Origin of the sequence: Streptomyces sp. NPDC048483 (genome assembly GCF_040651455.1) — a bacterium.
Taxonomy (GTDB): Bacteria; Actinomycetota; Actinomycetes; order Streptomycetales; family Streptomycetaceae; genus Streptomyces.
On record NZ_JBEZJZ010000048.1, the window covers coordinates 1 to 54,964 of the forward strand.

At 70.8% G+C, this 54,964-nt stretch carries 55 protein-coding genes, 3 pseudogenes and 1 riboswitch (1 of these 59 cut by a window edge); of the genes and pseudogenes, 28 read left to right on the top strand and 30 right to left on the bottom strand.

The window, feature by feature from the left end; all coding sequences use genetic code 11:
- Nucleotides 1-203: 203 nt before the first annotated feature.
- Nucleotides 204-611 (top strand): annotated as a pseudogene (locus AB0D04_RS23235) (hypothetical protein); the annotation flags it as partial.
- A 114-nt stretch (nt 612-725) separates the two neighbouring features.
- Here AB0D04_RS23235 and metG read toward each other — a convergent pair.
- The 3 genes from metG to AB0D04_RS23250 form a co-directional block, all read right to left on the bottom strand.
- Complete coding sequence (metG, locus tag AB0D04_RS23240; protein WP_362706419.1) at nt 726-2,441, bottom strand: methionine--tRNA ligase; 1,716 nt, start codon at nt 2,439-2,441, stop codon at nt 726-728.
- A 125-nt stretch (nt 2,442-2,566) separates the two neighbouring features.
- Nucleotides 2,567-4,111: an MFS transporter gene (locus AB0D04_RS23245; RefSeq protein ID WP_362706422.1), complete on the bottom strand. Its 1,545-nt coding sequence runs from the start codon at nt 4,109-4,111 to the stop codon at nt 2,567-2,569.
- A 225-nt stretch (nt 4,112-4,336) separates the two neighbouring features.
- Nucleotides 4,337-5,776, bottom strand: coding sequence for a VWA domain-containing protein (locus AB0D04_RS23250; protein WP_362706424.1), 1,440 nt, complete (start codon nt 5,774-5,776; stop codon nt 4,337-4,339).
- A 514-nt stretch (nt 5,777-6,290) separates the two neighbouring features.
- Between AB0D04_RS23250 and AB0D04_RS23255 the strand changes: the two genes are divergently transcribed.
- Together AB0D04_RS23255 and AB0D04_RS23260 are read left to right on the top strand one after the other, a co-directional pair.
- Nucleotides 6,291-8,363: a PhoX family phosphatase gene (locus AB0D04_RS23255; RefSeq protein WP_362706551.1), complete on the top strand. Its 2,073-nt coding sequence runs from the start codon at nt 6,291-6,293 to the stop codon at nt 8,361-8,363.
- Between the two features lie 390 nt (nt 8,364-8,753).
- Nucleotides 8,754-10,067 carry an alpha/beta hydrolase-fold protein gene (locus AB0D04_RS23260; protein WP_362706427.1) on the top strand — a complete coding sequence of 438 codons (1,314 nt, stop codon included), beginning with the start codon at nt 8,754-8,756 and terminating at the stop codon, nt 10,065-10,067.
- A gap of 89 nt (nt 10,068-10,156) precedes the next feature.
- Here the strand turns inward: AB0D04_RS23260 and AB0D04_RS23265 are convergent, their stop codons facing one another.
- The gene (locus AB0D04_RS23265) at nt 10,157-10,984 is read right to left on the bottom strand and encodes a polysaccharide deacetylase family protein (RefSeq protein WP_362706430.1); all 828 of its coding nucleotides are present in this window, start codon (nt 10,982-10,984) and stop codon (nt 10,157-10,159) included.
- 323 nt (nt 10,985-11,307) lie between these two features.
- On the opposite strand from AB0D04_RS23265, the gene AB0D04_RS23270 reads away from it, so the two are divergent.
- From AB0D04_RS23270 to AB0D04_RS23280, 3 genes are read left to right on the top strand one after another with little or no spacing between them, the layout of a single operon-like run.
- On the top strand, nt 11,308-12,063 hold the full coding sequence (locus AB0D04_RS23270) for an ABC transporter permease (RefSeq protein ID WP_362706433.1): 756 nt from the start codon (nt 11,308-11,310) through the stop codon (nt 12,061-12,063).
- Nucleotides 12,060-12,734, top strand: a complete 675-nt coding sequence (locus AB0D04_RS23275) for an ABC transporter permease subunit (protein ID WP_362706436.1) — start codon at nt 12,060-12,062, stop codon at nt 12,732-12,734. Before AB0D04_RS23270 ends, AB0D04_RS23275 begins: the two co-directional genes overlap by 4 nt.
- Before the next feature lie 30 nt (nt 12,735-12,764).
- Entirely contained in the window at nt 12,765-13,727 is a 963-nt protein-coding gene (locus tag AB0D04_RS23280) for an ABC transporter substrate-binding protein (RefSeq protein WP_362706439.1), read from the top strand.
- 110 nt (nt 13,728-13,837) lie between these two features.
- Here AB0D04_RS23280 and AB0D04_RS23285 read toward each other — a convergent pair whose 3' ends face one another.
- The 4 genes from AB0D04_RS23285 to AB0D04_RS23300 form a co-directional block, all read right to left on the bottom strand.
- On the bottom strand, nt 13,838-14,995 hold the full coding sequence (locus AB0D04_RS23285; protein ID WP_362706441.1) for a betaine/proline/choline family ABC transporter ATP-binding protein: 1,158 nt from the start codon (nt 14,993-14,995) through the stop codon (nt 13,838-13,840).
- Between the two features lie 99 nt (nt 14,996-15,094).
- Nucleotides 15,095-16,204 (bottom strand): HAMP domain-containing sensor histidine kinase, encoded by a 1,110-nt coding sequence (locus AB0D04_RS23290; protein WP_362706444.1) that lies wholly within the window; start codon nt 16,202-16,204, stop codon nt 15,095-15,097.
- Between the two features lie 8 nt (nt 16,205-16,212).
- Nucleotides 16,213-16,350 carry a hypothetical protein gene (locus AB0D04_RS23295; RefSeq protein ID WP_362706447.1) on the bottom strand — a complete coding sequence of 46 codons (138 nt, stop codon included), beginning with the start codon at nt 16,348-16,350 and terminating at the stop codon, nt 16,213-16,215.
- Nucleotides 16,347-17,084 (bottom strand): response regulator transcription factor, encoded by a 738-nt coding sequence (locus AB0D04_RS23300; RefSeq protein WP_362706449.1) that lies wholly within the window; start codon nt 17,082-17,084, stop codon nt 16,347-16,349. The genes AB0D04_RS23295 and AB0D04_RS23300 overlap by 4 nt, the downstream gene beginning before the upstream one ends.
- 453 nt (nt 17,085-17,537) lie before the next feature.
- Here AB0D04_RS23300 and AB0D04_RS23305 point away from each other — a divergent pair.
- From AB0D04_RS23305 to AB0D04_RS23320, 4 genes and pseudogenes are all read left to right on the top strand, one after another.
- Nucleotides 17,538-17,783 (top strand): annotated as a pseudogene (locus AB0D04_RS23305) (ABC transporter ATP-binding protein); the annotation flags it as partial.
- Entirely contained in the window at nt 17,780-18,970 is a 1,191-nt protein-coding gene (locus AB0D04_RS23310) for an ABC transporter permease (RefSeq protein ID WP_362706451.1), read from the top strand. The pseudogene AB0D04_RS23305 and the gene AB0D04_RS23310, both read left to right, overlap by 4 nt.
- Nucleotides 18,971-19,167: 197 nt before the next feature.
- Nucleotides 19,168-20,109: an NADP-dependent oxidoreductase gene (locus tag AB0D04_RS23315; RefSeq protein WP_362706454.1), complete on the top strand. Its 942-nt coding sequence runs from the start codon at nt 19,168-19,170 to the stop codon at nt 20,107-20,109.
- A gap of 136 nt (nt 20,110-20,245) precedes the next feature.
- Entirely contained in the window at nt 20,246-20,806 is a 561-nt protein-coding gene (locus AB0D04_RS23320; protein ID WP_362706457.1) for a DUF4291 domain-containing protein, read from the top strand.
- A gap of 3 nt (nt 20,807-20,809) precedes the next feature.
- On the opposite strand, the gene AB0D04_RS23325 is transcribed toward AB0D04_RS23320, so the two are convergent.
- From AB0D04_RS23325 to AB0D04_RS23335, 3 genes are read right to left on the bottom strand one after another with little or no spacing between them, the layout of a single operon-like run.
- Nucleotides 20,810-21,025 (bottom strand): hypothetical protein, encoded by a 216-nt coding sequence (locus AB0D04_RS23325; protein WP_362706460.1) that lies wholly within the window; start codon nt 21,023-21,025, stop codon nt 20,810-20,812.
- A gap of 23 nt (nt 21,026-21,048) precedes the next feature.
- Entirely contained in the window at nt 21,049-21,345 is a 297-nt protein-coding gene (locus AB0D04_RS23330; RefSeq protein ID WP_362706463.1) for a hypothetical protein, read from the bottom strand.
- A complete protein-coding gene (locus AB0D04_RS23335) occupies nt 21,342-21,587 on the bottom strand; it encodes a hypothetical protein (RefSeq protein ID WP_362706466.1) in 246 nt (81 codons plus the stop codon). The genes AB0D04_RS23330 and AB0D04_RS23335 overlap by 4 nt, the downstream gene beginning before the upstream one ends.
- A gap of 195 nt (nt 21,588-21,782) precedes the next feature.
- Between AB0D04_RS23335 and AB0D04_RS23340 the strand changes: the two genes are divergently transcribed.
- Both AB0D04_RS23340 and AB0D04_RS23345 read left to right on the top strand, forming a co-directional pair.
- Nucleotides 21,783-22,655: a DUF5753 domain-containing protein gene (locus tag AB0D04_RS23340; protein WP_362706469.1), complete on the top strand. Its 873-nt coding sequence runs from the start codon at nt 21,783-21,785 to the stop codon at nt 22,653-22,655.
- A gap of 15 nt (nt 22,656-22,670) precedes the next feature.
- Nucleotides 22,671-22,889 (top strand): DUF397 domain-containing protein, encoded by a 219-nt coding sequence (locus AB0D04_RS23345; protein WP_362706471.1) that lies wholly within the window; start codon nt 22,671-22,673, stop codon nt 22,887-22,889.
- Here AB0D04_RS23345 and AB0D04_RS23350 read toward each other — a convergent pair.
- Both AB0D04_RS23350 and AB0D04_RS23355 read right to left on the bottom strand, forming a co-directional pair.
- Nucleotides 22,873-23,862: a hypothetical protein gene (locus AB0D04_RS23350; protein WP_362706473.1), complete on the bottom strand. Its 990-nt coding sequence runs from the start codon at nt 23,860-23,862 to the stop codon at nt 22,873-22,875. The two genes, AB0D04_RS23345 and AB0D04_RS23350, sit on opposite strands and share 17 nt — an antisense overlap.
- 151 nt (nt 23,863-24,013) lie before the next feature.
- Nucleotides 24,014-24,244 (bottom strand): hypothetical protein, encoded by a 231-nt coding sequence (locus AB0D04_RS23355; protein ID WP_362706476.1) that lies wholly within the window; start codon nt 24,242-24,244, stop codon nt 24,014-24,016.
- 64 nt (nt 24,245-24,308) lie between these two features.
- Between AB0D04_RS23355 and AB0D04_RS23360 the strand changes: the two genes are divergently transcribed.
- Nucleotides 24,309-24,809 carry a hypothetical protein gene (locus AB0D04_RS23360; protein WP_362706479.1) on the top strand — a complete coding sequence of 167 codons (501 nt, stop codon included), beginning with the start codon at nt 24,309-24,311 and terminating at the stop codon, nt 24,807-24,809.
- Between the two features lie 73 nt (nt 24,810-24,882).
- On the opposite strand, the gene AB0D04_RS23365 is transcribed toward AB0D04_RS23360, so the two are convergent.
- Nucleotides 24,883-25,929 (bottom strand): cation diffusion facilitator family transporter, encoded by a 1,047-nt coding sequence (locus AB0D04_RS23365; RefSeq protein WP_362706482.1) that lies wholly within the window; start codon nt 25,927-25,929, stop codon nt 24,883-24,885.
- A gap of 305 nt (nt 25,930-26,234) precedes the next feature.
- On the opposite strand from AB0D04_RS23365, the gene AB0D04_RS23370 reads away from it, so the two are divergent.
- Nucleotides 26,235-27,458 carry a cytochrome P450 gene (locus tag AB0D04_RS23370; protein WP_362706485.1) on the top strand — a complete coding sequence of 408 codons (1,224 nt, stop codon included), beginning with the start codon at nt 26,235-26,237 and terminating at the stop codon, nt 27,456-27,458.
- A gap of 137 nt (nt 27,459-27,595) precedes the next feature.
- Here the strand turns inward: AB0D04_RS23370 and AB0D04_RS23375 are convergent, their stop codons facing one another.
- The 6 genes from AB0D04_RS23375 to tsaD form a co-directional block, all read right to left on the bottom strand.
- On the bottom strand, nt 27,596-28,846 hold the full coding sequence (locus AB0D04_RS23375; RefSeq protein WP_362706553.1) for a cytochrome P450: 1,251 nt from the start codon (nt 28,844-28,846) through the stop codon (nt 27,596-27,598).
- 35 nt (nt 28,847-28,881) lie between these two features.
- The gene (locus AB0D04_RS23380) at nt 28,882-29,526 is read right to left on the bottom strand and encodes an ATP/GTP-binding protein (RefSeq protein ID WP_362706487.1); all 645 of its coding nucleotides are present in this window, start codon (nt 29,524-29,526) and stop codon (nt 28,882-28,884) included.
- Complete coding sequence (locus AB0D04_RS23385; RefSeq protein WP_362706490.1) at nt 29,507-29,863, bottom strand: DUF742 domain-containing protein; 357 nt, start codon at nt 29,861-29,863, stop codon at nt 29,507-29,509. The genes AB0D04_RS23380 and AB0D04_RS23385 overlap by 20 nt, the downstream gene beginning before the upstream one ends.
- Nucleotides 29,860-30,273: a roadblock/LC7 domain-containing protein gene (locus AB0D04_RS23390; RefSeq protein WP_362706493.1), complete on the bottom strand. Its 414-nt coding sequence runs from the start codon at nt 30,271-30,273 to the stop codon at nt 29,860-29,862. The genes AB0D04_RS23385 and AB0D04_RS23390 overlap by 4 nt, the downstream gene beginning before the upstream one ends.
- Nucleotides 30,270-32,021: an ATP-binding protein gene (locus AB0D04_RS23395; protein WP_362706495.1), complete on the bottom strand. Its 1,752-nt coding sequence runs from the start codon at nt 32,019-32,021 to the stop codon at nt 30,270-30,272. The genes AB0D04_RS23390 and AB0D04_RS23395 overlap by 4 nt, the downstream gene beginning before the upstream one ends.
- A gap of 275 nt (nt 32,022-32,296) precedes the next feature.
- Nucleotides 32,297-33,436, bottom strand: a complete 1,140-nt coding sequence (gene tsaD, locus AB0D04_RS23400; protein WP_362706497.1) for a tRNA (adenosine(37)-N6)-threonylcarbamoyltransferase complex transferase subunit TsaD — start codon at nt 33,434-33,436, stop codon at nt 32,297-32,299.
- A 206-nt stretch (nt 33,437-33,642) separates the two neighbouring features.
- Here tsaD and cbiE point away from each other — a divergent pair, with 206 nt between their 5' ends.
- Complete coding sequence (gene cbiE / locus AB0D04_RS23405) at nt 33,643-34,875, top strand: precorrin-6y C5,15-methyltransferase (decarboxylating) subunit CbiE (protein ID WP_362706500.1); 1,233 nt, start codon at nt 33,643-33,645, stop codon at nt 34,873-34,875.
- A 55-nt stretch (nt 34,876-34,930) separates the two neighbouring features.
- A complete protein-coding gene (cobM, locus tag AB0D04_RS23410) occupies nt 34,931-35,704 on the top strand; it encodes a precorrin-4 C(11)-methyltransferase (protein WP_362706503.1) in 774 nt (257 codons plus the stop codon).
- A 174-nt stretch (nt 35,705-35,878) separates the two neighbouring features.
- Here cobM and AB0D04_RS23415 read toward each other — a convergent pair whose 3' ends face one another.
- Complete coding sequence (locus AB0D04_RS23415; RefSeq protein WP_362706505.1) at nt 35,879-36,178, bottom strand: DUF6506 family protein; 300 nt, start codon at nt 36,176-36,178, stop codon at nt 35,879-35,881.
- Nucleotides 36,179-36,370: 192 nt separating this feature from the next.
- Between AB0D04_RS23415 and AB0D04_RS23420 the strand changes: the two genes are divergently transcribed.
- The 5 genes and pseudogenes from AB0D04_RS23420 to AB0D04_RS23440 all read left to right on the top strand — a co-directional run.
- Complete coding sequence (locus AB0D04_RS23420) at nt 36,371-36,766, top strand: MarR family winged helix-turn-helix transcriptional regulator (protein WP_362706507.1); 396 nt, start codon at nt 36,371-36,373, stop codon at nt 36,764-36,766.
- A gap of 34 nt (nt 36,767-36,800) precedes the next feature.
- Nucleotides 36,801-37,220 (top strand): tautomerase family protein, encoded by a 420-nt coding sequence (locus AB0D04_RS23425; protein ID WP_362706509.1) that lies wholly within the window; start codon nt 36,801-36,803, stop codon nt 37,218-37,220.
- Nucleotides 37,217-38,098, top strand: coding sequence for a fumarylacetoacetate hydrolase family protein (locus tag AB0D04_RS23430; protein WP_362706512.1), 882 nt, complete (start codon nt 37,217-37,219; stop codon nt 38,096-38,098). Before AB0D04_RS23425 ends, AB0D04_RS23430 begins: the two co-directional genes overlap by 4 nt.
- Before the next feature lie 102 nt (nt 38,099-38,200).
- Entirely contained in the window at nt 38,201-38,578 is a 378-nt protein-coding gene (locus tag AB0D04_RS23435; protein WP_362706514.1) for a Rid family detoxifying hydrolase, read from the top strand.
- Between the two features lie 5 nt (nt 38,579-38,583).
- A pseudogene (locus tag AB0D04_RS23440) lies at nt 38,584-39,441 on the top strand (PhzF family phenazine biosynthesis protein); the annotation flags it as partial.
- Between the two features lie 141 nt (nt 39,442-39,582).
- On the opposite strand, the gene AB0D04_RS23445 reads toward AB0D04_RS23440, so the two are convergent.
- Both AB0D04_RS23445 and AB0D04_RS23450 read right to left on the bottom strand, forming a co-directional pair.
- A complete protein-coding gene (locus AB0D04_RS23445; RefSeq protein ID WP_362706515.1) occupies nt 39,583-41,136 on the bottom strand; it encodes an MDR family MFS transporter in 1,554 nt (517 codons plus the stop codon).
- 26 nt (nt 41,137-41,162) lie between these two features.
- Nucleotides 41,163-41,759, bottom strand: coding sequence for an NAD(P)H-dependent oxidoreductase (locus tag AB0D04_RS23450; protein ID WP_362706517.1), 597 nt, complete (start codon nt 41,757-41,759; stop codon nt 41,163-41,165).
- Between the two features lie 149 nt (nt 41,760-41,908).
- Between AB0D04_RS23450 and AB0D04_RS23455 the strand changes: the two genes are divergently transcribed.
- Nucleotides 41,909-42,643: a TetR/AcrR family transcriptional regulator gene (locus AB0D04_RS23455; protein WP_362706519.1), complete on the top strand. Its 735-nt coding sequence runs from the start codon at nt 41,909-41,911 to the stop codon at nt 42,641-42,643.
- On the opposite strand, the gene AB0D04_RS23460 is transcribed toward AB0D04_RS23455, so the two are convergent.
- Complete coding sequence (locus AB0D04_RS23460; protein ID WP_362706521.1) at nt 42,640-43,800, bottom strand: cobalt-precorrin-5B (C(1))-methyltransferase; 1,161 nt, start codon at nt 43,798-43,800, stop codon at nt 42,640-42,642. The two genes, AB0D04_RS23455 and AB0D04_RS23460, sit on opposite strands and share 4 nt — an antisense overlap.
- Before the next feature lie 17 nt (nt 43,801-43,817).
- On the opposite strand from AB0D04_RS23460, the gene AB0D04_RS23465 reads away from it, so the two are divergent.
- Complete coding sequence (locus tag AB0D04_RS23465) at nt 43,818-44,579, top strand: cobalt-precorrin-6A reductase (RefSeq protein ID WP_362706523.1); 762 nt, start codon at nt 43,818-43,820, stop codon at nt 44,577-44,579.
- Between the two features lie 431 nt (nt 44,580-45,010).
- A complete protein-coding gene (locus AB0D04_RS23470; RefSeq protein WP_362706556.1) occupies nt 45,011-46,510 on the top strand; it encodes a methyltransferase domain-containing protein in 1,500 nt (499 codons plus the stop codon).
- A 48-nt stretch (nt 46,511-46,558) separates the two neighbouring features.
- Here the strand turns inward: AB0D04_RS23470 and AB0D04_RS23475 are convergent, their stop codons facing one another.
- Genes AB0D04_RS23475 through AB0D04_RS23485 form a run of 3 tightly spaced genes read right to left on the bottom strand, consistent with a single transcriptional unit; the run spans nt 46,559 to nt 47,782 of the window.
- Nucleotides 46,559-46,780, bottom strand: coding sequence for a DUF397 domain-containing protein (locus AB0D04_RS23475; RefSeq protein WP_362706525.1), 222 nt, complete (start codon nt 46,778-46,780; stop codon nt 46,559-46,561).
- An 8-nt stretch (nt 46,781-46,788) separates the two neighbouring features.
- Nucleotides 46,789-46,995 (bottom strand): DUF397 domain-containing protein, encoded by a 207-nt coding sequence (locus AB0D04_RS23480; protein WP_362706527.1) that lies wholly within the window; start codon nt 46,993-46,995, stop codon nt 46,789-46,791.
- Nucleotides 46,988-47,782 carry a helix-turn-helix transcriptional regulator gene (locus AB0D04_RS23485; RefSeq protein ID WP_362706530.1) on the bottom strand — a complete coding sequence of 265 codons (795 nt, stop codon included), beginning with the start codon at nt 47,780-47,782 and terminating at the stop codon, nt 46,988-46,990. The genes AB0D04_RS23480 and AB0D04_RS23485 overlap by 8 nt, the downstream gene beginning before the upstream one ends.
- A 149-nt stretch (nt 47,783-47,931) precedes the next feature.
- Between AB0D04_RS23485 and AB0D04_RS23490 the strand changes: the two genes are divergently transcribed.
- From AB0D04_RS23490 to AB0D04_RS23500, 3 genes are read left to right on the top strand one after another with little or no spacing between them, the layout of a single operon-like run.
- A complete protein-coding gene (locus AB0D04_RS23490) occupies nt 47,932-48,165 on the top strand; it encodes a hypothetical protein (protein WP_362706532.1) in 234 nt (77 codons plus the stop codon).
- Nucleotides 48,162-48,473 carry a hypothetical protein gene (locus AB0D04_RS23495; protein WP_362706535.1) on the top strand — a complete coding sequence of 104 codons (312 nt, stop codon included), beginning with the start codon at nt 48,162-48,164 and terminating at the stop codon, nt 48,471-48,473. The genes AB0D04_RS23490 and AB0D04_RS23495 overlap by 4 nt, the downstream gene beginning before the upstream one ends.
- The gene (locus AB0D04_RS23500) at nt 48,473-48,700 is read left to right on the top strand and encodes a hypothetical protein (RefSeq protein WP_362706538.1); all 228 of its coding nucleotides are present in this window, start codon (nt 48,473-48,475) and stop codon (nt 48,698-48,700) included. Before AB0D04_RS23495 ends, AB0D04_RS23500 begins: the two co-directional genes overlap by 1 nt.
- A gap of 42 nt (nt 48,701-48,742) precedes the next feature.
- Here AB0D04_RS23500 and AB0D04_RS23505 read toward each other — a convergent pair whose 3' ends face one another.
- From AB0D04_RS23505 to cobG, 3 genes are read right to left on the bottom strand one after another with little or no spacing between them, the layout of a single operon-like run.
- Nucleotides 48,743-50,263: a precorrin-2 C(20)-methyltransferase gene (locus tag AB0D04_RS23505; protein ID WP_362706539.1), complete on the bottom strand. Its 1,521-nt coding sequence runs from the start codon at nt 50,261-50,263 to the stop codon at nt 48,743-48,745.
- Between the two features lie 2 nt (nt 50,264-50,265).
- Complete coding sequence (locus tag AB0D04_RS23510; protein WP_362706542.1) at nt 50,266-50,898, bottom strand: precorrin-8X methylmutase; 633 nt, start codon at nt 50,896-50,898, stop codon at nt 50,266-50,268.
- Nucleotide 50,899: 1 nt separating this feature from the next.
- Entirely contained in the window at nt 50,900-52,312 is a 1,413-nt protein-coding gene (gene cobG / locus AB0D04_RS23515; RefSeq protein WP_362706544.1) for a precorrin-3B synthase, read from the bottom strand.
- A 158-nt stretch (nt 52,313-52,470) separates the two neighbouring features.
- Nucleotides 52,471-52,543, top strand: a riboswitch (cobalamin riboswitch).
- A gap of 56 nt (nt 52,544-52,599) precedes the next feature.
- Here cobG and cobN point away from each other — a divergent pair.
- Nucleotides 52,600-54,964, top strand: partial view of a cobaltochelatase subunit CobN gene (gene cobN / locus AB0D04_RS23520; protein WP_362706546.1) — the 5' portion only. It continues 1,262 nt past the right edge of the window; only the first 2,365 of its 3,627 coding nucleotides appear in the window; it begins with the start codon at nt 52,600-52,602; its stop codon lies beyond the right edge, outside the window.

The following is a 54,964-nucleotide window of genomic DNA, read 5'->3' on the forward strand; positions in this document are numbered from 1 at the left end:
TGAAACGTCGCCCCTGACCCGTTGGTGGTGCGGTCGGGGCGAATGACTCGATCGCACCACCCGTGTGGCCGGGTACCGGCACCATCCGCACTGTTGGTGCCGTGCAGCAAGGCAGCCCTGTTCTCGAAGCCTCCGACAGGTCCATACGACGGTCGCGGCCCCGTGCGGTGCGCTCCGGTCCGGCCCGCGATGTGTGGAGGCTCATCGCCATAGCCGTGGCCTTCACGATCTGTCAGCTCTACTCCGCGATCGCCGTCCCCGGCCTGGGATGGGACGAGACGGTGTACGTCAGCCAGGTCGACCCCCATGCGCCGACCGCGTTCTTCAGCGCCCCGCGCGCCCGCGGCATCACTCTCCTCCTTGCCCCGGCCGTGGCCCTGACGGCCTCGTCCACCGCACTGCACTGCTACCTCGCGGTGCTCTCCGGCGCTGGGCTGCTCCTCACCCTGTGGATCTGGCGGGGCCTGCTGCCCCCACCCGTACCGGCCTTCGGCGGCGCTCTGTTCGCCGGTCTGTGGATCGCCCTCTTCTACGGCCCGCAGGCGATGCCCAACCTGTGGGTCGCGTATGCCGCGCTCGCCGCGACGGGCTGCTTTCTGCCTGCGGTGCGGGGCATCGGACCGGTACATGCCTACGTATCCGGGGCAGCGGCCGCGCGGCGCCGAGCCGCGCGGCGCGTTCCGGTCGGGCAGGCGGCCCCGGAGACTCACCGCTCCGGGTGGGGCCTACTCCTCCGTGCCGCCGAACCGCTCCCGGTACGCCTCGAGATCGTCCTCGGTGATCTTCGCGAAGAGCACCGGCGGCACCGTGAACGGCGTCCCGGCCGGCACCGAGGCCAGCGCCTTCGCCTCCTCCTGGGAGACCCACACGGCCGCGTCGTTCTCCAGGGCGAACGCGCCCCGCATCGCCTTCGCCGACGCCGGAATGAACGGCTCGGAGATCACCGCGTAGAGATGAATCAGATTCATCGCCGTACGCAGCGTCAGCGCCGCCGCCTCCTTGTCGGTCTTGATCTCCAGCCACGGGGCCTTCTCCTCGAGGTAGGAGTTGCCCGCGCTCCACAGGGCCCGCAGCGAGGCGGCCGCCTTACGGAACTGCAGGGCCTCCATGTGGCCCTCGTAATCCGCCAGCAGCGCGGCGATCTCCTCGCCCAGCTTCTGCTCCGCGGCCCCGGCCTCGGCGCCCGCCGGCACCTCGTCCCCGAACCGCTTACGGGAGAACGACAGCACCCGGTTGACGAAGTTTCCGAGCGTGTCCGCAAGGTCCTTGTTCACCGAGGACGAGAACAGCTCCCAGGTGAAGGACGTGTCGTCCGACTCCGGGGCATTGGCGATCAGGAAGTAGCGCCAGTAGTCGGCCGGCAGCAGTTCCAGCGCCGCGTCCGTGAAAATTCCCCGGCGCTGCGACGTCGAGAATTTCCCGCCGTAGTAATTCAGCCAGTTGAAGGCCTTGAGGAAATCGACCCTCTTCCACGGCTCACGCGTCCCGATCTGCGTCGCCGGGAACATCACGCTGTGGAACGGCACATTGTCCTTGGCCATGAATTCCGTGTACCGGACGTCATCGGCCTCGTACCACCACGACTTCCAGTCGCGCTCCTCGGGCGCCTGGTCCGCCCATTCCTTTGTCGACCCGATGTACTCGATCGGCGCGTCGAACCACACATAAAAGACCTTGCCCTCGGCCGCCAGTTCCGGCCAGACATCGGCCGGCACCGGAACGCCCCAGTCCAGGTCGCGGGTGATCGCCCGGTCCTGGAGCCCCTCGGTCAGCCACTTGTGCGCAATGGACGACGCCAGGGTCGGCCACTCCTTGCTGCCGTTGCCTTCCAGCCAGCCCTCGACCTCGTGCTGCAGCTTCGACTGGAGCAGGAAGAGGTGCTTGGTCTCCCGCACCTCCAGCTCACCGCTGCCGCTGATCGCCGAGCGCGCGTCGATCAGATCGGTCGGGTCCAGCACCCGGGTGCAGTTCTCGCACTGGTCGCCGCGCGCCTTGTCGTAGCCGCAGTGCGGACACGTACCGACGATGTAGCGGTCGGGCAGGAAGCGCTCATCGGCGATCGAGTAGACCTGCCGAATGGCCCGCTCCTCGATAAAGCCGTTCTCGTGCAGCTTGCGCGCGAAGTGCTGCGTCAGCTCCCGGTTCTCCGGCGACGAACTCCGCCCGAAGTAATCGAATTCGAGTCCGAATCCTTCGTAGATCGCCTTCTGCTTGTCGTGCTGCTCGCCGCAGAACGCAGCGACCGACTGCCCGGCTTCCTTGGCCGCGAGTTCGGCAGGGGTTCCGTGCTCATCCGTCGCACAGATGTAGAGCACGTCGTGCCCGCGCTGCCGCATATACCGGGCGTAGACATCGGCCGGGAGCATGGACCCCACCATGTTGCCCAGGTGCTTGATCCCGTTGATATACGGAAGGGCGCTGGTGATGAGGTGTCGAGCCATTGCCGGCTGCTCCCAAGTCGCTACGGTGAGTGATGATTTGCTTTACGGAACGTCAATATCGTACTGGACGGGGTGGGGGCGCCGTCGCGGCCTTTTGCGGGCCACTTCCGGGTCCTCGTGACGCCTCACTGACGCGCGTCCGGGATGCGCGGAGCCGGGGCCGCAACCGGCGGCTTCGGTGCCCGGCCATTGACCATCAGGCCCGCGACGACGGCGGCCAGCAGCATGATCGCCGACCCCGCCCCGATCGCCACCGCGAACCCGTCCACCACCCCGTCCCGCACGATCCCGCTCCGCACGGCGGGAGGAATGCCCTGGTCGCCGACCCGCCTCGCCGCATCCGCCAGATGGGCCGCGATATACGTCGCACTCGTCGAGGTGGCGATCGTGTTCAGCAATGCCGTACCGAGCGAACCCCCCACCTGCTGCGCCGTGTTGACGGTCGCGGACGTGACCCCCGAGTCCTGCGGCGCGACCCCGGACGTGGCCGTCGCCATCACCGGCATGAAGACCAACCCCATCCCCAGACCGACAAGGAGCTCGGCGGGCAGGACATGGGAGACGTAGGCGGGCCGGGCGGTCAGATACGTCAGCGTGTACAGGCCGACGGCGGCGAGCAGGGCACCCGGGACCATCAGCCGGCGCGGCGCGAGGCGGTGCAGCAGCCGCGCCGAAATCTGCGTCGAGCCGACGACGATCGCCGCGACCAGGGGCAGAAAGGCCAGCCCGGTCCTGACCGGCGAATACCCCAGCACGGTCTGCAGGTAATACGTCATGAACAGGAACATCCCGAACATGCCGATAACGGCCAGCCCGATGGTCAGAAAGGCGCCGCCCCGATTCCGGTCCCGCACGATGCGCAGCGGCAGCAGCGGATATCGGGCACGCGTCTGCCACCAGCCGAAAAGGGCGAGCAGCGCCAGCCCACCGACCAGCAGTCCCACAATCCGCCCATCGCCCCACCCGCGCGGCTGCGCCTCACTGCACCCATAGACGATCGCGACCAGCCCACCGCATCCGAGCAGCACACCCGGCACATCCAGCCGCGCCCCGCCCCGCTCCCGCTTGTCCTGCAGAAAAACCGCGGCCCCGGCCAGCGCAAGGACAGCAACCGGCACATTGACGTACAGACACCAGCGCCAGCTCAGATACTCGGTCAGCAGCCCACCCGCAATGAATCCGATGGCCGCGCCCCCACCCGCAATGGCCCCGTAAATCCCGAACGCCTTGCTCCGCTCTTTCCCGACCGTGAAGGTGGTGGTCAGCAAAGACAATGCGGCGGGCGCCAACAATGCCGCGAATGCCCCCTGCAATGCCCGCGCCCCGAACAGCAGCTCGGGCCCGCTCGCCGCCCCGCCCAGCCCCGAAGCGACCGCGAAGCCCACCAGCCCCACCACGAACGTCCGCTTCCGCCCCACCAGGTCCGAGATCCGCCCGCCCAGCAACAGCAACCCGCCGAACGCGAGCGTGTACGCGGTGATCACCCACTGCCGGTTCGCATCCGATATCCCCAGGTCGCGCTGGGCCGACGGCAGCGCGATATTCACGATCGTGGCGTCCAGGACCACCATCAATTGCGCGATCGCGATCACGACGAGAGCCCACCAGCGGCGGGGGTCGGGGGGCGCGGCCCAGCTCGGGGCGGGGCGAGGGGCTGCTGCCTTGCTCATGGGGACCCGCCTCGCTCGGCCGGTACGGCAACCCCGGTCACCCGGCCGTTCCACGAGAGCGCCGGGTGGAAACGGGGCATATCACCCCATCAGCCTAGGGAATGGTGCGGGAGCTCGCCTGCTGTGCAAGGCGCCCGGTGCGCACGCCGACGGGAACAACGACGGCTGCGGCCGGGCCCGGTGTGAGGGCCCGGCCGCAGCCGGTGAGTGGGGTGTGGGTGTGGGTCAGTTGTCCTTGAGGACGCCGGCGGTGCGGGCCTCGGTGAGCCACTCGGGGAATTCGACCATCAGCTGCTGGTAGAGCTCGTCGGCGGAGAGGGCGCGGGGGTCGCGGCCGGCGTGGAAGAAGCCGGCGTTGTCGATGATGCGCTTCTCCGGGACGGCCAGGTCGTCGAGCTTGCGCAGGAAGTCGAAGCCCTTGGCGTCCGGGTCGCCGAAGCCGACGAACTGCCAGAAGATGGGGAGTTCCGCCGCCTCGCACAGCGCCTTTTCGGCGGCCGGCTTGGAGGTGGGGGCGCCGTCGGTCTGGAAGATGACGAAGGCGGGGGCGGTGCTGCCGGACTTCTTGTAGTGCTCGACCACGGCGTTGATGGCCCAGTGGTAGTTCGTCCGGCCCATGTGGCCGAGGCCGGCGTGCAGCTCCTCGATGCGGCCCTCGTAGTGGGTGAGGCCGAGGTCGGCGGTGCCGTCGATGTCGGTGGAGAAGAAGATGACGGGGACGATGCCGTCGTCGTCCAGGTTGGCGGAGAGGCCGAGGGCCTGTTCGGCGAGGTTCTGGACCGTGCCGTCCTTGTAGTAGTTACGCATCGAGCCGGACCGGTCGAGGACCAGGTAGACGGCGGCGCGCTGGGTGGCGAGGTGGTGCTTCGCCAGGGTGGCGGAGGCGGCCTTGTAGAGGGGGACCAGGGCGGGGGCGGCGGTCTCCACCTTGGTGAGGGAGAGGGCGGCGGCCGGCTGGGGGTTCTCGGGCTCGGGCTCCGGCGTGGCCTTCGGTGCGGCGGCGGACTCGGGCTCCGGCGTGGCCTTCGGTGCGGCGGCGGACTCGGGCTCCGGCGTGGCCTTCGCCTCCGGCTCGACCGGGTCCGTCGCCTCGGGTGCCTCGGGTGCCTCGGGTGCCTCGGGCGTCTCGGCGGGCTCCGTGGCCGCCGGCTCTGCGGTTGCCGCGGGCTCGGTGGTGACGGCGGCGGCCGCCGCAGGGGCGTCGTCCACGGTGTCCACGACGGGCTTGGCGTCCACCGCGGCCTCGTCGGCCGTGGCAGCCTCATCGGCCACCGTCGGCTCGTCGATCACGGCAGGGGCGTCGGCCTCATCGGCCTCATCGGCCACAGCGGCCTCATCGGCCACCGCCGACCGCCGGGCCACCTCAGGCTCCTCATCCAGCGTGACGTCCTCCCGTACGGAAGGAACAGCCGCTTCCGCATCGCGGTCCGCCCGGCTGCCCTGGGCGGGAAGAGTGGGCGTCGTCGGGGTCGGCGTCTCGCTGGGGGCCGTACGTGCCGCCGGGACCTCGGGGTCCGGGGTGGCGGCCGGGGTGGATTCCTCGCGGGCCTCCGGGATTGTTGCCGATTCCGGCGTCGTATTGGCGCCGCTCGTTGCCACGCCGGATTCTTCGCGGGCCGCCTTGGAGCGACCGAAAGCGTTGCGCAGCAGACTCCGAATGCCCATCGGCGAACCTCTCTTGCGTGTGGTGGGTGCGGCGAATGTCCGTGAAGCACAGACATGTCCCTGACCAGGACGGATACGTAAGGGTAGCGGCCTGCACCGGCCTCACCGTGGGACCCCGCGCCTTGTGTGGCGGGCGATCCGGAGGTGTGGAGAGGTTGGCCGGCCATTGACCCTGCGTACGGAAGGTTTTGACCGTTCGTACGGTCTCGCGCGTAATCGTATCGGCCTGGGATTCATGGGAAGTTCATGTTTGCGTTGCCGTGCGTGGGGGCGGGGCACATAGCGTCACGGCGGTTCGCGTTCGATTCTCAGTCGGGCAGGCGAACGGGCGAGTGGCCAGGGCGAAGTTGTTGCCGAATCGTTTGATGTTCTCCGGCGACATTCGGCGTCATTCGGCGTCCTGTCGGTCCCGGTCGGTGCTTGTCGGTGCTTGTCAGGGTTGTTCGCCGGTCATCGTGGATCTGGACGGATCTACGTGGTTCTACAGGCCTCTACGTGCTTCTCAGGGGGAAGTGTGCGCAAGTTTCTGCCGTTGATCGGTTCTCATCCGGGCGGGCGTTCGGCCATGACCTGCAGGTATCGCTGTGGCGATGCCTGTTTTCATGAGACGCCGAATGTGAGTGACAACGAATATGTCGGGGATGTCATCGCCGGTGCGCTGTCGCGGCGTTCGGTGGTCCGGGCGGCTGCGGTGGTCACGGTTGCGGGTGCGGTCGGGGCTGTAGGGGTTGGGGCGGGGGCGGCGCAGGAAGCCGTGGCCGCGTCGAAGGGGCAGAGCCATGGGGACGGTCGCGGAAAGGGTGCGCGGGGGCTGCGATTCACCGCAGTTGCGCCGAATACCGCTGATTCCGTCACGGTCTCCGACGGGCATGCGCAGAATGTCGTCATTCGGTGGGGTGACCCGATTCTGCGGGGGGCGCCGGCCTTTCACCCGGATCGGCAGTCGGCCAAGGCCCAGGCCGGGCAGTTCGGTTACAACAATGACTACATGGCGGTGCTGGACCTGCCGGGTGAGCGTGATCGGCAGTTGCTGGTGATCAACCATGAGTACACGGACGAGCAGTTGATGTTCGCCGGATACGACGCGGAGAACCCGACCCGGGAGCAGGCGGAGATCGGCTGGGCGGCGCACGGAATATCCGTACTCGTCGCGCAGGAGGAGGAGCGGAGCGGCCGGCTGACGGCGGTCACCCGCCACCGGCTGAACCGGCGGATCACCGGTACGACGCCGTTCGAGGTGACGGGCCCGGCGGCGGGCAGCGAGCTGCTCAAGACCTCGGCCGATCCCGAAGGCACCCGCATTCTCGGGACGTTGAACAACTGCGGTGGCGGCATTACGCCGTGGGGAACGGTGCTGTCCGGCGAGGAGAATTTCCACCAGTATTTCGCCCATGGGGACTCCGTCGCCGATCCGGTGGTCGCCGCGCGGCTCAAGCGGTACGGGATTACCGGGGGCGCCAGCCAGCGGAAGTGGGAGCGGTTCGACAAGCGGTTCGATGTGGCCCGCGAGCCGAACGAGGTGAATCGGTTCGGGTGGGTCGTGGAGATCGATCCCTGTGACCCGGAGGCCACACCGCGGAAGTTGACGGCTTTGGGCCGGTTCAAGCACGAGGCGGCGGAACCGCGGCTGACGGAAGACGGCCGCCCTGTCCTGTATATGGGCGATGACGAAAAGTTCGACTATTTTTACAAGTTTGTCTCTGCCAAGAGGATGAAGCGGGGCGGTGGGCCGGCCGCGCGTGAGCACAATCGGACGTTGCTGGACGAGGGGACGTTGTATGTCGCCAAGTTCACGGGGGACAGTGCCGCGGGGGAGATCGACGGATCCGGGAAGTTGCCGGCGGACGGGGAGTTCGACGGAGCGGGGGAATGGATTCCGCTGGCGAGCGGCGATACGTCGTTTGTGCCGGGAATGAGCGCGGAAGAGGTGTACGTCTTCACGCGGATCGCCGCCGACAAGGTGGGCGCGACGAAGATGGACCGCCCGGAGGACGTCGAGCCCAGTCCGCGCACCGGGCGGGTGTATATCGCGCTGACGAACAACAGCGACCGGGGTAAGACCGGGAAGGCCGCGGCGGACGAGGCCAATCCGCGGAACGGCAACAAGCACGGGCAGATTGTGGAGCTGCGGGAGCGCGGGGACGATGCGGCGGCCCGGCGTTTCCACTGGCGGCTCTTCCTGGTGTGCGGAGATCCCGCGGATCCGGCCACGTATTACGGCGGGTTCCCCAAGGACCAGGTCAGCCCGATTTCCTGCCCGGACAACATCACGTTCGACCCGTACGGGAATCTGTGGATTTCGACGGACGGAAATGCCCTGGGCAGTCATGACGGGCTGTTCGGAGTGGCAACGGCCGGGCCCCGGCGCGGTGAGGTCAAGCAGTTCCTGACGGTGCCTACGGGGGCCGAGACCTGCGGGCCGATCGTCCAGGAGCGGCGGGTGCTGGTGGCCGTACAGCATCCGGGCGAGGTGGACGGGGCGAGCGTGGAGAAGCCCGCGTCCCAGTGGCCGGACGGGCCGGGGGCGTTGGTGCGGCCGTCCGTGGTGAGTGTGTGGCGTAAGGACGGGCGGGATATCGGGGTGTGAGCCCGAAGTCCGGAGCCCGAAGTCCGGAGCCCGGAGCCCGAAGCCGCAGCCCGCTGCCGAGTGCCATGACGTGAGGGCGGGACGACGTGAGGGCGAGGTGGCGGATGACGAGACCTGGGCGCCCCTGTTACCGGGGGAGGGGCGCCCAGCCCGCCGCCGGCCCGCCCCCGATCTGCCCGTCGGGCCCCGCACCACACCCCGTATCACCGTCCCGTATCACGCCGCGGAAACGGTTGAGCAAGAGATAGGTAAGAAGATGGTCGTTCAGGTATCCGATTAGCGGGTGTGCCCATCTTTCCCGGTGACCATTGTCCCGAGCCGCCCGTTGTGCCTCTAGGCGGCCGGTACGTAGGCAAGAACCCTTTCGGGGGTGACGGGAGATGTGGGCGCATGGGGCTGACCAGTCAGTCGCTCGAAATCATGGTGGTCGTGCTGGCTCTGGCCTGTGTGGCTGCCACGGTGTGGCTCTGGCCCCGGCTGTCGCGGAGCGGAGTCCGCCCTGTGCTGGGCAGGCTCGGTGCCATCGTGGCCACCCAGCTGTCGATTGTGTGCGCGCTCGCTCTCGCGGTGAATTCGAGCTTTGAGTTCTACGGCAGCTGGGACGAGCTGCTGGGCAACAACGAGCAGGCACCGGCGTCCATCAGCAAGAACGGCGGGCAGTACGCGTCGATCGGCAACATCAAGGGCGGACTGGTCCAGCCGGCCGGTCCCCAGGGCCTCGATCGGGTGACGGGGCTGCCCAAGGGGCCCGCCGACAAGGTGGGCAAGGTCGAGTCCGTACGGATCATCGGCCGCCGCACCCGGGCCATCAACCCGGGCTTCGTCTATCTGCCGCCGCAGTACTTCCAGCCGCAGTTCCGCCGCCAGCGGTTCCCCGTCATGGTCGTCATCAGCGGCTACCCCGGCGGCATCATGAACCTCGCGCAGCATCTCCAGGTGCCGCAGAACGCGGGCCGGCTGATCGCGCAGGGCAGGATGCAGCCGACCGTGATCGTGATGGTCCGGCCGACGATCGCGCCGCCGCGGGACACCGAGTGCGTGGATGTGCCGGGCGGGCCGAAGGCCGAGACGTTCTTCACCAAGGACCTGCCGGATGCGATGAAGTCCGCGTACCGGGTCGGGCGTGACCCCAGTGCCTGGGGCGCGTTCGGGTATTCGTCCGGTGGTACGTGTTCGCTGCAGCTGGCGATGCGCAACCCGAAGATCTACACCTCGGCGGTCTCCCTTTCCGGCGATTACGCGATCAAGGACGACCTGACCACCGGCAGCCTCTTCGGCACCGGCATCGAGGGCGCGAAGCGGGAGCGGGAGCACGATCTGCTGTGGCGGCTCAAGCACCTGCCCGCGCCGCAGGTCTCCGCGCTGGTGGCCAGCAGCCGTAAGGGCGAGCCGAATTACGGCGACACCATGAAGTTCATCCAGGCAGCCAAGTCGCCGATGACGGTCGATTCCATCATCCTGCCGCGCGGCAGCCATCAGTTCGCCACCTGGCGGCGCGAGGTGGTTCCGGCGCTGGAGTGGCAGAGCCAGCAGCTGACGTTCCCGCAGGACACCGAGGCCGTGCCGCTACCGCGCAAGCCGGGAGCCGGCGGTCCGTCGCAGGCTCCGGGGTCGGGGAAGGGGACGACGCCGCCGAACGCACCGGCCGCGTCGCCCGGCGCGGCCGACCGCAAGCGCCTGGAGGCGGAGCGGTCGCAGGGCTGAGCCTGCGGTAAGCGAAGGGGGCGCCGGTCGATGCCGGCGCCCCCTTTCGTATGCCCTGGCGGGTGCCCTGTGCTCACGGCTCGAGGCGGCTACGGCCGGTAGGCCATCCCCGGCTCCGGCTTCGCCGGTGAGAGCAGCTGGGAGACCGTCACGATCGTGTAGCCGCGCTGCTTGAGCTGCTTGATGATGCCGGGGACGGCCGGGACGGTGCCCTTGTAGATGTCGTGCAGCAGGATGATGCCGTCGCGCTCGGTCTGGTCCAGCACCCGCTTGGTGATCAGGTCCGAGTCGGTGGTCTGGTAGTCCTTGGCGGTCACGCTCCACAGGACCTGCGCCAGGCCGAGTTCCTTGCTGATCCGGGAGACGTTCTCGTCGGTGCGGCCCTGCGGCGGGCGCATCAGCTGAGGCGTCCTGCCGGTGATCTTCTTGACGGCGTCCTGGACGCGGGACAGCTCCCGCTTGGCCTCGGCCGGCTCGATGTCGGTCAGAATCTGGTGCGACCAGGTGTGGTTGGCGAGCTCATGGCCCTCGGCGTCGATCCGCTTGACCTCGGCGGGGCGTTCGTCGATGTGGTTCTTGCCGAGCATGAAGAAGCTCGCGTGCACCTTCTCCTTCTTGAGGATGTCGAGCAGCCGGTTGGTGTTCTCGCTGGGGCCGGCGTCGAAGGTGAGCGCTACGCACTTGGCCTTGTTGCAGTCGACGTCGGCGGAACCCTTGCTCCTGGCGTCCCCGTTTTTCGTGTCCCCGTTCTTGGCGTCCCCGTTCGTTGCATCCGTGGCCGCCGCTGCGTCGGCGCGGGCGTCCGCCGGGGCGGTGACGTCGTACGAGGCGCAGCCGCTGAGGGCCAGGGTCAGGGTGGTGGCCGCCAGCAGCCCGGCTATGGACTGACGGCGGGCTGCGGACTTCCGCTTCGGCATGCGGGCCTCTTTCGGACGCGGACGGTGTACGGGCGTCCGCGACTCGGCCGTATACACCCTCTGAACTGCGGTTTTGGGCAGGGCGCAGCGCGGCACGGCAGGACATGACCCACCGCGCCGACCATCGGTCGAACGGACTCAGGGGACTATACACAGCGTGTATTCGCTGGATGTATACCAGGGGTGTGTACGCGAAGTGTGTACGTGAAGTAAGTGCGCGAAGGAGTGCGGCAACGCCCGGCGACCCCGAGATCCCGCGACCCCGGGCCCCGTTTGGACGCGGTGGGCGCGACACCCCGCCGCCGCCGGGATGGACTCGTACCGTGACCGCACCGCCGCCGGACGACTGCCTGGCCCGTAACGACTGGATCTGCGGCGACTACCTGAGCACCCGTCGGCAGATCCTGCTCGACGCGGTCGCCCAGCACCTCCAGCTGACGGTGACCTCGGTGGCGCTCGGGCTGCTGATCGCGGTCCCGCTGGCGCTGCTGGCCCGGCGCCGGCGCTGGACGCTCGGGCCGGTGCTCGGCATCACCACCGTGATCTACACGATCCCGTCGCTGGCGATGTTCTCCCTGCTGCTGCCGGTCTACGGGCTCTCGGCCACCCTCGTCGTGGTCGGCCTCGCGCTGTACTCGCTCACCCTGCTCGTACGGAACATCCTGGCCGGACTGGACGGCGTCCCGGCCGAGGCCAAGGAGGCCGCGCGCGGGATGGGGTACGGGCCGATGCGCCAACTGCTGACCGTGGAGCTGCCGCTGGCGCTGCCCGCCGCGATGGCCGGGCTGCGGATCGCCACCGTCTCGGCGGTCGCGCTCACCACGGTCGGGGCGATCGTCGGGTACGGCGGTCTGGGCAACCTCATCTACGCCGGGATGAACGCGTTCTTCAAGGCGCAGGTGCTGACGGCGTCGGTGCTGTGCGTGATCATCGCCGTCGTCCTCGACCTGCTGCTGCTCGGGGCGGAGCGGCTGCTCACACCGTGGCGGCGGGCCGGCCGAAAGGCGCGGCCGCGCGCGCGTGCGACAGGCGGTGCGCGCAGCAGACGGCCGCTGACGGCATCCGGCCGGCGGGCATGAACACCCTGTCCGCGGTCTGGTCCTGGCTGACCACCGCCGCCAACTGGTCCGGCGAGAACGGCGTCTGGCACCGCCTCGAGCAACACCTCGTGCTGACCTTCGCCTGCCTGGCCATCAGCACCCTGATCGCGCTGCCCATCGCCCTCACGCTCGGCCACCTCGGCCGCGGCGGCGCGCTGGCCGTCAACCTCGCCAACATCGGCCGCGCGGTGCCGACCTTCGCCGTACTGGTGTTGCTCCTGCTGACGCCCATCGGACGGTCCGGGCAGTGGCCCACCATCATCGCCCTCGTGCTGTTCGCCATTCCGCCGCTGCTGACCAATGCGTACGTGGGGATGCGCGAGGTGGACCAGAACGTGGTGCGGGCCGCACGGGGCATGGGGATGACCGGTACGCAGCTGGTGTGGCGGGTCGAGGTGCCGCTGGCGTTTCCGCTGGTCCTGACCGGTATCCGGATCGCCGCCGTACAGCTGGTGGCCACCGCCACGCTCGCCGCGCTGGTGGGCGGCGGCGGGCTGGGCCGGATCATCACGGCGGGCTTCCATCTCGCCAGCACCCCGCAGGTGGTCGCCGGGGCGGTGATTGTCGCGGTGTTCGCGCTGCTGATGGAGGCCGCGTTCGAGCAGGGGCAGCGATGGACACCTCCGTGGGTGCGGGGGCGGATCCGGTGAGGCGGCCGAACCGGTGAGGAGGTGGAACCGGTGAGAGGGGCCCGCGCCGCTGTCGTAACGATCGCTGCCGCTGCCGTCCTGGTCGGCTGCGCCGGTGGGCCCTCGCTGGAGAACCGGAGCGCGATCACCGCCTCCCCCGGGGACAGCCGTCATCTCTCCATCGGCTCGGCCGGCTTCACCGAAAGCGAACTGCTCGCCCAGATGTACGCGGCGCTGCTCGGCCATGCCGGATACCGCACCGACCTCCTCACCGTCGGCAACCGCGAGCTGTACGAACCGGCCCTGGAGAGCGGCCAGATCGATGTCGTCCCCGAGTACGCCGCTACCCTCGCCGACTGGCTCAACGCCAAGGACAACGGGCCGAAAGCCGCTCCGGTCGCCTCGCCCGACGTCGGCGCGACCATGGCCGCACTGCGCAAGCTGGCCGCTCCCCGCGGTCTGACGGCGCTTCCCGCGGGCCGGGCCGTCGACCGGAACGCCTTCGCGGTGAGCGCCTCGTACGCCCGCAAGCACGGTCTCAAAACCCTCAGCGACCTCGGCCGCGCCAAGCTGCCGGTGCGGCTGGCGGCGGGCGACGAGTGCGTCCAGCGGCCGTTCTGTGCACCCGGCCTGCGGAAGACCTACGGCATCACCATCACCGCCGTCGACCCGAAGGGCGTCGGCACCACCCCCGCCAAACAGGCCGTACAGAACGGTCAGGACCAGATGGTGCTCACCACCAGCACCGATGCCACGCTCGACCAGTTCGGCCTGGTGCTGCTCGCCGACGACAAGAAGCTGCAGAACGCCGACAACGTCATCCCCCTCGTCAACCGCTCCCGCGCGGGCAGCGCGCGGGCGACCGCCGCGCTCAACCGCCTCAACAAGGTGCTGACCACGGCGGAGCTGGCGCGGCTCAATGAGCAGGTGGACAGCTGGCGGCGGTTGCCGGCGGATGTGGCGCGCAACTACCTCGTGCGGAAAGGGCTGTTGCCGAAGAAATCGTCGCCATGACGTCGCTGAAGACGGTGTTTCACGTGAAACAGCCGCCGGTGGCCGTTTCACGTGAAACCGCCGGTCGTGTGTGTTTCACGTGAAACACCGCCCCTGTCACTCCGCCGGCTTCATTCCGTAGGCACCGAATCCACCTCCGCCCGCTCCCGCGGTACCCCTCGTTCGTCCGAGTCGATGGTGCGGCGCAGCGCCTCGTGGAGCGTGGTCGGGGTGAGGACGCCGAGGAAGCGGTGGCCGTCCAGCACCGCGATCCAGCCCGCGTCGTGCTTGAGCATTTCGCCGAAGGCCGCTTTGAGGGTGCCGGTCACCGGTACCCAGGCCTCCATGCGGCGGGCGTGGTCGGAGACCTGGCCGGTCGTCGCGGCCATGTCCTCCGTGCCGACCCAGCCGTGCAGCTCGCCGCTCTCGTCGAGGACCACCGCCCAGCGGGCGCCCTCGGCGCGCAGGCGGCCGGCCGCCTCCGCGGCCGGTTCGCCGAGGCGGGCGAACGGCGGGCGTTCCAGGTCGTCGCGGTCGATGCCGGTGACCGAGAGTTGCTTCAACGCCCGGTCACTGCCGACGAATTCGGCGACGTACGGGGAGGCCGGGGCGCCGAGGACGCCGGCGGGGGTGTCGTACTGCTCGATGCGGCCCTCGCCGTAGACCGCGATCCGGTCGCCGAGGCGGATGGCCTCCTCGATGTCATGGGTGACCAGCAGCACCGTTTTGTGCATGGCGGCCTGGAGGCGCAGGAATTCCTTCTGCAGCCGGTCGCGGACGACCGGGTCGACGGCGCCGAACGGCTCGTCCATCAGCAGGACGGGCGGATCCGCGGCCAGCGCGCGGGCCACGCCGACACGCTGGCGCTGGCCGCCGGAGAGCTGGTCGGGATAGCGCGAGCCGTAGACGGCCGGGTCCAGGCCGACCAAGTCGAGGAGTTCGGCGGCCCGTTCGCGCGCCTTGGCCTTCTTCCAGCCGGTCAGGTACGGCACGGTCGCGGTGTTGTCGAGGACTGTGCGGTGCGGGAAGAGGCCCGTCTGCTGGATGACATAGCCGATGCGGCGGCGCAGTTTGACCGGGTCGACGCCGGAGATGTCCGAGCCGTCGACATGGATCGTGCCGTGGGTGGGGTCGATGAGTCGGTTGACCATCATCATGGTCGTCGTCTTGCCGCAGCCGGACGGGCCGACGAGGGTTACCAGCTCTCCCTCGCCGACCTCGAGGGAGAGGCCGTCGACGGCGGTGGTGCCGTCCGGGTACCGCTTGGTGACGGAGTCGAACCGGATCATGGACTCATTGAATCCCGCCCCGGCGCCGAGGTCCCGTCATGCGGGCAATCGGGTCCCGGCTCCTCGGCCCGCCGTGGACCGGCGCCCGGCCATGGGCCCTCACTCGGGCAACCGCGCCGGAAAGGACACCCGAACCGTCAGCCCGCCGCCCGGATTCGGGTGGGCGGTGGCCTCCGCGGAGTGGGCGCGGGCGATGGAGGCGACGATGGACAGGCCCAGGCCCGCGCCCTCGCCGGGGGCGTGGCGGCGGGCCTCGAGGTGGCGGAACGGCTCGAAGAGGTACGGGACGGACTCGGCGGGGACGGGCGGGCCGGTGTTGGTGATCTCCAGGGTGCGGTCGTCGATGCTGAGGGTGATCCGGCCGTCGGGGTGGTTGTGGCTCCCCCCATAGCCCTGAACGGGCATGGGAGGTGCCCCCACGGCGTTGGCGACCAGGTTGCGGACGAGAGGGGCGAGCAGGACGGGGTCGCCGTCGACGGTCAGCGGGTATATGTCGGTGGCGACGGTCAGCCCGCGCCGCCAGGCGTCATCGGCGTACTCCGCGGTGACGGTCCTGGCGAGATCGCCGAGCGCGACCGGCTCGCGGCGCTGTAGCCCCTGGTCGGAGACGGAGAGCAGCAGCAGCCCCTCGATCAGCTGCTCGCTGTCCTCGGCGACCTCCATCAGCTTGCCGCGGATGCGCCGTACGTTGGCGGGGTCCGGGTCGGCCAGGCCGATCTCGGCGGCGGCGCGCTGCACCGCGAGCGGGGTGCGCAGTTCATGGGCGGCATTGGCGGCGAACCGCTGCTGCGCGGAGACCAGATGCTCGATGCGGTCCAGCATGCCGTCGAAGGTGTCGGCGAGGTGCTTGAGTTCGCCGGGCGGCGCGTCCAGGGCGATGCGTTCTTGCAGGTTGGCCGCGGACAGCCGGCGGGCGGTGCTGGTGATGACCGAGACCGGGTGCAGCACCCGCCCCGCCATCCACCACGCCAGGGCCACCGAGATGGCGGCGAAGACCAGCAGCGCGATCAGCGAGACGGTCAGCAGACGGCTGAGGGCGGCCTGTTCGGTGGCGTCGGTGATGTCTTTGGTGACGCGGTAGAGGTGGGGGTCGGCCAGGGCCGTGGGGCCCCGGTAACCGGGTAGGGGTGAGGCCGGCGCCATGGTCGGACCGGGTATGGGGGTGGAACCGGCGAGCGGGCCGGGGCTGCGGGGGGTCGCGGTGGTCACCGCGGTGCTCAGGCTGGAGTACGGCCCTCCCGTACGAGGACAAAGACCAGGGCGACGAGCATCGCGCCCGCCAGCACCAGCAGCCCGCCGTAGAGAGCGGTGAGCCGGACGCGTTCGCTGCTCCGCGGGAGCCGGGGAGCCTTCACCCGCCGCCGCCCGTCCGCCGCCCGTCGCCCGTGTGCTGCCCGTTGCCCGTGTGCTGCCCGCCTCCCGTCCGGTCCCCGCCGCTCATCCGGTACCCCGCGCCCGGCACGGTCTCGATCACCGGCGGCTCGCCCAGCTTGGCGCGCAGCTTGCTGAGGGTGACGCGGACGGCGTTGGTGCGGTAGCTGGTGTGCTCCTCCCAGACCTCCTCGATCAGGTCATCGCCGCTGACCACGGCCCCGTCGGCGCGCAGCAGCACCTCCAGCACCGCGAATTCCTTACGGGACAGCGGCAGCGGGCGGCCGTCGCGGAGGGCGAGACGGCGCGCGGTGTCGACGCTGACCCCGGCCCGTTCGATGACCGGCGGCAGGGCGGGCCTAACGCGTCGGCCGAGCGCCAGGACCCGGGCGAGCAGCTCCTCGTACGCGAACGGCTTGGTCAGATAGTCGTCGGCGCCCAGCCCCAGGCCGTCGACCCGGTCGCGTACCGTGCCGGACGCGGTCAGCATCAGCACCCGGGTCAGCAGTCCCTGCGCCACGACCCGGCGGCACACCTCGTCCCCGTGCAGACCGGGCAGATCGCGGTCCAGGACGAGCACGTCGTACGCCCCGAACCGCAGCTTGCCCAGCGCCTCAAGGCCGTCGTGGGCGACATCGGCCGCGATCGCGTCGCGGCGCAGGCCCTCGGCGATCATTTCCGCGAGGTATTCCTCGTCCTCCACCACCAGCACGCGCATGGGCTCATGTGTACCTGAGGTGCACCTTTCGCCGAGGTAAATGCCCGGCCGCAGAGTTCCAAGAATCGGTTAGGGAAACGAAATGCGGACCGTGTCAGCCTCTGCGGTATTCGGTACGAGGCACGGGCGAATGGCATGAGGCAGCGCATCACACAGGGCAGGGCCCGACGCACCACACCCCTCGTGGGGGCATCGTTGATGGCCGGGCCAGCGCTCTTAGCCACGGCCTGCTCGGGCGGGGGCGGGGGGCTTCGGCGGCGTCTGACACCGGACAGAAGGACCCCAGCCGGGCCGACAAGGACAAGATGGTCAACTGCGCCGGGACTGTAGTCCCGGGCGTGCGCAACGGGCATCACTGGCGGTGATACGTCGTTTGCGTCCAGCCGCACTCCATGGTTGCGAGGGTGGGGCAGGGACCGTTGACGAGGCCCCGCGTCGCCACAACGTCCACGCGCACGGGCCGTGGTCGGCGAACCCGACCTCCTCCTGGCCGACGAACCGGCCGGTGCCCTGGACTCCGCCTCCGGCGCCGCCGTCATGGCGCTGCTGCACGACCTCAACAAGGAGGGCGCCACCATCGCCGTCATCACCCACGACAGCGAGATCGCCGCACAGCTGCCCCGGCAGGTACGGATTCGGGACGGCCAGGTGGTCTCGGACGCCGGTACGGCGTCCCGCACCGGGAGCACAGCCGGATGAAACGTACCCGGCTCACCCCCGCCCCGCTCCGTCCCCGCGATGTCCTGCACGTCGGCTCCGCCGGTCTGCGCACCCGCCCCCTGCGGGTCGTCCTGTCCGCCCTCGCCATCGGCATCGCGACCATGATCGCCGTGGTGGGCAGTTCCGCCTCCAGCAAGGCCCAACTCCTCCAGAAACTGGACGCCTTGGGCACAAACATGCTCGTCGCCACGCCGGGCCAGGGCATGTTCGGCGAAAAGGTGCAGCTGCCGGAACAGTCGCCCGGGACGGTCGGCCGTATCGACGGAGTCCAGCAGGTCGGCGCCACCGGGGACCTCGGACAGTCCGTCCGCCGCAGCGAGAAGATCCCGCCCGAGGAGACCGGCGGCATCACGCTCAAGGCCGCGAGCGAAGGACTCCTCGGTACGCTCCGCGGGTCGATGGCTTCCGGCACCTGGCTCAACGCCGCCAACGGCCGCTACCCCTCCGTCGTCACGGGCCATGTCTCCGCCCAGCGGCTCGGCATCTCCGGACCCGGCCGGCAGGTCTCCATCGGTGGCCGCTACTTCACCGTCATCGGCATCCTCGCCCCGCTGCCCCTCGCCCCCGAGATCGAGCGCTCCGCGCTCGTCGGCTGGTCGGCGGCGCGCACGCTGCTCGCCTTCGACGGCCACCCCACCGCGCTCTACGAACGCTCCACCGACGCCTCCGACCAGGCCGTACGCGAGCTGATCCCGCACACCGTCGACCCGGAGAACCCGCGCAATGTGCAGGTCACCGACCCGTCCTCGGCGCTCCAGGCCAAGGCGGCGACCGAGGGCGCCGTTACGAATCTGCTGCTCGGGCTGGGTGGGGTGGCGCTGCTCGTCGGCGGCGTGGGCGTCGCCAACACCATGCTCATCTCGGTGCTGGAACGCCGCCATGAGATCGGACTGCGCCGCTCCCTGGGCGCCACCCGCGGTCAGATCCGCCTCCAGTTCGTCACCGAGTCCCTCCTTCTGTCCGGCCTCGGCGGCCTCGCCGGCATCGCCCTGGGCGCGGCCGCCACCTACGCCTTCGCGGCCTCCGGCGGCATGCCCTGGGTGGTGCCCCTGTGGGCGGTCGGCGGCGGCTTCGGCGCGACGCTGGTGATCGGCACCGTCGCGGGCCTCTATCCGGCGGTGCGGGCGGCGCGGCTGTCGCCGACGCCGGCGCTGCAGGCGGTATAGCCGGGTCGGCAGGCCGGAGGCCCGGTCCCGCACCTGGCCCTACAAACGGGGGCCGGGACAGGGGCCGTACGAGTTGCTTCCGGAACACCGCCTCTCTTCCTGCCGCATCCGGCCCCACCGGCGTGCTTACGATCCACTTCGGCCGCCGGTAGGGGAAGGGTGACCTCCGGTTGGGGAAGGGTGGAAGGGAACGCCACATGAGAGCCGTAGCAGTCAGCGCATTCGGTGAACAGCCGCAGGTCGTGGATCTGCCGCAGCCCGAGCCAGGGCCGGGCGAGGTCCTGGTGCGGCTGGCCGCCGCCGGACTCAACCCGGTCGACTGGAAGCTCGCCGACGGCAAGTTCGGCAGCGCCGTACCGGCCGCCTTCCCGCTGGTCCTGGGGTCGGACGGGGCCGGTGAGGTGCTCGCGGTCGGGACCGGGGTGCGGCGGTTCACCGTCGGGGACGCGGTGTTCGGGCAGTTCCAGCGGCCGGAGCAGGGCGGCGGTTCGTACTGCGAGATCGCGGTCGCCGACGAGCAGGCGATCGCCCCGGCCGCCCGCAGCGTCACGTACGCGACCTCCGCCGCCGTGCCGACGGCCGGGATGACGGCGTACAACCTGGTCGAGGAGACCCGTATCAGCGAGGGCCGGCGGGTGCTGATCGTCGGCGCCACCGGCGGCGTCGGCACCTTCACCACCCAGCTGGCGGCCGGCCGCGGCGCCGAGGTGCTGGCCACCGCCCGCCCGGCCATGGCCGAGCTGATGCACAACCTGGGTGCCGCCGCGACCTTCGACCACACCGCGGGCCCGGTCGCCGACCAGGTCCTGGCGGCCTACCCCGACGGCGTCGACGTACTGATCGACATGATCAGCGACCCCGACGAATTCGTCGCGCTGACCCGGACCGTACGGGACGGCGGCACGGCCGTCTCCCTCATCGGCTCGGCCGACGCGGACGTCCTCACCGAGCACAACCTCCGCGGCTTCAACTTCGTCAACCGCCCCTCCCCCCAGCTCCTCGAAATCCTCGCCGGCCAGGTCGACGCGGGCCGCCTGACCGTCCTCGTGGGCCGCGAGGTCCCGCTGGAGGAGGCCCCCGACGCGATCGCGGCCAGCCGCACGGGGCGCGCACAGGGGAAGACGGTGCTCGCGATCTGAGCCCTACGGTCGCACCGCACCGGCCGCCTGCCTTCGGGCGGGCGGCCGCGCCACGGGGCCGCCCACCCCTCCGAAAACCACTGGCCCTCCGAAAACCACTGGCCGCACCGGGCCCCCACCCGGCACCCTGCCTCCGATGCTCCGTCAGATTCGCGCCGACCACGACGCCCGCACGCTCACCGTCTACCAGGCCTACGCCCCCGCCGTCGCCGACGCGGCACTACAGGCAGGCCGCTTCGTGCCGCCCTTCTCCTTCCGCCGCATGACCTGGATCAAGCCGTCGTTCCGTTGGCTGATGCACCGCAGCAACTGGGCCCGGAAACCCGGCCAGCAGCGCATCCTGGCGGTACGGATCACCCGGGCCGGCTGGGAAGAGGCCCTCTCCCGCGGGGTGTTGACGACCTCGGCGCCGTCCGCCGTCGCCGATGCCGCCGTCCACGTCCAATGGGATCCGGAACGCTCCCTGCGCGGCGCGCCGCTCAACCACTACAGCATCCAGGTGGGCATCGGCCGCGACCTGATCCGCACCTATGCCGACGAGTGGGTGGTCGGCCTCACCGACCTGACCGACCGGGTACACAAGATCGCCGCACTGGTCCAGGGCGGCCGCTCCCCGCAGGCCCAGCGCCTGCTGCCCCCGGAACGCCCGTACGAGGTCCCCGGCCCTGTTGCCGCCCGTCTGGGGATCGACGGCTGAGCCCTACGGAGTACCGTCCGCCCGGTCTTCCCGCGCCTCGCCGCGCCAGTGCTCCAGCGTCGGATCCCGCCGCGCGTCGTACGCCCCGGTACCCCGGCAGCGCTTGCACTCCCCCGACCGGCGCACCGTCTCGACCGGCCCGTGGAACGGGTCCACGCCGTGCACATAGGCCAGCGCCCGGGGCGTGTATCCGGTGCCTTGGCACCACTGGCAGGTCATGGCCACAGCCTAGACGTCGCCCCTCACCCGTCACCGAGCCGACCGCCCCGGCTCTCCGCGATGCGCAGGACGTCGGTGAGGGAGCTGGTGAGGCAGCTCGACAGGTGCCGCAACTCGTCGGTGGTGGGCCGGTATTGGGTGAGCATCGCGGTGCTGTGGTCGAGCAGCTCGGCGGCCATGGCGAGCTGGATGATCTCGGTGGCGTCCGCGGCACGGGCGAGCCGGCTGTCCGGCCCGTCCGTGGACAGGTAGAGCCGTTTGCCGCGCTGGCCGGGCCAGGGGAGCAGGCGCAGCGGGGCGCCGTCGCCGTCGCGCATCATGCGGCCACTCCTGTGAGGTGGCGCTCGCCCCGTTCGTACGCGGTGAGGTAGGGGCGTACGAGCGGGGTGTCCCAGAGGGGCGCCTCGTCGCCGGGCCGGACGGTTCGCCGATGGCGCGGCGAGCGGGCTTGCGCCGGGGGCGCGATGGGGAGCGGTGGCATCGGGGTACGGCGGTGCCGGCCGTGACTGGGTGCGAGTGCTCGCAGCAGACGGGTGAGTAGTTGCGCGGTACGGTTGCGCATGTCATCGGTTCCCTTCGCGTGAGGGGATTGATGGTTGGGCCCCTGGGCCGGGGTGCTTTGGTAGGTGACCTGGTCCAGGGGTTTTGTTGTGGCAATCACCGTGTACAGACAGTGACTTGACGACTACTATCCTCCTCTGGGCGGCGATTGCGCAACACCGTCAAGTGACGAATTTCCGGCCTATCGGAGTCAGCCATGGCGTACAAGGGTGTTCCGACCATCCGCAAGCGGTTGATCGGCAGGCAGCTGAGAAGGCTGCGCGAGGAACGAAAACTCAGCGTCGACGAGATCGCGGACCGGCTGGGCTTGGGGACATCGGCACTGCGCAGGCAGGAGTCCGGCCACACCGCCGCCAGCGTCGCGGATGTCATGGCGTTCCTGGACATATACGAGGTGGATGACCAGGACGTACGGCGGAGGCTCATTGAGCTGGCCCGATACAGCAGGGTTCGGGGCTGGTGGGCTGCGTACGGGAAGACGGCGGGACCGGCGGCTGTCGATCTGGCCGATGCAGAGGACCTTGCCAGCGAGATCCGAACCTTCCAGCCTCTCGTGGTTCCCGGGATCATGCAGACGCGCGCATACACCCAGACCCTGATCAATCTTGGAGCCGGGCTACGGTCCAACGAACGGGATCTGGTCAAAATGATCGATCTGCGCGAGCGACGCAAGGCCATCCTTGACCGCGAGAAGCCGCTGCGTGTGTGGGCAGTAATCGGGGAAGCGGCCTTGCGTACGCCGGTAGGCGGTCCAGAGGTGATGAGAGAGCAGATCGAGCACCTGCTGAAGCTCGTGGAGCGCAGCAATGTCTCTCTTCAACTGCTCCCCTTTCGTTCTGGGGCGCATCTTGGGATGAGCGGCTCCTTCGTGCTGCTCAATTTCGCCGATGCCGACACGGTGGACGGAAGCATCATGTACTTCGAGGGCGGCGAAGCCTTCAACGACGATCCCGCCCAAGTCCGGGTCGGCATCAGTCGCTTCTCCAGTCTGCAGGCCCAGTCACTCCCGACAAGCGACACGCGACGATACTTGGAGGCAGCCATCCAGGAGTGGCGCGAAGGAAGTTGAACAGAAGGAAGGCCCATGCTCTGGAACCTTGACCAGGGTGCGAATGGCTGGCACAAGTCCAGCTACAGCGCCGACGATTCGGACTGCATAGAGATCGGCACCTTCTCCACCGCTCACCCCGAAACCCCCGCCATCGCCGTCCGCGACACCAAGCACCACCGCACCGGCCCCCTGCTGGCCTTCACCGCCGCCTCCTGGGCCGCCTTCCTCGCCGAGGTCAAGGCGACCCCATAGCGCACAGCCGCCGCACCGCCCGCACCACCGGCGGCCCCACCGCGGCCACCGCGGCCGTCGCCAGGGCCGCCCCGATGACCACGCACACCCCGTCGCGCAGCGAACCGGTGAGCGCATCCGCGTACGCCGACGCGGCGGCCCGCGGGACCACGGACGGCAGGCCGTCCAGGGCGCGGGCGCGCAGCAACGCGAGGGCCGCCGCGAGCAGCGCGGCCGTCGCGGCGCACCCCGCCCCCGCGCAGATCAGGGCCCGGCGGCGGCGCCGGGCCAACAGCAACCCGGCCAGCAGGCAGAGGGCCGCGGCGGACGGGAGCAGGGGCGCGGCGGTGCGGACGGCCTGGTAGGCGTGGCGGGCGCGGGGGACGTCGGGGGCGCGCAGGAGGACGACCTTGGCGCTCAGGCGGGGGATGCGCTGGGTGATGTCGAGGCCCAGGCCGTTGCCGGCGAGCTGGTGGCGGACGCGGTCGAGGATCGGGGTGAGGTCGAGGGTCACCGGGGCGTCGCCGGAGGCCGTGAGGCTGCCGTCGAGCGCCTGGTGGGCGCTGCGGTGCACGCCGGTCCAGATGGCGGGGAAGGCGCGGCCGGTGACGACCTGGCGCACCTGCTTGTCGACGAATTCGCGCAGCCCGCGGGTGAAGCGCTTCAGCAGCGCGCCCCGCTCCGTACGGGGAATGGCCTTCAGGAGGCCGTCCAGGCGGACGTGGGTCATCACCCCGTTGGTGACGTCGTGAACGATGGCGTCCTGGACGGCCCGGTTCGCGGCGAGGGGCGCGACGGTGGCCACGTACCGGTCGGTGTCGGTCAGTTCGCTGCGCGCCCATACGGTGGCCAGGCTCAGCGGCAGGAGGAGCGTGCCGATGAGCAGCAGCACGCAGGCGCCCAGCGCGCGGCCGGGCCGGCGCGGGGGCTGGTCGGGCAGGCGTGCCGCCTCCGTCACCCGGCCGCGGAGGCGTACGGGTGCGCTCGCTGACATCGCGTCCGGTCCTTCCGGGAGGGGGAGGATGTGGCCAGATGGTCGGATATCCAGGCAAGACCGGATGGGCGGCGGGCGCGAGCCGGGGCGGTGCCAATGGGTGAGGGGTACGTCGGACGCACCTGGGTTTTGCCCATGGCCTTACGGCATGTCAGTCAGCGTGGGCTTCGAGGTGACCGTCACCGAGCCGGCCGACGCGGAGCAGGCGGAACGGATCAGGGACGCCCTGGACGAAGTGCTGCGCGACGAGGGGCTGGACCGCGGCGCCGCCTTCGCGGTGGACGAGCAGGACGGGCGGCTCGAGGTGGTGGGCTTCATCGAATACCCGGTGCTCATCACCCGCTTCGGCCAGTGGCACCCGGAGTTCGAGCGCCGCATCCACCAGGCGGTGGGGACGGTGACGCCGGCCGCAAAGGCGCGCATCGTAGGGGAATACCCGGCAGCCGATGATTACTGGTGTCGCGGACTTCGAGGAGGTCTTCGGTTACGCGTGGCGGGACGACCCCACGGCGAAGACTCCCTCGGCCCTCGTGGTGGTGCGCGAGCCGGTGGAGGCGGGGTGGCGCCGGCTGCTGTGGGCCGTGACGCCGCACGGTAGCGAGTTCGTGCCGTTCGAGGACGGTGCCCATGTACGGGAGTTCGCCCAGGCCATGCTGGACCTGCCGACGGCAGCCGCACCGTACCGGCGGGAGCTGGGCTTCTCGGAGGGCGAGACGGAGACGGAGGGCGCGGGTCCGTCGGAGGAGCTGTGCGAGGCCGACCTGGCAGCCGGCCGGGACGAGGCCCGCGGGCTCCGGCCGTACCTCGTCTACCGGTCGTGCTACTGGATTCCGGACACGCCCGGGTCGTCCGCCCTGGGACTGGAGGCCTCCTGCCGCAACGTCGACGTCGACCGTCTGCACACCGAGGCCCGGGCCCTGCTCGTGGCGTTGGGCGACGTCGTCTGAGGCGTTGGGGAACGCCGCCCGGGACCTCACGCGCTCCCGTGCCGCGGGAAACACCCCGCCAGGACGCGGGGCGTCAGTGCCGATGCGGGCCCGGCCGGTGCACCGGGCCGTGGGCGTCCTCGCAGTGGTCGGTGGCGTGCGGTTCGGGCTTGGGCGCGGGTGCCGGGCCGAGGGTCAGGACGTCGGGGGCGGTGGGCAGTTCGCCCACGTGGTCGACCTGGAGGGTGGCGTGGGTGATGCCGTACTGGGTGCTGAGCAGCTGCTGGAGGCGGCGGCGGACCTTGTGGCAGTCGCCGCCGGGGGCCACCAGGATGTGTGCGGAGAGGGCCGGCTGGCCGGAGGTGATCTGCCAGATGTGCAGGTCGTGGATCTCGACGACCTCGTCCTCGGCGACCAGGTGGTCGCCCAGCGCGTCCGGGTCGACGCCGGCCGGGGCGGCCTCCATGAAGATCCGGCCGGACTCGCGGACCAGGCCCGTACCGGCCTTCAGCATCAGTGCCACGACGACGAGCGTGGCGATCGCGTCGGCCCTCGCGAAGCCGGTGGTCAGCACGATCAGGCCGGAGACGGCGGTCGCGACGAAGCCGAACAGGTCGGTGAGGATGTGCTGGTAGGCGCCCTCGATGTTGAGGCTGGAGCGGTTGGCCCGGGAGAGCAGCCAGGTGCAGATGAGGTTGATGACGATGCCGGAGAGGGCCGTGATCAGGACGAGCCCGCCGGTCACCTCGGGCGGCTCGATCAGCCGCTGGACGGCCTCGTAGCCGAGCCAGACGGACAGGAGCAGCAGGGTGATGCCGTTGGCCTGGGCGGAGAGGATTTCGGCGCGCTTGAGGCCGTAGGTGTAGCCGCCGCGCGCGGGGCGGGCGGAGAGCCGCATCGCGATCAGCGCGAGGACGATGGAGACCGCGTCGGTGAGCATGTGGGCGGCGTCCGAGATCAGGGCCAGGGACTGGGCCAGGACGCCGATGACGACCTCGACCGCCATGTAGGCGGTGAGGAGCAGGAGCGCGGCGCGCAGCCAGCGGCGGTCGGCGTCCGGGGAGACACCGTGTGCGTGGCCGTGCGAGTGGCCGCTGGTGTGGTGGTGGCCGGTCCCGTGGTTCTGGGCGTGCTCGGTCATGGGCGCGCTCCTTCCTGGGGCGTCGATGCGAAGCAAACCGCACTTCGGCGAAAGATCCAAAGGCTGCACCGGTGACCGTTGTCATTACCGTCGAACGGCGTATCGTGCCTGGTCAGGGCGGTGCGGGCGAAACGATGCGCGGGACGGCCCGAGCCGCGGAACCGGAGCGTCGACACCCACTTGCGCGCGATGCGGAGGGCCGGCCTCTCTTGATAAGGGCACGCCAAAGAGACGATCTTGGTAGGAGGGGCGGCTCGCGATGCCGCGGTCCATGTCCCGTACACCTACTGAGGAGAGTCGTGCTCGTGAACCGAACAGCGCCGCAAGCGCCGGACATCCTGTCGCCGGAATTCGCCGCGGACCCGTACTCCGCGTATCGCGTGCTGCGCGACGACTTCCCGCTGCTGCACCACGAGGCCACCCAGAGCTACATCGTCTCGCGGTACGAGGACGTCGAACGGGCCTTCAAGGACCCGGTGTTCACCACGGGCAACTACGACTGGCAGCTGGAGCCGGTGCACGGCCGGACCATCCTCCAGATGAGTGGCCGCGAGCACGCGGTGCGCCGGGCCCTGGTGGCGCCCGCCTTCCGCGGCAACACCCTGGAGCAGTCGTTCCTGCCGGTCATCGAGCGCAATGCCCGTCAACTCATCGATGAATTCCGGGGATCGGGGAGCGTCGATCTGGTGGCGGAGTTCGCGACGCGGTTCCCGGTCAATGTCATCGTCGACATGCTGGGGCTGGATCAGGCCGATCACGACCGCTTCCACTGCTGGTACACGGCGATCATCGGCTTCCTGGGCAATCTCGGCCAGGACCCGGACGTCGCCGAGGCCGGGCTCCGTACGCGCGAGGAATTCGCCGCCTATCTGCTGCCCGTCATCCGCGAGCGCCGCGACCGTCCCGGCGACGATCTGCTCTCCACGCTCTGTGCCGCGGAGATCGACGGGACCCGGATGAGCGACGAGGACATCAAGGCGTTCTGCAGCCTGCTGCTGACGGCCGGCGGCGAGACCACCGACAAGGCGATCTCCAGCCTGATGCACAACCTGCTGCGCCACCCCGAGCAGCTGGCCGCGGTGCGCGCGGACCACTCGCTGATCGCGCCGGCGTTCGCGGAGACGCTGCGCTGCACCCCGCCGGTGCACATGATCATGCGCCAGGTCGCCGAGGACGTCATCATCGGCGGCGGCGAGGTGCCCAAGGGCTCCACCGTCACCTGTCTGATCGGCGCGGCCGGGCGCGACGAGCGGCGCTACGCCGACCCGGACACCTTCGATATCCACCGCGCCGATCTTTCGTCCACCACCGCCTTCTCGGCCGCCGCGGACCATCTCTCGTTCGCCCTGGGCCGGCACTTCTGCGTCGGTGCGCTGCTGGCCAAGGCGGAGGTCGAGGTGGGCGTGGCGCAGCTGCTGGACGCGCTGCCGGAGGTGGCGCTGGAGCCCGGTGCCCCCGAGCCGCGGGAGCAGGGGGTGTTCACGCGGGGGCTGGACGCGCTGCGGGTGCGGTTCACGCCGGTGGGATAGGGGGCCGCGGGCGGTGTTTCACGTGAAACACCGCCCGGCGAACCGTGAACGGCGAACGGTGAACGGTGAACGGCGAACGGTGAATGGCGAACCGTGAACCGTGAACGGCGTATGGCTGTGGCGATACGCCGTGCGCGTCAGCCGTACACCGATCCCGGCGCCCCCATCGCCGGGATCGGCGTATACGCGGGCGTGAACTCGACAGGCAGTCCGACCAGGCCGCGCATCCATAGCGACGAGTGCCACACCAGGTCCTCCGCGGGCACCGTCAGCACCACGTCCGGCAGCCGGTCGAGCAGTACTTCCACCGCCGCCTTGGCGATCACCTCGGCGATCTCCGGGGCGGGGTAGGGGCAGGCGTGTTCGCCGTGGCTGAAGGACATATGAGCCTGGTTGCCGTCGGCGGCGGCGGTGCTGAAGTCCGGGCGTACCTGGGGGTCGGTGTTGGCGGCGGCCAGCCCGAGGATCAGCAGGTCGCCGGTACGGATCCGGCGGCCGCCGAGCTGGGTGTCGCGCACCGCCCAGCGGCCGATGAAGTTCTGTGTCGGGGTGTCGTGCCAGAGCACCTCGTTGAGGGCCTGGCCGACGCTGCGCCGTCCGCCGGAGAGGCTGACCGCGAAACGGTCGTCGGTCAGCATCAGCCGCAGCGTATTGCCGATCCAGTTCGCGGTCGGCTGCTGGGCCGCGGCCATCACCACCAGCAGGTCGTTGAGCACTTCCTTCTCGGCGAGCCCGGCCCGATGGGCCAGCAGCCGGGACGGCACATCGGCGCCCGGCCGGGCCCGCTTGGCCTTCACCAGCCGCTGTATCCGCGCGGCCACCCGCTGGTGCGCCGCGATCGCGCCCTCGCCCGCGTTCAGTGATGCGGCGATGTCGGCGGCCAGCTCGGGCACCTCGGTGTGCGGGAAGCCGAACAGCTCGGCGATGACCAGCAGCGGCAGCCGGGCCGCGTACTGGACCATCAGATCCGTCTCGCCGGATCCGGCGAAGCCGTCGATCAGCCCGTCCGCGAGCCGCTCGCAGATCTGCCGCAGCTCGAACTGGTCGATCGCGGTCAGCGCATCGCTGATCGCCCCGGCGCGCCGCCGGTGCTCCTGCCCCTCGGCGAACATCACCGACGGCTGGTGCCCGACGAACGGCATCAGCGGCCAGCCCTCGGGGATGTGCTCCCAGGCGTGCCAGCGCCGCGAGTCGCGGGCGAACAGCTCCGGGTTGCTGGTGACCTGGTGCAGCTCGCGGTAGCCCAGGACGAACCAGCCGGGGATGTCGCCGTCGAGCAGGATCGGCGCGACCGTCCCGTGCTGCGCGCGCATCTCGCGGTAGAGCCGCGCCGGGTCGTCGCTGAGGCCCGCGCCGTACAGCGGGACGGCGTCCGTACCGCCCCGCAAGGGGCAGCCGCCGGTCTTGGGGTGCTGCTGCTCGGTCACGGTGCGGGCTCCGCGGTCTCCTGGACGGACAGGGCGTAGAGGTGGTCGACCAGCGCGATCAGCACGGCCTTGCTGGACTCGCGGTCGCGCGCGTCGCAGGCGATCAGCGGCACGTCCGGGGAGAGGTCGAGCGCGTCGCGGATCTGCTCCAGGCTGTGCCGGTCCCCGCCGAAGTCGTTGTGCGCGACGATGAACGGCATCCCGTGCGCCTCGAGCCGGTCGATGGCGTACCAGGAATCGTCCAGCCGCCGGGTGTCGACCAGGACCACCGCGCCCAGCGTGCCGGAGAACAGCCGGTCCCACAGGAACCAGAAGCGTTCCTGGCCGGGCGCGCCGAACAGGTACAGCACCGCGCTGTCGTTGATGCTGATCCGGCCGAAGTCGAAGGCGACGGTGGTGGTCGACTTGCCCTCGACCCCCGTGGGGTCGTCGACGCCGACGCCCGCTCGCGTCATCGTCTCCTCGGTGTTCAGCGGCCGGATCTCGCTGACCGAGCGGACCATGGTGGTCTTGCCGACGCCGAAGCCGCCGACGATGACGATCTTGAGGCCGTTGTCGGCGGTGGCGCTCAGCGGGACGCGGTCGGCGTCGGTGCCGGCCGCTACGGCCGTGGCCGCGGTCTCAGAGGCGGTGGAGTGCATCGAGCACCTCCTTCAGCAGGTCGGCGGCGGGGAGTTGGGCGGTCGCGGGGGTGCGCGGATGGCGGGCGGTGACCTGGCCGCGGTCGAGCAGGTCGGACAGCAGGATCCGGACCACGCTGACCGGCATCCGCAGCTCCGCGGAGACCTCGACGACGGCCAGGGGGCGGCGGCACATGGTCAGGATCCGGGCATGCTCGGACTGCATGCCCGGTGTCGGATCGCATTCGCTGACGATGAGAGTGACCAGGTCGAGTATCCGGTCGTCGGCGGACCGGCTGCGGCCGCCGGTCACGGTGTACAGCCGGTCCGGATCATCGTCAGGACCGAGCCGTTTCATGCGGGTTGCCCACCCTCACCGCGCGGGGCGGCCTGCAGGTACTCGCCGATCTGCTCCACCAGCTCGTTCATGTTGAAGCCGATGAGGCCGACGTCGGCGTCCTCGACGGCGATCAGCGCCAAGTGGGCGCCGTTGCCCGCCTCCACGATGAACAGCAGACCGCCGTGGAACTCCGTCATCGCCTGCCGTACGCCGCCCGTACCGTCCCCGAACTCCACGGATGCGCCGTGCGACAGGCTCTGGATCCCGGAGGCGATGGCGGCCAGCTGGTCGGCCTGATCGACGGTCAGGTCCTTGGAGTGGCAGAGCTTGAGCCCGTCCCGGGAGAGGACCAGCGCGTGCCGGGCACCCGGGGTCTTCTGAAGCAGGTTCTCCAGCATCCAATCGAGGCTGTGGTCGGTGGTGTTCATCGGGTCTCGTCCTCCGGACGTGCTGGAGAGGGTGCGGGGGGTGACGCGGGTGAGCCGCCGGTACGGGTGCCCGGGGCGTCGTCGGTACGGGCGTCGTCGGTACGGGTGCCGTCGGCGGCGTCCGGAGCGGGCGTGCCCTGGACGGCCTTGCGGAAGGCGCGGAACCGTGCCGCCGACTCCTCGCGGGAGCGGGAGCGGGCGGGCCGCGCGGCCTCGCCGACGGCCGGTGCCCGGCCGTGCGCCGGACCCGTACCCATGGGCGCGGAGGCCAGCGTCTGGCCACGGCGACGCTTGGGGAGGCCGCTTTCGCCGAATTCGGTCGGCGGGGCGGGCGCGTCCTGCGGCGCAGGGGTCTCCTGCGGTGCGGCGGTTTCCCGCGGCTCGGGCTCGGCCTTGGGGGCGGCCTGGGCCTGCGGGGTGCGCCTCGGGAGGGGGGCGGGGCCGTCGGACCTGGGCTCGGCCTCGGCCCCGGTCTCCGCCCGCTCTCCCCGCTCCTCCTGCGGCGACCGGGACTGCGGCGACCGGGACTGCGGCCGCCGGGACAGCGGCGGGAGCTCCGGTTCGTCCTCGGGAGCGCGCCGGGGACCCGGAACCGCGGCTCGCGGCGCCGTCACCGTGGTGTCGGCAATCGGCGGCCGCTCCGCCCGCTGGGCCGGCGGCCGCGCCTCCGTCACCAACTGCTGGGGAATCAGCACCACCACACCCGTGCCGCCCCGCGCCGACGGCCGGAAGGACACATTCAGCCCGTGCTTACGCGCCAGACAGCCCACCACCGCGAGCCCCAGCCGGGTACCCGACAGCGACATCAGGTCCAGCGTGGCGGCGGACACCGACTGCTGGGCGCGCTGCAGCGCGGCCTCACTCATCACCAGTCCGCTGTCCTCAACGCTGACCACCACGCCGGCCTGCGCTTCCTCCACATACACATGCACCGGCGACAACGGCGGCGAGAACGACGTGGCGTTGTCCATGATCTCGGCCAGCGCATGCATGATGCCCTCGGCCGCATGCCCGGCGATCGCGACCTCACTGCTGTTGTGCAGCTGAATACGGCGATAGGCGCTGATCCGCCCCATCGCGCCGCGCAGCAGGCTCTCCATCGCGATCGGCTTGTTCCAGCGGCGGCCGGACCGGGCCCCGGTCAGTACGGCGATGCTGTCCGCCAGCCGTCCCGCCTGCGCCGTCGTGTGATCCAGCTTCATCAGATCGCCGAGCACTTCCTCGCCGTGCCGCTCCTCCATCTCGCGCAGGTCCGCGAGCATCCCGGTGGCGAGCGCCTGCACCCGCCCGGCGGCATTGGCACATGCGGACATCGCCGCGGCCCGCATCCGCTCACCGCGGCCGACCTCCTCGGCCAGCGTCCGCATGATCCGCTGATGCGCCCCGGCCGTCGGCGTGGTCGTACGCTCCAGCGCGGTGTCCACCGACGCCCCGTCCCGCAGCTGAACGACCAGCGCGGGCAGCGTCTCATCGGCCAGTCGCTCGGCCTCGGCCTTGATGTCCCCGATCCGCGACCGGTAGTGCCGTGCGAGCCGCTGCTGGTACACGGCGGTCGCCGTCGCGGCGCTCAGCAGCACCGCGCCCGCGCCACCACCCAGGGCGAGCAGCAGCCGTACGGACCCGGGCGCGAGCAGCACCGCTCCCACGCACAGCCCGCCGGTCACCACCAGAGCGACCGCCAAGGTACGCAGCGCCGCTCCCAGCGGCGGCTGCTCTGCCCGACGGCGGGAGGGTATCCGTGCTGACATCAAACAGGTCCTCGTGAGCGATGGCGGCTGCGGGCGGTACGGGGTCGTGCATTGTGTCGGGACGATCGGCAGGAGCGAAACCCCTGGGGGACTCTGGGTACGACGAAGGAATGAGCGAAGATCGTCCAGGCACTTTAGCCGGTCGCCGGAATCCGGCAACTTCCCTCGTGCCCTCTGCCGTTGACACACCATTCGCGCAGGTCATCCCGCATCGCCGCACTTCCGCCGAACAGTGAAGGGCGGCCGCCGTACCGGGTCGTACGCTTTTGACGGTGTTATGCGCACGGCGGCGGAGGCACTCTCCCCGCGCGCCCACCTGGCCCGTGACCGACGGCTTGCCCCTGGCGCCCCCCGGACCCGTCCCCACCCACCGGCTGCAACGCCGCGTAGGTGAGAGGCGCCGACGGATCCACCGACACATCCAGCGGCGCGGGCTCCGCCCCCGCGCGTACCAGCAGGTCGCCGACGGCCGCGATCATCGCGCCGTTGTCCGTACACAGCCGCAGCGGTGGCACCCGCAGAGCGATGCCGGCCGCCGCGCAGCGCTCCTCGGCGAGGGACCGGACCCGCGAATTGGCGGCGACTCCGCCCACCACGACCAGCGTGGAGACCCCGTGTTCGGTGCAGGCGGCGACCGCTTTGCGGGTGAGGACATCGGCCACCGCCTCCTGGAGGGAGGCCGCGCCGTCGGCAACGGGGAGGGGGCGGCCCGCGGCGTGGTGGTGCTCCGTCCACCTGGCCGCCGCCGTCTTCAGGCCCGAGAAGGAGAAGCTGAAGCGGTTCTCGGGCGGGCCCGTGGTCAGCGGGCGGGGAAAGGGGACAGCGCGCGGATCCCCCTCGCGCGCTGTCCGGTCAATGGCCGGGCCGCCGGGATACGGCAGCCCGAAGAGCCGCGCGGCCTTGTCGAAGCACTCGCCGGCGGCATCGTCCAGGGTGTCGCCGAGGTGCACGATCGGGTCGCGCGCCAGGTCCCGTACGAGGAGGAGGGAGGTGTGGCCGCCGGAGACGATCAGGACGACGGAAGGGCTGGGCAGCGGGCCGTGTGCGAGGGTGTCGGCCGCGACATGCCCCGCCAGGTGGTGCACCCCGTACAACGGCACCCCCAGCGCATACGCCAGCCCCTTGGCCCCCGCCAGTCCCACCTGGAGCGCCCCGGACAGCCCCGGTCCCGTGGTCACCGCAACCGCCCCGATGTCCCCGGCCCGCAGCCCGGCATCGGCCAGCGCACCGCGTACGACCGGGGTGAGGGCATGCACATGGGCACGCGCCGCGACCTCCGGGACGACGCCGCCGAAGCGCGCGTGCTCCTCCATGCTCGACGCCAGGGCGGAGCCGAGCAGCCGGCCGTCGCGCACCAGCCCCGCCCCCGTCTCGTCGCAGGATGATTCGATCCCCAGGACCACGGCTGAGCTCACCGAGCCGCTCCTCCCTTCCCCTCCGGGTTCGTTTGCCTTGGACGCCATACGAACGGGACGTCACGCGACCGGCATGACGACGCTATTGCGAACTATATGCAATAAGGGCGAGGGTGCGGTGCGCCCCAGGGGCGGGCTCGTACTCCCCGGTCAGTAGAGTTCGCCCCGCCCGCATCACCTCCCGAACGAACCCCGAGGTACCGGCAGTGAGCCCCGCACCATCCCTCTCCGTAGTCGGCCTCGGGGCCGATGGCTGGGACGGTCTGCCGGCCGGCTCCCGGCAGGCCCTGCGCGAGGCCGAGGTGCTGATCGGCGGCGCGCGGCAGCTGGCGTTGCTGCCCGGGGAGTGCGCGGGCGAGAGGGTGGCGTGGCCGTCGCCGCTGCGCCCTGCCGTCCCCGGACTGCTCGCGGCGTACGCCGGGCGGCGCATCTGCGTGCTGGCCAGCGGGGACCCGATGTTCTACGGGATCGGGCGGACGCTGAACGAGGTGCTGGGGGCGCCGTCGTTGCGCGTGCTGCCGCACCCCTCCTCCGTCTCGTACGCCTGCGCGCGGCTCGGCTGGCCGGTGGAGGAGACGGAGGTCGTCACGCTGGTCGGGCGGCCCGCCGAGAGCCTGGCCGGTGCGCTGTACGACGGGCGCCGGCTGCTGGTGCTCTCCGCCGGGGCCGGCACTCCCGCAGAGGTCGCCGGCCTGCTCCGCGCCCGCGGCTTCGGCCCGACCCGTATGCGGATCCTCGAACAGCTCGGCGGCGAGCGTGAGCGGGTGAGCGAGGGCGTGGCCGCCACGTGGGACCGGATGCCCGAGGCCGATCCCCTCAACGTCATCGCGCTCGACTGCCTGCGCGAGCCCGACGCCCCTCGCCTCTCCCTCGTCCCCGGCCTCCCCGACAGCGCCTACGAGCACGACGGTCAGCTGACCAAGCGTCATATCCGCGCCGCCACCCTCGCCGCGCTCGCCCCCGCCCCCGGCGAACTCCTCTGGGACGTCGGCGGCGGCTCCGGCTCCATCGCCATCGAGTGGCTGCGCGCACACCGCAGCTGCCGGGCCGTCAGTGTGGAGCGCGATGCCGTACGGGCCGAGCGGATCGGCCGTAATGCGCGCTCGCTGGGTGTGCCGGGGCTGCGCGTCGTCACCGGGCCCGCGCCCGCCGCACTGGAGGGGCTGCCGGTGCCGGACGCGGTGTTCATCGGCGGCGGGCTGACCGCCCCCGGGCTGCTGGACGCGTGCTGGGAGGCGCTGCCGCCGGGCGGCCGGATCGTCGCCAATACGGTGACGCTGGAGTCCGAGGCACTGCTCGCCGACCGGTACCGGAAGCACGGCGGCGACCTGGTCCGCCTCGCCGTCGCGCACGCCGTCCCCGTCGGCGGCTTCACGGGCTGGCGGCAGGCGATGCCGGTCACCCAGTGGGCGGCCGTGAAGCCGAGCGGGGAGCCCTGACCCCGCAGAGCCCGCCCGTACCGCACCCCTCCCTCCCCCAGGAGACCTCCCTCCCATGACCGTTCACTTCATCGGCGCGGGTCCCGGCGCCGCCGACCTGATCACCGTGCGCGGCGCCCGTACCCTCGCCTCCTGCGGTGTCTGCCTGTACGCGGGCAGCCTGGTGCCGCGCGAGCTGCTGGCCGAGTGCCCGCCCGGCGCGCGGCTCATCGACACCGCGCGGATGGACCTCGACGCCATCACCGCCGAGCTGGTCCGCGCCCACGAAGAGGGCCACGACGTCGCCCGGCTGCACTCCGGCGACCCCTCTGTCTTCAGCGCCGTCGCCGAGCAGATGCGCCGCCTGGACGCGGCCGGGGTGCCGTACGAGGTCGTGCCCGGCGTCCCGGCGTTCGCCGCCGCGGCCGCCGCCCTCAAGCGCGAACTGACCGTCCCCACCGTCGGCCAGACCGTCATCCTCACCCGTGTCGCCCAGCGCGCCACCCCCATGCCCGAGGGCGAGGACCTGGCCACTCTCGGCCGCAGCGGCGCCCTCCTGGTCCTCCACCTGGCCGCCATGTACGTGGACCGGGTCGTCGCCGAACTCCTCCCGCACTACGGCGCCGACTGCCCCGCCGCCGTCGTCGCGATGGCCTCCCGCCCCGACGAACTCGTCCTGCGCGGCACCCTCGCCGACATCGCCGACCAGGTGAAGGCCGCGGGAGTGGTCCGGACGGCCGTGATCATGGTCGGCCGCACGCTGGGGGCCGAGCAGTTCCGGGACAGCCACCTGTACTCGGCGGAACGGGACCGGGGCGACGGGGAGTGTGGGGCGGGGGCTCGGGGCTAGGCCGCGGGGCCAGGTGGCGGCTTGCCGCGGCGCGCGATCAACCCGCGTCGCTCAGCGCGTCCGCCGGAAGCTGCGCTCCTGCCCGTCGGTGCTGACTCGCCTGACCTGCGGCTTCAGGATGCAGACCGCTCCGTGAGCCGGGTGGGGTGGAGTGGGCCCACCCCACCCGGGCGGTCAGGAGAAGATCGCGTGGACCTGATCGACCGCTTCGGGGCCGTAGCCGGCCACGCCCACGGGGACCGCGCCGTCGATCGCCTCGATGATGCGCCCGGCCCACACCGGACCGAACCCTCCACACAGCTCGATCAGTTGAACCCCCTCGTCGACCAGACGGCGCGCGGCCTCGATTCCTTGCTCCGGCTTTTCGACCCCCATCAGCACGGTGCGGCACTGGCCGGTGTCCACGACGTTCACGTCGCCACTCGCGTCGCTGCCCGCCGCGGTGTAGATGAAGCCCCAGTGGGTGAGTGCCATGAATGTAGCCCCCTCAATTCCGGTCGTCTGTCGCTGCAACCCAACCAGGCCTGGGTGAGCGCGCTTTCCGCGGCGTCAGGAGCCGCCCAAGCGGTGGAGCTCGGTCGTGGAGCCATTGCGTGGCGTGGTGAGTGTATATACACTCATCCCATGGAGCCTGCCACGACAGAGTGTGTGTGCACCACTCTCCGCATGACCACGCGCTGGATCGACCGCCTCTACAGTCAGGCGCTGGGAGAGTCGGGGCTCCGGCCCACGAATTACGCATTCCTCTCCCGGCTGGCCGCCGATGGACCGCTCATGGTCAGTCAGCTTGCCGATCGCCTGGCCATGGACCGAACGACCTGCACGCGGGAACTGCAGCCCTTGGTGCGGTCCGGGCTGCTCACGGTCGAGACCGGGGAGGACCGCCGCCGGCGCGTGGTGCGCCTGACGCCCGAAGGCGAGGCGAAGCTGGCCGAGGCGCGTCCGCACTGGGAGGTGGTCCAGGAGCGGGTGGCGGCCGCCTTCGGCAGTGGCTCCACCGATGACCTGCTCGGGATGCTCCGCGGACTGCTCGTGGAAGCCAAGCAGTTGGCCGCCCAGTAACTATTTGGCCGCCCAGTAACTATGAGGAGGACTCGTGCCCTTCGTTCGTATTTCGCTCTACAGCAGGACCGGAGACATCGCCCGTCGGGTGGGCGACTGCGTACACCGCGCGATGATGGAGACGATCAAGATCCCCGCGGGTGACCGCTTCCAGGTGGTCACCCAGCACGACCCCGGGGAGATCGTGTACGACCCGTCGTTCCTCGGCATCGAGCGGACGGATGGGATTGTCATGATCCAGATAACGCTCGCCGCGGGCCGCAGCCGGGAAGCCAAGACCGCTCTGTACGGGGGCATCGTCAAGCTCCTGTCCGACGAGCTCGATGTGCGCCCCGAAGACGTCTTCATCACCCTGCTGGAAGCCCCGCCGGAGAACTTCTCGTTCGGCAACGGCGAGGCGCAGTTCGCCGACCGGCTTCCGCCACACCTGCGGCAGGCGGGGGAAACATCATGAGGCTCGCCACGTACCGGCACGGCGGCAGCCTGTGTGTGGGCGTCGTCGACGACGGCTCCGTCCGGCCCCTTGAAGGGGCGGACGCGGACCGCCCGCTCACCACGATGCTCGATGTGATCAACAGGTTCGACGAGGTGCGCGACCCCCCGGACCCGGCGGCCGGGGCCACGTCCCACCCGCTGGCCGATGTGGAACTCCTCGCCCCCCTTCCCAGGCCGCCCCGCAATATCCTGTGCGTCGGCAAGAACTACCGGGAACACGCCGAGGAGTTCGACCGAAGCGGGTTCAATGCGACGGCCACCGGCACGGTCCCCGATGCTCCGATGGTCTTCACCAAGCCGCCGGAGGCTGTGACCGGCCACGGCGCGAGTATCCGGCTGCCCCGCAAGGTGACCGAATGCCTCGACTACGAGGCCGAACTCGCCGTCGTCATCGGCAGGGCAGGCCGTGGCATCAGCCGTGAGGAGGCCCGCCGACACGTCTTCGGCTACACGATCGTCAACGACATCACGGCACGAGACCTCCAGGCCCGGCACAGCCAGTGGTTCCTGGGCAAAGCCCTCGACGACTCCTGCCCGATGGGGCCGTGGATCGTCACTGCCGACGAGATCGACCCCGCAGCGCTGCGCATCCGGTGTTGGGTCAACGACGAACTGCGCCAAGAAGCCGATACCAGCGCTCTCGTCTTCGACGTTTCCACCCTCATCGAAACCATCTCGGCGGGTACCACCCTGCTGCCCGGTGACGTGATCGCGACCGGGACCCCCGCCGGCGTCGGCGCGGGCTTCACCCCTCCGAGGTTCCTGGCCGACGGTGACCGCGTCCGTATCGAGATTTCCGGTATCGGAACGCTGGAGAACACCGTCGTCGCCGAATAGCCCTCGCCGAACAGCAGAACAGCTGCGACGCCGGGCCAGGCCTGCCGGGCGGTCGGCACACGCCATCGATTCACGCCGAGCAACACCAGCCAAGGAGCAGCGATGACCAGGACAGAGATCACCACGGACGAAATAGCGCAGCCGGTGGGCCCGTTCTCGGCCGCCGTCCGCGCGGAGCGGTTCACCTTCGTCAGCGGGCAGGTGGCCCAGGATCCCGCCACGGGCGCACTCATCGACGGTGATGTGTCCGCCCAGACCGAGCAGGCCTTCCGGAACCTCGCCGCGGTCCTCAAGGCCGCCGGCAGGACGCTCGACGACGTGGTGCGCGTGGGCGTCTACCTGACCGACATGGCTGACTTCGCCGCCGTGAATGCGGTGTACGAGAAGCTGTTCAGTCCGCCGTGCCCCGCCCGTACGGCGATCGGCGTCGCGGCGCTCCCTCTCGGCGCCGCGGTCGAGATCGACGCCATCGTCAACTGATGCCCATGGATTACGGGTTCGTCATCGCCGACGTCTTCACTCAACATCCCTTCGGCGGCAACCAATTGGCGGTCATTTCGGACGCTCGTGGTATGTCCGGGACGACGATGCAGGCCCTGGCCGCGGAGTTCAACTTTTCCGAGACGGCCTTCGTGTTCCCGCTCGCGACCCGCCGCAGCTACCGCCTGCGGATCTTCACCCCGCACATGGAGCTGCCGTTCGCCGGCCACCCGACCCTTGGTGCGGCGTCCGTGCTCGCCGCCGGCGAGCGCGGAGACGCGCAGACACCGGGGGAACGGCTGACATTCGAGGAGGGCATCGGTCCTGTCACGGTGGATGTCCGCGGCTCATTCGGCCGACTGGCCTTGGACGTCCCCTTCGACGCCCCCGCTCACCGCCCGTCCGGGAAAGCGGTCGCAGGCGCACTGTCCCTGTCTGAGCACGACATCCTGGATTGCTGGTACGGCGGGGTGGGGCTGGCTTTCTGTTACGTGCGCCTGGCGTCCGCAGACGCTGTCGACCGTGCCGTCCTGGACAAGGCCGCGTGGGCGGCGGACATCGCCGATGGATGGTCCCCGCATCTCTACGTGTTCGCCGGAGAGTTCCGCAGCGGCGGGACCGTGTACGCACGGGCATTCGTTCCCGCCACCGGGACGGACGAGGATCCCGCCACCGGCTCCGCCTGCGCAGGGCTGATCGGGAGTCTCGTTCACCGTTCACGGCTGACCGACGGCGCACACACGCTCCGCGTCCGGCAGGGGCTCCGCATGGGACGCCCCAGCCTGATCGAGGCAGGCGCACACAGCGAGGACGGACGCCTCACCGGCGTCACCGTCGGAGGCTTCACCGCTGTCGTCGGCAAGGGAGTGATCACGGTGCCGTCGGTCGAGCGCGTCACCACGAAAGGCGTGAGGTGAGTACGGACACAGCCGCCCGTTCCGGCGCATGCGCCGGAACGGGCGAATCGGCATCGAGGCCCGCATCAGCCACCCAGGGGCAAGTGCCTAGTCCGCCGCCCCCGGCGCCGTCCGCAGCGGCACCTCGCGGATCAGCCAGGCGGCCGCGAAGGTGACGGCACACAGCGCGGCCGTGCCGATCATGATGCCGTGCAGCCCGCCGGTGACCCCGGCACGGAAGGCCTCCCGCACCGGCTCGGGCAGCCCGCGCAGCACCGCGGGGGTCACGTCGTGGCCGCCGGCGAGGCGCTGCCCGTCCCGGCCGAGCCGGTCCGTGAGGGTGGCGGCCATGCGGCTGGTGTAGACGGAGCCGAGCACGGCGACGCCGAGCGAGCCGCCGATGGTGCGCAGGAGCGTGGTGGTGCCGCTGGCCGCGCCCATGTCGCGGGGCTCCGCGCTGTTCATGGTGATGAGCATCGCGGGCTGCATCAGGCAGCCGAGGCCCGTGCCGAGGACGAGCGTCAGCACGGAGGTCACGGCGGTGGCGGTGTCCGCGCCGACCGTGAGCAGGGCCAGGGCGCCCGCCGTGGCGACCGCGCCGCCCGCGATGGGGTACGCGCGGTACCCGCCGCCGTTGCCGACCGCCCGCCCGATGAACAGCTGCGCGCCCATCATGCCGAGCATCAGCGGGAGCAGCAGCAGCCCGCTCTCCGTCGACGACATGCCCCGTACGAACTGCATGTACTGCGGCAGATAGCTCGCCGCGGCCAGCATCGCCGCGCCCACCAGGAAGCTCAGCACCTGGGCGAGGGTGAAGTTGCGGTCGCGGAACAGCCGCGGCGGGATGATGGGTTCGGGCACCCGCCGCTCCACGCGGACGAACCAGCCGAGGGCGGCCACCGAGAGTGCGGCGAGCCCCGCGATCTGTGGTGAGACCCAGTCGTACGTCGTGCCGCCCCAGGTCCCGATCAGGGTGAGCGCCAGAATGCCCGTAGCCAGGAGTGCGGCGCCCGGGTAGTCGATGCGGGCCGTGGTGCGCGCGGCGCGCAGCCGGATGCGGAGCCCGACGATCAGGAGTGCTGCGGCGCCGACGGGCACGTTGACGTAGAAAACCCAGCGCCAGTCCAGCTGGTCGGTGAGGAAGCCGCCGAGCAGCGGGCCGCCGATCATGGCGATCGGCAGCATCACACCGATCATCGACTGGGAGCGCCCCGCCTGCGCGGGCGGGAGGAGCGTCCCGATGAGGGAGAGCGCGCCCACGAAGAGGCCGCCCGCGCCGAGCCCCTGGAGCGCGCGGAAGGCGATCAACTGCCCCATGTCCTGGGCGAGTCCGCAGAGCACGGAGCCGACGAGGAAGACCGCGATCGAGACCAGGTAGCTGCCCTTGCGGCCGTACAGGTCGCCGAGCTTGCCCCAGATCGGGGTGGAGACGGCGGTGGTGAGCAGATAGGCCGTCACCACCCAGGAGAGGTGGCTGATGCCGCCCAGGTCGCCGACGATTGTCGGCAGGGCGGTGCCGACGATCGTGCCGTCGAGTGTCGCCAGGATGATGCCGAGCAGCAGTCCCAGGATGGCGAGACGCGAGGGCGGCGCCGGGTTCGGCAGCGGGGCGGTGCCGGGCTCCGCGGTCGTGGGTGCGGCTTCTTCCGTACGCTGATTCATGGCTTCTCCCAGGGTGTTGACGCAGGTCAGGCGGCGTACGGACGGGCGGCCCTGGCGTCCCGCAGCGCCTGGCCCCACCAGGCGAGCTGGTCCAGCATCACCTTGGCCGCGGCGTCGCTCTGCGCGTCCTTCATCGCGTACTCCTCGTCGAACAGGCCCCAGGCGTTGTGGAGGCTGACCGTGTTGCGGAGGGTGGTCGCATGCAGCTCCGCCATGACGAGGCGGAGCTGCTCGACCGCGCGCAGGCCGCCCGAGATGCCGCCGTAGGAGACGAAGCCGACCGGCTTGGCGTGCCACTGCTCGTTGTGCCAGTCGATGGCGTTCTTCAGGGGTGCCGGGAAGCTGTGGTTGTACTCCGGCGTGACGAACACGAACGCGTCGGCCGCCGCCAGGCGCGGCGAGACCAGCGCGAGCGCCTCCTTGGTGCCGGGCGCCGCCGGCTGCCCGAAGGCCGGCAGAACGGTGGGCAGCGGGGTCTCGGCCAGGTCGACGACGTCGACGCTCATATCGTCGCGCCCTTCGAGGTGGCCCTTGATCCACCGGGTGACGACGGGCGCGAAGCGGCCCTCCCGGGTGCTGCCGACGACGACGGCGACGCGGAGTTGCTGCATCTGCTTGCTCATGGGAATCCCCCTGATGTGTACGGCCTGATGTGTACGGCGTGTTTGACGTGTACGCCGTACACGAGCTGCGTACAACGTACACGTCGATGTGTACGTCGTCTACTGGCGATACGCTGTACACGAACGGCTGGCCGGAGAGGAGCCCACACGTGGCAGCCCAGAAGAAGAGCAGGAACGCGGATGCGCCCGTGCTGTGGGAGCGCCTGGAGCGCCCCGCCGCCGCTCCCCGCGCCGCACTGACGCCGCAGAAGATCGCCGCCGTGGCGGTGCGGGTCGCCGACGCCGAGGGCTTCGCCGCCGTCACCATGCGCCGCCTCGCCACCGAGCTGGGCGTCGCGCCCATGGCCGCGTACCGCCATGTCTCGGGCAAGGACGACCTGTGGGCGCTGATGGTCGACCAGGTCATGACCGAACGCACCGTCCCCGACGAGGTGACGGGCTGGCGCGATGTCCTGCGCGCCTACGCGCTGGGCAACCGCGCCATGGTGCTGCGGCACCCCTGGCTCGCCCAGCTGCCCACGCTGCACTTCGTGCTGACGCCGAACCGGATGGCGGCCGCGGAACGCCAACTGGCCGCGCTCGACGGCCACGGCATGGACACCGACACGATGATGGCCGCCTTCCGCGCGGTCAACGCCTATGTGCACGGCGCGACGCAGTCCGAGGTGGCGCTGCGCCAGTACATGGAGGACAACGGCTGGGCCAGCGGCGACGAGACGCGCCGCGCACTCGCGCCCCAGATGACCTATCTGATGGAGACCGGCCGCTACCCGACCTACCGGCGCTACGCCCTCGGGGCCGGGCGCAAGGACGACGCGGCCTGGCAGTTCGAGACGGGCCTCGACTACGTGCTCGACGGCATCGCGGTCAGGCTCGGCGACTAGCCAGGAGCCCCCGGCCCCCGCGGCTCCGCCCGCCCCACCACCATCCCCGCCCGGTCGATGCAGATGACATCGACGGCCACCGGGGCGCCGCGCAGCACCGCCAGCGCCTCGTCCCGCGCCGTCGCCGCCACCAGGTCGCCCAGCGGCACACCCGCCGCGTCACACAACTGGAGTGCGGCAAGCCCGGTGTTGGCCTCGGCGACGGCGCGCGCCAGCTCGTCCCCGGCCCCGCCCTGCCGCGCCAGCTCGGCCAGAAAGCCCTTGTCCACCTGGGACCGCGCCGAATGCAGATCCAGGTGCCCGGCCGCCAGCTTGGACAGCTTGGCGAAGCCGCCGCAGACGGTGAGCCGGTCGACCGGATGCCGCCGGATGTACTTCAGCACCGCCCCCGCGAAGTCCCCCATGTCCAGCAGGGCGTCCTCGGGCAGGTGATGCAGGGCAACCGCGACCTTCTCCGACGTCGACCCCGTACATCCCGCCACATGCCGCCGCCCCGCCGCCCGCGCCACATCCACCCCACGCCGGATGGAGTCGATCCAGGCGGAGCAGGAGTACGGGACGACGATCCCGGTGGTCCCGAGGATGGACAGCCCGCCCAGAATCCCCAGCCGGGGGTTCCACGTACTGCGCGCGATCTCCTCGCCGTGGTCGACCGAAATCTCCACCTCGACGTCCGCGGTCACCCTTCCGTACCGTTCGGCCACCGCCGCCAGATGCTCCCGCATCATCTGCCGCGGTACGGGATTGATCGCGGGCTCGCCGACCTCCAGCGGCAACCCGGGCCGGGTGACGGTCCCGACACCGGGCCCGGCTTTGAATACGAGGCCCGACCCGGCCGGCAGCGCCCGCACCCTTGCCCGCACCAGCGCCCCGTGCGTCACATCCGGATCATCGCCCGCATCCTTCACCACCCCGGCCATGGTGCTGCTCCGGTCGGCCGCCCATTCCTCCACCGCGAGCGCGAAGGACGGTGTCTGCCCCTTGGGCAGCGTGATCGTCACCGGATCCGGGAAGTCGCCGCTCAGCAGCGCCGTGTACGCGGCCGTACTCGCCGCCGTCGCACAGGCGCCGGTCGTCCAGCCGTGCCGCAGCCCCGTATGCGCGAGCTGGGCCGCCCGGCCCCCGCGCCCCGTACCCTTCGATTGCGCTTCAGCCATGGAGGAACCCGCCACTCATGTCCCACGCACCCCGCCACGTCCTGATCCTCGGCGGCACAACGGAGGCCCGCCTCCTCGCCGCCACCCTGGCAGCGGAGCCGGGCCTGCGCGTGACGACCTCGCTGGCGGGCCGGGTCGCCGCGCCCCGCCTGCCCGACTCCGAGGTCCGCATCGGCGGGTTCGGCGGCCCCGAGGGCCTCGCCCGCTGGCTGCGCGAGCACGCGGTGGACGCGCTCATCGACGCCACCCATCCTTTCGCCGACACGATCAGTCACCACGCGGCCGAGGCCGCTGCCACCGCCCATGTTCCCCTGCTGGCCCTCCGCCGTCCCGGCTGGGTACCGGGCCCGGGGGACGACTGGCACCCGGTCGCCTCCCTCGACGAGGCCGCCGCCACCCTCCCCACCCTCCCCGGCACCCGCATCTTCCTCACCACCGGCCGCATGGGCCTCGCCCACTTCGCCCACCTCACCGACCCCTGGTTCCTCGTCCGCTCGGTGGACGCGCCCGAGCCGCCGTACCCGCCCCGGATGGCCACGGTTTTGGATCGCGGCCCCTTCACCCTGGAAGGCGAACGGGACCTGCTCCGCCATCACCGCATCGACACCCTCGTGACAAAGGACAGCGGCGCCGCGGCCACCGCAGCCAAGCTGACGGCGGCGCGGGAGGCGGGCATTCCGGTGGTGGTCGTGACCCGTCCGCCGGCGCCGAAGGACGTACCGGTCGCGCCGGACCCGGCGGCGGCCGCCGCCTGGTTGCGGAGCCTCGTCGTCGACTGACGGCGCAGCACCAAAAGATCTCTGAGATTCTCAGAGAACCTCAGCGAACCTCAGCGAACCTCAGCGAATCTCAGAAAATCTCAGACCCGAAAGACGCTGGCCAAGACCGCTATGGGAGTCACCTCCCGCTCCGTATACAAAACGTGGAGGCATGGACCTCTCGACCCTGGATAGCTGAAGGCTCAGACCATGCGGCTCCCGAGGGCCTGAGCCCTGCTGTCCTGGGATGCCGCGCCACGGCATGATCCCTCGCAACGGAAGGGTTCCTCATCACCGTGCAATCGGCCCAAGAATTCGGCGACAATCCCGTTGAAGTACGAGAAACCGGGCACTACACCGAGGAGTACGTCCCCAGCTTCGTCGAGAAATGGGACTCGCTCATAGATTGGGAGAGGAGGGCGGAGAGCGAGGGCAATTTCTTCATCGACCTGCTGCGCAAGCGGGGCGTGAAGAGCGTGCTCGACGTCGCGACCGGAACCGGATTTCACTCCGTACGGCTGCTGGCAGCGGGATTCGAAACCGTCAGCGCGGACGGCAGCGCGGAAATGCTGGCAATGGCCTTCGCGAACGGCATGCGCGAGGGCGGCCACGTCATGCGCGTCGTCCAGGCGGACTGGCGCTGGCTCAACCGGGACGTCCACGGCGAGTACGACGCCATCGTCTGCCTCGGCAACTCCTTCACGCATCTCTTCTCGGAGCGCGACCGGCGCAAGGCGCTGGCCGAGTTCTACGCGATGCTCAAGCACGACGGAATCCTCGTCCTGGACCAGCGCAATTACGACGCCATTCTGGACGACGGGTACACCAGCAAGCACACGTATTACTACTGCGGTGAGGATGTCGCGGTGGCGCCGGAGTATGTCGACGAGGGGCTGTGCCGTATGCGGTACGGATTCCCGGACGACTCCGTGTACCACCTCAACATGTTCCCGCTGCGCAAGGAATACACCCGTCGGCTGATGTCCGACGTGGGATTCCAGCGAATCGAGACCTACGGCGACTTCCAGCACACCTACCGAGGTGAGCAGCCGGACTTCTTCGTGCATGTCGCGGAGAAGGAATACCGGACGGACGACGAGCAGGAGGGGCAGTACACCGGCGCGGTGAGCACCGCCCGCAGCTACTACAACTCGTCCGACGCCGACACTTTCTACGCCACGGTGTGGGGCGGCGAGGACATCCACATCGGCCTTTACGGGCGCCCCGGGGAGCCGATCGCGGACGCCAGCCGGCGCACCGTCGAGCGGATGGCCTCGAAACTGGAACTCACCAAGGAATCCGTGGTGCTCGACCTCGGCTCGGGATTCGGCGGCTCGGCACGGTATCTGGCCGAGACGTACGGCTGCCGGGTCCTCGCGCTCAACCTCAGCGAGGTGGAGAACCAGCGCCACAGGGAGCTGAATTCGGCCCGCGATCTCACTGGCAGCATCGAGGTCGTGGACGGGTCCTTCGAGAACATTCCGTACCCGGACGCCTCGGTCGATGTGATCTGGTCCCAGGACGCCTTCCTGCACAGCGGGAACCGCGTCCAGGTGCTGGAGGAGATCGCGCGTGTCCTGCGGCCCGGCGGCAGCCTGATCTTCACCGACCCGATGGCGGCGGACGACTGCCCCAACGGCGTGCTGCAGCCGATTCTCGACCGCATCCACCTGGACGACATGGGCTCACCGGCCTTCTACACCCGCGAGCTGACGCGCCTCGGCTTCACCCCCGTCGGCGGCGGCCTGGAGGAACACCGCGAGCAATTGGTGACCCACTACGCACGCGTCCTTGAGGAGACCGGGCACCAAGAGGCCGAAGGACTGGCCAGAAAGGTCAGCCACGACTACCTCACCCAAATGAAAAAGGGCCTCGGCCACTGGATCGACGGCGGCCGCAACAAGCACCTCACCTGGGGCATCTTCCACTTCACACGCGGCAACGACAGCTGAGCCGTGCCCCCGGAGCCGGCCCTGCCCTCAGCGGGGCCGGCCCTGCCCTCAGGCGGAGAGCTTCCCGCTCTTGACGGCGGTGATGAATGACGACCAGCTGTGCGCCGGGAGGACCAGGGCGGGGCCGTGTGGGTTCCTGGAGTCGCGGACGGGGACGCCGGAGGGGTAGTTGTCCAGGACCTCGATGCAGCTGGCCCCTTCGTTGTCGCTGTATGACGACTTCCGCCAGCCGTTCAGTCTCGCGGCTTCGGGGATGGTGTGCTCAGCCATGGTCGTTGTCATTCCTTGACGGTGGCTATGAACGACGACCAGCTCTCCGTCGAGAAGATTACGGCGGGGCCGTGTGGGTTCTTGGAGTCGCGGACGGGGACGCCGGAGGGGTAGCCATCCAAGATCTCGATGCACGTACCCCCTTCGTTCGCGCTGTACGACGACTTGCGCCAGCCGCTCCACGAGGCAGCGTCCTGGATGATGCGTTCAGTCATGGTTTTGGTATTCCTTCGCTGTTGCCCTCATCAGGGCAAGTGACTCTCGCAGCGGCAGTGCATCGGCCAATGCGAGATCGTAAGTTCCCCGGAGCCGTTCCACCATGGCTGGGGAATCGATCAGCTTGCCGGTTTGCATTCCTTCCGTATAGCCCGCTGGTGGCTGGTCCTCGAACCACATCAACGTCACCATGCCCTGCATGAGTGGGTGAGCGCCCAAGCCGAAGGGGAGCACATGCACCCGTACACGGCTGGCTTCGACCAAGTCGATGATGTGCGTGATCTGTTCCGCCATGATCTCCGGGCCGCCGACCGGGCGACGCAGCACCGACTCGTCCAGAAGCGCCCACACGGCAGGCGTTACCGGGTTGGCGAGGATCTTTGCGCGCTCAAGCCGTGTGACGACGAGCCTGTCACATTCCTCGTCACTCCACGGAGGGAACGCGGTCCGCATCACCGCACGTGCGTACCCTTCCGTCTGGAGGAGTCCGGGCACGAGGGAGATCCCGAACTCGCGAATTGCCTTGGCCTGTCGCTCCAGCTGAAGCGCCACCGTGAAGTGATCGGCAATCGCGGAGTCATCCTTCGGCAGAAAGCTGCTGAGCACATTCCCCGTGTTCAGAGCCTGGTCCAGCCGCCGTGCGTCCTCCTTGGACGGGATCCTGCGCCCCGCCTCGATGTGCGAGATGTGGGAGCGGGTCATCACCGCCGCATCGGCGAGTTCCTGCTGGGTCAGGCCGGCTTCCTCGCGCTTCTGCTTGAGCCAATCTCCGTAGGCGCTGCCCATGGGTTAACTCCTTTTGTGACACACGCTTCGTCACCGTCTGGCTACTGGCGACTGTACGCACCGCTGCCCAACTCTGTTTCTGAACAGCGAAATCGCCCGCTGGAAACCAGCCGGGCAGCAAGACGCAAGACGTATGGGGAGTGCATCCGATGGGATCGAAGATCCGAGAGGCGGAGGCGGCGCGCGATGCGTTGGCCGCCGCCCTGAGGAAGGCGGGCATTCAGTTCCCCGCCATGGACATCGCGCCGGAGGGGGCCGGCCGCCCGCCGAGGTACGGGTTCGTGAACCTGGGGCAGGTCTCCGCCCCGGTGGTGCACGCGCTTGCGGAGGTCATCGTCAAGGGCGCGGCCGTCACCGAGGACCCGGCGGAGTGGACGGCGTGATCCGAGCCATCGCGAAGCTCTTCGAGCCGCTGCTGCGGCTTCTGTTACCCGGCTCCGGGCGGCACCGGTCCCCCGTGTCGTGCTCCCTGCCGCCCCCCTCCGTACCGCGGCGCGTGAATCCGCCGACGGCGCGTCGGCCGCGCGCACACGCCTCGATCTTGCGGGGCGAAGACAGCAGACTCGTCCGCCCCTACGTCACCGCGCACGAGCAATGGGAGGAAGCACAGCAGCGACGCGCGCTGCGGATGGCAGCACACGGCCTCTACTTCGACCCCGGCCCCACCCACGGCGTGGAGGTGAGCGTGTGATGAGTGAGCGGTTGCGGTTCGTCGAGTGGACGCTGGCCAGCATGCCCGCCATGCCCGTGCGCTACCTCGGCAGGTGTTTGTCGTGCCAGGAGCGCTCCCCGGATACGGCCGATCCGGAGGAGGCCCAGCTGTGGTGTCTCCGGCACGCGGGGGCGACCGGGGATTCGGGCTATGAGCTGTCGGCGTTCCTGTACTTCAACGCGATCTGTACTTCAACGCGATCATGACCGAGCCGACGGCCCCACCCCGGAGATAGGGCCGTCCGTCCCTCAGCCCTCCGGGTACCTCCGCGGCGTCCACACCACGTCCTTGTCCGTCCCGTCATCCCGCCGTACCGCCTGCGTCTGCGACGAGCCGACGAGCAGGATGGTGCGCATGTCGACCTGGGTCGGGTCGAGGTCGGCGAGGCGGATGGTGCGGACGGATTCCTCGGGGCCGCCCACGTCACGGCCGAGGACGACCGGGGTGTCGGGGGCGCGGTGTTCCAGGAGGAGTTCGCGGGCCTTGGCGACCTGCCAATTGCGGCTGCGGGAACCGGGGTTGTAGAGGGCCAGGACCAGGTCGGCGGCCACCGCGGAGCGCAGGCGTTCGGCGATGACTTCCCAGGGCTTGAGGCGATCGGAGAGGGAGATGACCGCGTAGTCGTGGCCCAGGGGGGCGCCGGCGCGGGCCGCGGCGGCGTTGGCGGCGGTGACGCCGGGGAGGACGCGTACGGGGATGGAGCGGTAGGGGTCCTGGGAGGCGACCTCGAGGACCGCCGTCGCCATGGCGAAGATGCCGGGGTCGCCGCCGGAGACCACGGCCACCCGACGGCCGCGGCGGGCCAGGTCCAGGGCGAGTTCGGCGCGTTCGGACTCGACCTTGTTGTCGGAGCCGTGGCGGCGCTGGCCGGGGCGCACCGGGACGCGGTCGAGGTAGGTGGTGTAGCCGACGAGGTCCTCGGCGGCGGCCAGGGCGCCACGGGACTCCGGGGTGAGCCAGAGGGGGCCGGCCGGGCCGGTGCCGACGACGACCACCTCGCCCTGAGAGGCGGGCGCCGGCGGGTTCGCGATACGGCTGGGGACGACGGCCACCGAGAAGTACGGGACGGTGTCGGAGTCGACGGAAGAGAGGGTGCCGGTGCGTTCGCCGGGCATGGTGGCGCGTTCGACGTAACGCGCCTCCGCCATCCGGCCCGAGCGCTCCATGGCGCGGCGGACGGTGGGGAAGGTGCGGCCCAGCTTCATCACGACGGCGGCGTCGGTGGCGGCCAGGCGGGCCGTCAGTTCTTCCTCCGGGAGCGTGCCGGGCAGGATCGTCAGCACCTCGTCGGCCTCGGCGAGGGGTGTGCCCAGGCGGGCCGCGGCGGCGCTGATCGAGGTGACGCCGGGGATGACCTCGGTCGGGTAGCGGTCGGCCAGCCGCTTGTGCATGTGCTGGTAGGAGCCGTAGAAGAGCGGGTCGCCCTCGGAGATGACGGCGACGGTGCGCCCGGCGTCGAGGTGGGCGGCCAGGCGCGCCGCCGCGGATTCGTAGAACTCGTCCAGCGCGCCCCGGTAGCCACCGGGGTGGTCGGTCGACTCGGTGGTGACCGGGTAGACCAGCGCCTCCTCGATGTGGTCGGGGCGCAGGTGCTCGGCGGCGATGGAGCGGGCGATGGAGCGTCCGTGCCGGGCGCTGTGGTACGCCACCACCTCCGCTTGGGCGATGACCTGTACGGCTCGTACGGTCATCAGGGACGGGTCGCCGGGGCCCAGCCCCACGCCGTACAGACGGCCGGTGGTACGGCCGGTGGCCTGCTGCTCGCTCACGCTTATTCTTCCTCGCTCGCTATGGCGTTGATCGCGGCCGCGGTCATGGCGCTGCCGCCGCGCCGGCCGCGCACCACGATGTGGTCCAGCTTCGACGGGTGGGCGATCAGCGCGTCCTTGGATTCGGCCGCACCGATGAAGCCGACGGGAATGCCGATGACGGCGGCGGGGCGGGGCGCGCCCTCCCCGATCATCTCCAGGAGGCGGAAGAGGGAGGTGGGCGCGTTGCCGATCGCGACCACGGAGCCGTCCAGGCGGTCGCGCCACAGTTCCATGGCGGCGGCGCTGCGGGTGGTGCCCATCCGGGCGGCCAGGTCCGGGACGGACGGGTCGGTGAGTGTGCACACGACGTCGTTGTCCGCGGGCAGCCGCTTACGGGTCACGCCGCTGGCCACCATGTTGGCGTCGCACAGGATCGGCGCGCCGGCGCGGAGCGCGGCGCGGGCACTCGCCACCACTCCCGGGGTGAAGGCGAGATCGCGTACGAGGTCGACCATGCCGCAGGCGTGGATCATCCGGACCGCGACCTGGCTGACATCGGCGGGCAGGCCCGTGAGGTCCGCCTCGGCGCGGATGGTGGCGAAGGACTGGCGGTATATCGCCGCGCCGTCCTTCTCGTAGTCGAACTCTGTCACGTCACTGCGCCTCGGGGTGGTGGGGACGGGGGGTGGGGACGGGGTGGTTGTGGTGGTGCTGCGGGAGCGGAGTTCCGGGGACGGTTTCGGGGCGTACCGGCGTCGGGCGTACGGGTGTGGGGCGTACGACGGGTGCCCGGTAGCCGCCCTCGGCGCCGGCGTCGGCCAGTACGTCGACCCATGCGCCCCCCTGCGGATGGCCGCAGCGGCGCTCGCATCCCGACCAGTGGACGGGGAGGCCGGCGCCGTCCGCGGGGGCGGGGACGGCGTCGGTGGTGAGGGCGTGCGTGGCGTCGGCGCGGACATCGGTACGGGACTTGGCGCAGCCGGGGAGGCCGGTGCAGGCGCTGATCCGGTGCCAGGGGGAGTCGGGGTCGGTGATCAGCCCGGCGGCGGCCAGTTCGCGCAGCCGGGAGGCGGCGGTCGCGGCCGGGACGCCCGGGACGATGACGCCGCGCCAGGGGGTGAGGCGGAGTTCGCCGGTGCCGTGGTCGGCGGCCATGGCGGTCAGCAGGCGCCACTGGGCGACGGTGAGGCGGCCGAGCGGAGCCAGGACGGAGAGGGCGCGGCGGCCGTCGGGGCTTTCGACGATGCCGGGGAGGGGAGGGCTGGTGGCGGGGGCGAGGTCGTCCGCGCAGTCCGCCACATGCTCCGCCTCGATGCCCGCCTCCCGCAGCCGCTCCGTCACCCCTCGTGCCGTCAGAGCATGCCCGGCCGGAAGTTCGCGCACCCGCCAGGCGCCCGTCCCGCTCGCCTCCGCGGCGGCGAGGAACGCCTCCGCCGCGGCCAGCGCGGCCCGCGGCGCATCGGCCCCGGCGACCCGTACCGCCGCCGGATCGTCCCCGACGCGCAGCAGCGCCCCACGGTCCGCCCCGGAGCGGTCCGCCTCTGCGACCAAGCTCACATCCCCGCCCAGCCCGGCCACATCGCCCTGCCCGCCGTCCAGGACGAACAGAAACCGGCCGGAAAGGGCCGGGGCCGAGGCGCTCGCGCACAGCAGCGCATCCAGCTGCCGGGCCCACAACCGCACGTCAGAAGGGGTGTGAGGGTCGAGTCCTGCCAGCGGGGAGGCGAGGATGTTGCGGATGCGTTCGTGGCGTGCGGAGGGGAGCAGGCCGGCGTCGCGGAGCAGGTCGGCGAGCGGGGCGCCGCAGCCGTCCGGCAGGCCGCGGAGTTCGACGTTCCCCCGGGACGTCAGGGAGAGGTGACCGTCGCCGAGCCGGTCCGCGGCGTCACCCAGCGCCGTCGCCTGAGCTGCCGTCAAGTCTCCGGCGGGAAGCCGCACTCGGGCCAGGTGGCCGTCCGCGGCGGAGTGCAGCCGCAGCGCTCCCGGGCAGGCGTCACCGCGGTCCCGTACGGGCGGTTCGGCCCTGTGGGGGCGCGGCGAGGGGGAGGGCGGCATGGCGGCGAGCATACCGACGACGGCGCACCCCGGATCCGGGGGCGGAGCCACCCGTGGCGACGGGTTCGCAGGTGCTCTCCCGTACCCGCGGCGCAGCCCTTACTATGCAGGTCGGTGGGTCGGCTGACCCGCCGAACGCCAGCGACGGCGCCGGGCCCCAGGGCCCGAGGGAGGAAGCCCGGTGAGAATCCGGCGCGGTCCCGCCACTGTGAACCCGGCCCCCGCCGGGTGAGTCAGGAACTCCCGCCGTCCTTACGACCACCCGGGGCGCGGACACCCCGAGGAAGGCCTGCGCTCGCATGCTTCTGCTGCTGTCGACCTCCGACACCGACCTGCTCAGCGCCCGCGCTGCGACCGGGCCCGTGCCGTACCGGCTCGCCAACCCCGCCCGCCTCGACCTCGACGAGCTGCCCGCGCTCCTGGAGGGCACCGACCTCGTCGTCGTACGCCTCCTGGGCGGCATCCGCGCCTGGCAGGAGGGCCTGGACCTGCTGCTCGCCGCGGACCAGCACCGGCCGGTGGTCGTCCTCACCGGTGAACAGGCGCCCGACGCCCAGCTCATGGAGCAGTCCACGGTCCCGGTGGGCATCGCCGCGGAGGCGCACGCCTATCTGGCGCACGGCGGCCCGGCCAACCTCGACCAGCTCGCCCGCTTCCTCTCCGACACGGTGCTGCTGACCGGCCACGGCTTCGAGCCGCCCGCCGCCGCGCCCACCTGGGGACCGCTGGAGCGCGCGGCCCGTACGGACGTGACCGGCCCGACCGTCGCCGTGCTCTACTACCGCGCCCACCACATGAGCGGCAACACCGGCTTCGTGGCGGCCCTGTGCGAGCAGATCGAGGAGGCGGGCGCGCGCCCCCTGCCCCTCTTCGTCGCCTCCCTCCGGGCCCCCGAGCCCGAGCTGATCGACGCGCTCCGCGCCGCCGACGCCATCGTCACCACCGTCCTCGCCGCGGGCGGCACCAAGCCCGCCGAGGCCTCGGCGGGCGGCGACGACGAGTCCTGGGACGCGGGCGCCCTCGCCGCTCTGGACGTGCCGATCCTCCAGGCGCTGTGCCTGACCGGCTCGCGCGCCGCCTGGGAGGCGAACGACGAGGGGCTCTCCCCGCTGGACGCCGCCTCGCAGATCGCCGTCCCGGAGTTCGACGGCCGCCTGATCACCGTCCCGTTCTCCTTCAAGGAAGTCGACGAGGACGGGCTCCCGGTCTACGTCGCCGACCCCGAGCGCGCCGCCCGGGTCGCCGGTATCGCCGTGCGCCACGCCCGGCTGCGGCACATCCCGGCCGCCGAGAAGCGCCTGGCGCTGGTCTTGTCCGCGTACCCCACCAAGCACTCCCGTATCGGCAACGCCGTCGGCCTGGACACCCCGGCCAGCGCCGTCGCCCTCCTGCGCCGCCTGCAGGCGGACGGCTACGACTTCGGTACGGAGGAGGTCCCCGGCCTCGTATCCGGCGACGGCGACGAGCTGATCTACGCCCTCATCGAGGCCGGCGGCCACGACCAGGAATGGCTTACCGAGGAGCAGCTGTCCCGCAACCCGGTCCGTATCCCGGCCGCGGACTACCGCCGTTGGTACGCCACGCTCCCGCAGGAGCTGCGTAACTCCGTCGAGCAGCACTGGGGCCCGCCGCCGGGCGAGATGTTCCTCGACCGCAGCCACGCGGGCGAGCCCGGCCGCGACCCCGACGGCGACATCGTCCTGGCCGCCCTGCGCCGCGGCAATCTCCTCGTCGTCATCCAGCCGCCGCGCGGCTTCGGCGAGAACCCGATCGCGATCTACCACGACCCCGATCTGCCGCCCTCGCACCACTACTTGGCGGCCTACCGCTGGATCGCGGCCTCCGCCGACGACGGCGGTTTCGGCGCCGACGCGATGGTGCACCTGGGCAAGCACGGCAACCTGGAATGGCTGCCGGGCAAGAACGCGGGCCTGTCCGCCGCCTGCGGCCCCGATGCCGCGCTCGGCGACCTCCCCCTCATCTACCCCTTCCTCGTCAACGACCCCGGCGAGGGCACCCAGGCCAAGCGCCGCGTCCACGCCACCCTCGTCGACCACCTCGTCCCGCCGATGGCCCGCGCGGAGTCCTACGGCGACATCGCCCGCCTGGAACAGCTCCTGGACGAGTACGCGTCCATCGCCGCCATGGACCCGGCCAAACTCCCCGCCATCCGCGCCCAGATCTGGACCCTCATTCAGGCCGCCAAGCTCGACCACGACCTGGGCATGGACGAACGCCCCGACGACGACGGCTTCGACGACTTCCTGCTCCACGTCGACGGCTGGCTGTGCGAGGTCAAGGACGCCCAGATCCGCGACGGGCTGCATGTCCTCGGCGGCGCCCCGGCCGGCGAGGCCCGCGTCAATCTGGTCCTCTCGATCCTGCGGGCCCGCCAGATCTGGGGCGGCACCACCGCCCTGCCCGGCCTGCGCGAGGCGCTCGGTCTGGACGAGTCCGCGGCGACCCGTACGACGGCCGACGAGGCGGAGGAGCGCGCCCGCGCCCTGGTGCAGGCGATGGAGGACGCCGACTGGGACCCGGCCGCGGTGGCTTCCGTAGCCGCCGGGCACGGTCAGCAGGTCGTCGACATCCTCGACTTCGCCGCCCGTCAGGTCGTCCCCCGCCTGGCCGCCACCACCGACGAAATCGACCATGCCGTCCATG

Bases quoted from the DNA above. Each gene is read 5' to 3' on its own strand.
- metG (WP_362706419.1), bottom strand. From the start codon at position 2,441: ATGGCTCGACACCTCATCACCAGCGCCCTTCCGTATATCAACGGGATC.
- AB0D04_RS23245 (WP_362706422.1), bottom strand. From the start codon at position 4,111: ATGAGCAAGGCAGCAGCCCCTCGCCCCGCCCCGAGCTGGGCCGCGCCC.
- AB0D04_RS23250 (WP_362706424.1), bottom strand. From the start codon at position 5,776: ATGGGCATTCGGAGTCTGCTGCGCAACGCTTTCGGTCGCTCCAAGGCG.
- AB0D04_RS23260 (WP_362706427.1), top strand. From the start codon at position 8,754: ATGGGGCTGACCAGTCAGTCGCTCGAAATCATGGTGGTCGTGCTGGCT.
- AB0D04_RS23265 (WP_362706430.1), bottom strand. From the start codon at position 10,984: ATGCCGAAGCGGAAGTCCGCAGCCCGCCGTCAGTCCATAGCCGGGCTG.
- AB0D04_RS23275 (WP_362706436.1), top strand. From the start codon at position 12,060: ATGAACACCCTGTCCGCGGTCTGGTCCTGGCTGACCACCGCCGCCAAC.
- AB0D04_RS23285 (WP_362706441.1), bottom strand. From the start codon at position 14,995: ATGATCCGGTTCGACTCCGTCACCAAGCGGTACCCGGACGGCACCACC.
- AB0D04_RS23300 (WP_362706449.1), bottom strand. From the start codon at position 17,084: ATGCGCGTGCTGGTGGTGGAGGACGAGGAATACCTCGCGGAAATGATC.
- AB0D04_RS23310 (WP_362706451.1), top strand. From the start codon at position 17,780: ATGAAACGTACCCGGCTCACCCCCGCCCCGCTCCGTCCCCGCGATGTC.
- AB0D04_RS23315 (WP_362706454.1), top strand. From the start codon at position 19,168: ATGAGAGCCGTAGCAGTCAGCGCATTCGGTGAACAGCCGCAGGTCGTG.
- AB0D04_RS23320 (WP_362706457.1), top strand. From the start codon at position 20,246: ATGCTCCGTCAGATTCGCGCCGACCACGACGCCCGCACGCTCACCGTC.
- AB0D04_RS23325 (WP_362706460.1), bottom strand. From the start codon at position 21,025: ATGACCTGCCAGTGGTGCCAAGGCACCGGATACACGCCCCGGGCGCTG.
- AB0D04_RS23330 (WP_362706463.1), bottom strand. From the start codon at position 21,345: ATGATGCGCGACGGCGACGGCGCCCCGCTGCGCCTGCTCCCCTGGCCC.
- AB0D04_RS23335 (WP_362706466.1), bottom strand. From the start codon at position 21,587: ATGCGCAACCGTACCGCGCAACTACTCACCCGTCTGCTGCGAGCACTC.
- AB0D04_RS23340 (WP_362706469.1), top strand. From the start codon at position 21,783: ATGGCGTACAAGGGTGTTCCGACCATCCGCAAGCGGTTGATCGGCAGG.
- AB0D04_RS23345 (WP_362706471.1), top strand. From the start codon at position 22,671: ATGCTCTGGAACCTTGACCAGGGTGCGAATGGCTGGCACAAGTCCAGC.
- AB0D04_RS23350 (WP_362706473.1), bottom strand. From the start codon at position 23,862: ATGTCAGCGAGCGCACCCGTACGCCTCCGCGGCCGGGTGACGGAGGCG.
- AB0D04_RS23360 (WP_362706479.1), top strand. From the start codon at position 24,309: ATGATTACTGGTGTCGCGGACTTCGAGGAGGTCTTCGGTTACGCGTGG.
- AB0D04_RS23365 (WP_362706482.1), bottom strand. From the start codon at position 25,929: ATGACCGAGCACGCCCAGAACCACGGGACCGGCCACCACCACACCAGC.
- AB0D04_RS23380 (WP_362706487.1), bottom strand. From the start codon at position 29,526: ATGCACTCCACCGCCTCTGAGACCGCGGCCACGGCCGTAGCGGCCGGC.
- AB0D04_RS23385 (WP_362706490.1), bottom strand. From the start codon at position 29,863: ATGAAACGGCTCGGTCCTGACGATGATCCGGACCGGCTGTACACCGTG.
- AB0D04_RS23390 (WP_362706493.1), bottom strand. From the start codon at position 30,273: ATGAACACCACCGACCACAGCCTCGATTGGATGCTGGAGAACCTGCTT.
- AB0D04_RS23395 (WP_362706495.1), bottom strand. From the start codon at position 32,021: ATGTCAGCACGGATACCCTCCCGCCGTCGGGCAGAGCAGCCGCCGCTG.
- cobM (WP_362706503.1), top strand. From the start codon at position 34,931: ATGACCGTTCACTTCATCGGCGCGGGTCCCGGCGCCGCCGACCTGATC.
- AB0D04_RS23415 (WP_362706505.1), bottom strand. From the start codon at position 36,178: ATGGCACTCACCCACTGGGGCTTCATCTACACCGCGGCGGGCAGCGAC.
- AB0D04_RS23420 (WP_362706507.1), top strand. From the start codon at position 36,371: ATGACCACGCGCTGGATCGACCGCCTCTACAGTCAGGCGCTGGGAGAG.
- AB0D04_RS23430 (WP_362706512.1), top strand. From the start codon at position 37,217: ATGAGGCTCGCCACGTACCGGCACGGCGGCAGCCTGTGTGTGGGCGTC.
- AB0D04_RS23435 (WP_362706514.1), top strand. From the start codon at position 38,201: ATGACCAGGACAGAGATCACCACGGACGAAATAGCGCAGCCGGTGGGC.
- AB0D04_RS23445 (WP_362706515.1), bottom strand. From the start codon at position 41,136: ATGAATCAGCGTACGGAAGAAGCCGCACCCACGACCGCGGAGCCCGGC.
- AB0D04_RS23450 (WP_362706517.1), bottom strand. From the start codon at position 41,759: ATGAGCAAGCAGATGCAGCAACTCCGCGTCGCCGTCGTCGTCGGCAGC.
- AB0D04_RS23460 (WP_362706521.1), bottom strand. From the start codon at position 43,800: ATGGCTGAAGCGCAATCGAAGGGTACGGGGCGCGGGGGCCGGGCGGCC.
- AB0D04_RS23465 (WP_362706523.1), top strand. From the start codon at position 43,818: ATGTCCCACGCACCCCGCCACGTCCTGATCCTCGGCGGCACAACGGAG.
- AB0D04_RS23475 (WP_362706525.1), bottom strand. From the start codon at position 46,780: ATGGCTGAGCACACCATCCCCGAAGCCGCGAGACTGAACGGCTGGCGG.
- AB0D04_RS23480 (WP_362706527.1), bottom strand. From the start codon at position 46,995: ATGACTGAACGCATCATCCAGGACGCTGCCTCGTGGAGCGGCTGGCGC.
- AB0D04_RS23485 (WP_362706530.1), bottom strand. From the start codon at position 47,782: ATGGGCAGCGCCTACGGAGATTGGCTCAAGCAGAAGCGCGAGGAAGCC.
- AB0D04_RS23490 (WP_362706532.1), top strand. From the start codon at position 47,932: ATGGGATCGAAGATCCGAGAGGCGGAGGCGGCGCGCGATGCGTTGGCC.
- AB0D04_RS23500 (WP_362706538.1), top strand. From the start codon at position 48,473: ATGAGTGAGCGGTTGCGGTTCGTCGAGTGGACGCTGGCCAGCATGCCC.
- cobG (WP_362706544.1), bottom strand. From the start codon at position 52,312: ATGCTCGCCGCCATGCCGCCCTCCCCCTCGCCGCGCCCCCACAGGGCC.